General features: G+C 63.7%; 43 protein-coding genes, 2 tRNA genes, 2 rRNA genes and 1 other annotated feature (2 of these 48 only partly in view). Of the genes, 18 read left to right on the top strand and 29 right to left on the bottom strand.

The window, feature by feature from the left end; all coding sequences use genetic code 11:
- The 6 genes from rrf to IG197_RS13775 form a co-directional block, all read right to left on the bottom strand.
- A 5S ribosomal RNA gene (rrf, locus tag IG197_RS13750) occupies nt 1-19 on the bottom strand (it extends 96 nt beyond the left edge of the window).
- A 98-nt stretch (nt 20-117) separates the two neighbouring features.
- Nucleotides 118-2,920 (bottom strand): 23S ribosomal RNA (locus tag IG197_RS13755).
- Nucleotides 2,921-3,262: 342 nt separating this feature from the next.
- A tRNA-Ala gene (locus IG197_RS13760) sits at nt 3,263-3,338 on the bottom strand.
- A gap of 21 nt (nt 3,339-3,359) precedes the next feature.
- A tRNA-Ile gene (locus IG197_RS13765) sits at nt 3,360-3,436 on the bottom strand.
- A 204-nt stretch (nt 3,437-3,640) separates the two neighbouring features.
- Nucleotides 3,641-4,194 (bottom strand) — a sequence feature (16S ribosomal RNA rRNA prediction is too short).
- A gap of 752 nt (nt 4,195-4,946) precedes the next feature.
- Entirely contained in the window at nt 4,947-8,714 is a 3,768-nt protein-coding gene (locus tag IG197_RS13770; RefSeq protein WP_192319492.1) for a hydantoinase B/oxoprolinase family protein, read from the bottom strand.
- A 121-nt stretch (nt 8,715-8,835) separates the two neighbouring features.
- Nucleotides 8,836-9,417: a helix-turn-helix domain-containing protein gene (locus IG197_RS13775; protein WP_067955483.1), complete on the bottom strand. Its 582-nt coding sequence runs from the start codon at nt 9,415-9,417 to the stop codon at nt 8,836-8,838.
- Nucleotides 9,418-9,567: 150 nt separating this feature from the next.
- Between IG197_RS13775 and IG197_RS13780 the strand changes: the two genes are divergently transcribed.
- Complete coding sequence (locus IG197_RS13780; RefSeq protein WP_192319494.1) at nt 9,568-10,770, top strand: glycine C-acetyltransferase; 1,203 nt, start codon at nt 9,568-9,570, stop codon at nt 10,768-10,770.
- A gap of 17 nt (nt 10,771-10,787) precedes the next feature.
- On the top strand, nt 10,788-11,810 hold the full coding sequence (gene tdh / locus IG197_RS13785) for an L-threonine 3-dehydrogenase (RefSeq protein WP_067955487.1): 1,023 nt from the start codon (nt 10,788-10,790) through the stop codon (nt 11,808-11,810).
- 339 nt (nt 11,811-12,149) lie between these two features.
- Here the strand turns inward: tdh and IG197_RS13790 are convergent, their stop codons facing one another.
- The 6 genes from IG197_RS13790 to IG197_RS13815 are packed head-to-tail and all read right to left on the bottom strand — an operon-like array spanning nt 12,150 to nt 18,594.
- Nucleotides 12,150-13,238 carry a sugar phosphate isomerase/epimerase gene (locus IG197_RS13790; RefSeq protein WP_067955489.1) on the bottom strand — a complete coding sequence of 363 codons (1,089 nt, stop codon included), beginning with the start codon at nt 13,236-13,238 and terminating at the stop codon, nt 12,150-12,152.
- A 20-nt stretch (nt 13,239-13,258) separates the two neighbouring features.
- On the bottom strand, nt 13,259-14,077 hold the full coding sequence (locus tag IG197_RS13795) for an ATP-binding cassette domain-containing protein (protein ID WP_192319495.1): 819 nt from the start codon (nt 14,075-14,077) through the stop codon (nt 13,259-13,261).
- Nucleotides 14,078-14,079: 2 nt separating this feature from the next.
- Complete coding sequence (locus tag IG197_RS13800; RefSeq protein ID WP_246765378.1) at nt 14,080-15,111, bottom strand: ABC transporter ATP-binding protein; 1,032 nt, start codon at nt 15,109-15,111, stop codon at nt 14,080-14,082.
- Between the two features lies 1 nt (nt 15,112).
- Nucleotides 15,113-15,964 (bottom strand): ABC transporter permease, encoded by an 852-nt coding sequence (locus IG197_RS13805; protein WP_192319499.1) that lies wholly within the window; start codon nt 15,962-15,964, stop codon nt 15,113-15,115.
- Nucleotides 15,961-17,004 carry an ABC transporter permease gene (locus IG197_RS13810; protein ID WP_192319501.1) on the bottom strand — a complete coding sequence of 348 codons (1,044 nt, stop codon included), beginning with the start codon at nt 17,002-17,004 and terminating at the stop codon, nt 15,961-15,963. The genes IG197_RS13805 and IG197_RS13810 overlap by 4 nt, the downstream gene beginning before the upstream one ends.
- A gap of 12 nt (nt 17,005-17,016) precedes the next feature.
- A complete protein-coding gene (locus tag IG197_RS13815) occupies nt 17,017-18,594 on the bottom strand; it encodes an ABC transporter substrate-binding protein (protein WP_192319503.1) in 1,578 nt (525 codons plus the stop codon).
- A 476-nt stretch (nt 18,595-19,070) separates the two neighbouring features.
- Here IG197_RS13815 and IG197_RS13820 point away from each other — a divergent pair, with 476 nt between their 5' ends.
- Together IG197_RS13820 and IG197_RS13825 are read left to right on the top strand one after the other, a co-directional pair.
- Entirely contained in the window at nt 19,071-19,835 is a 765-nt protein-coding gene (locus tag IG197_RS13820; protein ID WP_192319505.1) for an aspartate/glutamate racemase family protein, read from the top strand.
- Nucleotides 19,836-20,170: 335 nt separating this feature from the next.
- Nucleotides 20,171-20,881: a GntR family transcriptional regulator gene (locus IG197_RS13825; protein WP_192319507.1), complete on the top strand. Its 711-nt coding sequence runs from the start codon at nt 20,171-20,173 to the stop codon at nt 20,879-20,881.
- Nucleotides 20,882-20,954: 73 nt separating this feature from the next.
- Here the strand turns inward: IG197_RS13825 and puuE are convergent, their stop codons facing one another.
- Together puuE and IG197_RS13835 are read right to left on the bottom strand one after the other, a co-directional pair.
- Entirely contained in the window at nt 20,955-22,361 is a 1,407-nt protein-coding gene (gene puuE / locus IG197_RS13830; protein ID WP_192319509.1) for an allantoinase PuuE, read from the bottom strand.
- Between the two features lie 131 nt (nt 22,362-22,492).
- Nucleotides 22,493-23,425 (bottom strand): sugar phosphate isomerase/epimerase, encoded by a 933-nt coding sequence (locus IG197_RS13835; RefSeq protein WP_192312608.1) that lies wholly within the window; start codon nt 23,423-23,425, stop codon nt 22,493-22,495.
- A gap of 183 nt (nt 23,426-23,608) precedes the next feature.
- Between IG197_RS13835 and IG197_RS13840 the strand changes: the two genes are divergently transcribed.
- Nucleotides 23,609-25,786, top strand: a complete 2,178-nt coding sequence (locus tag IG197_RS13840; RefSeq protein WP_192312610.1) for a malate synthase G — start codon at nt 23,609-23,611, stop codon at nt 25,784-25,786.
- A 127-nt stretch (nt 25,787-25,913) separates the two neighbouring features.
- Nucleotides 25,914-27,470: a VOC family protein gene (locus tag IG197_RS13845; RefSeq protein ID WP_192312612.1), complete on the top strand. Its 1,557-nt coding sequence runs from the start codon at nt 25,914-25,916 to the stop codon at nt 27,468-27,470.
- 17 nt (nt 27,471-27,487) lie between these two features.
- Here the strand turns inward: IG197_RS13845 and IG197_RS13850 are convergent, their stop codons facing one another.
- The 3 genes from IG197_RS13850 to IG197_RS13860 are packed head-to-tail and all read right to left on the bottom strand — an operon-like array spanning nt 27,488 to nt 30,092.
- Nucleotides 27,488-28,441, bottom strand: coding sequence for a ring-cleaving dioxygenase (locus IG197_RS13850; protein ID WP_192312614.1), 954 nt, complete (start codon nt 28,439-28,441; stop codon nt 27,488-27,490).
- A 59-nt stretch (nt 28,442-28,500) separates the two neighbouring features.
- The gene (locus IG197_RS13855; RefSeq protein ID WP_192312616.1) at nt 28,501-28,821 is read right to left on the bottom strand and encodes a 2Fe-2S iron-sulfur cluster-binding protein; all 321 of its coding nucleotides are present in this window, start codon (nt 28,819-28,821) and stop codon (nt 28,501-28,503) included.
- Between the two features lie 14 nt (nt 28,822-28,835).
- Entirely contained in the window at nt 28,836-30,092 is a 1,257-nt protein-coding gene (locus IG197_RS13860) for a cytochrome P450 (protein ID WP_192312620.1), read from the bottom strand.
- 171 nt (nt 30,093-30,263) lie between these two features.
- Here IG197_RS13860 and IG197_RS13865 point away from each other — a divergent pair, with 171 nt between their 5' ends.
- The 4 genes from IG197_RS13865 (at nt 30,264) to IG197_RS13880 (ending at nt 35,975) form a co-directional block, all read left to right on the top strand.
- Nucleotides 30,264-31,094, top strand: coding sequence for an AraC family transcriptional regulator (locus IG197_RS13865; protein ID WP_192312623.1), 831 nt, complete (start codon nt 30,264-30,266; stop codon nt 31,092-31,094).
- A gap of 96 nt (nt 31,095-31,190) precedes the next feature.
- A complete protein-coding gene (locus IG197_RS13870) occupies nt 31,191-31,994 on the top strand; it encodes a dimethylarginine dimethylaminohydrolase family protein (RefSeq protein WP_192312626.1) in 804 nt (267 codons plus the stop codon).
- 277 nt (nt 31,995-32,271) lie between these two features.
- Nucleotides 32,272-34,425 carry an indolepyruvate ferredoxin oxidoreductase subunit alpha gene (locus tag IG197_RS13875; RefSeq protein WP_192312629.1) on the top strand — a complete coding sequence of 718 codons (2,154 nt, stop codon included), beginning with the start codon at nt 32,272-32,274 and terminating at the stop codon, nt 34,423-34,425.
- A complete protein-coding gene (locus IG197_RS13880; RefSeq protein WP_067955522.1) occupies nt 34,422-35,975 on the top strand; it encodes an indolepyruvate oxidoreductase subunit beta family protein in 1,554 nt (517 codons plus the stop codon). Before IG197_RS13875 ends, IG197_RS13880 begins: the two co-directional genes overlap by 4 nt.
- Nucleotides 35,976-35,992: 17 nt before the next feature.
- Here the strand turns inward: IG197_RS13880 and IG197_RS13885 are convergent, their stop codons facing one another.
- Nucleotides 35,993-36,547 carry a MarR family winged helix-turn-helix transcriptional regulator gene (locus IG197_RS13885; RefSeq protein ID WP_154385213.1) on the bottom strand — a complete coding sequence of 185 codons (555 nt, stop codon included), beginning with the start codon at nt 36,545-36,547 and terminating at the stop codon, nt 35,993-35,995.
- 210 nt (nt 36,548-36,757) lie between these two features.
- Nucleotides 36,758-37,549: a cyclase family protein gene (locus IG197_RS13890; RefSeq protein WP_067955525.1), complete on the bottom strand. Its 792-nt coding sequence runs from the start codon at nt 37,547-37,549 to the stop codon at nt 36,758-36,760.
- A 564-nt stretch (nt 37,550-38,113) separates the two neighbouring features.
- Here IG197_RS13890 and IG197_RS13895 point away from each other — a divergent pair.
- From IG197_RS13895 to IG197_RS13915, 5 genes are all read left to right on the top strand, one after another.
- On the top strand, nt 38,114-39,388 hold the full coding sequence (locus tag IG197_RS13895; protein ID WP_067955527.1) for an ABC transporter substrate-binding protein: 1,275 nt from the start codon (nt 38,114-38,116) through the stop codon (nt 39,386-39,388).
- A 27-nt stretch (nt 39,389-39,415) separates the two neighbouring features.
- A complete protein-coding gene (locus IG197_RS13900) occupies nt 39,416-41,713 on the top strand; it encodes a molybdopterin guanine dinucleotide-containing S/N-oxide reductase (RefSeq protein ID WP_192312632.1) in 2,298 nt (765 codons plus the stop codon).
- Entirely contained in the window at nt 41,710-43,014 is a 1,305-nt protein-coding gene (locus IG197_RS13905; protein WP_192312635.1) for an FAD-binding oxidoreductase, read from the top strand. Before IG197_RS13900 ends, IG197_RS13905 begins: the two co-directional genes overlap by 4 nt.
- 52 nt (nt 43,015-43,066) lie before the next feature.
- A complete protein-coding gene (locus tag IG197_RS13910) occupies nt 43,067-44,032 on the top strand; it encodes an ornithine cyclodeaminase family protein (protein ID WP_154385218.1) in 966 nt (321 codons plus the stop codon).
- 106 nt (nt 44,033-44,138) lie between these two features.
- Nucleotides 44,139-44,837, top strand: coding sequence for a GntR family transcriptional regulator (locus IG197_RS13915; RefSeq protein ID WP_067955535.1), 699 nt, complete (start codon nt 44,139-44,141; stop codon nt 44,835-44,837).
- A gap of 40 nt (nt 44,838-44,877) precedes the next feature.
- Here IG197_RS13915 and IG197_RS13920 read toward each other — a convergent pair whose 3' ends face one another.
- Genes IG197_RS13920 through IG197_RS13950 form a run of 7 tightly spaced genes read right to left on the bottom strand, consistent with a single transcriptional unit; the run spans nt 44,878 to nt 50,113 of the window.
- Nucleotides 44,878-45,822: a branched-chain amino acid ABC transporter permease gene (locus IG197_RS13920; protein WP_154385219.1), complete on the bottom strand. Its 945-nt coding sequence runs from the start codon at nt 45,820-45,822 to the stop codon at nt 44,878-44,880.
- A gap of 7 nt (nt 45,823-45,829) precedes the next feature.
- Entirely contained in the window at nt 45,830-46,732 is a 903-nt protein-coding gene (locus IG197_RS13925; RefSeq protein WP_154385220.1) for a branched-chain amino acid ABC transporter permease, read from the bottom strand.
- A complete protein-coding gene (locus IG197_RS13930; RefSeq protein ID WP_067955541.1) occupies nt 46,729-47,457 on the bottom strand; it encodes an ABC transporter ATP-binding protein in 729 nt (242 codons plus the stop codon). The genes IG197_RS13925 and IG197_RS13930 overlap by 4 nt, the downstream gene beginning before the upstream one ends.
- A complete protein-coding gene (locus tag IG197_RS13935; RefSeq protein ID WP_182574510.1) occupies nt 47,454-48,245 on the bottom strand; it encodes an ABC transporter ATP-binding protein in 792 nt (263 codons plus the stop codon). The genes IG197_RS13930 and IG197_RS13935 overlap by 4 nt, the downstream gene beginning before the upstream one ends.
- On the bottom strand, nt 48,242-49,462 hold the full coding sequence (locus IG197_RS13940; protein ID WP_154385222.1) for a pyridoxal phosphate-dependent aminotransferase: 1,221 nt from the start codon (nt 49,460-49,462) through the stop codon (nt 48,242-48,244). The genes IG197_RS13935 and IG197_RS13940 overlap by 4 nt, the downstream gene beginning before the upstream one ends.
- Entirely contained in the window at nt 49,459-49,875 is a 417-nt protein-coding gene (locus tag IG197_RS13945) for a Rid family hydrolase (protein ID WP_067955545.1), read from the bottom strand. Before IG197_RS13945 ends, IG197_RS13940 begins: the two co-directional genes overlap by 4 nt.
- Before the next feature lie 22 nt (nt 49,876-49,897).
- Entirely contained in the window at nt 49,898-50,113 is a 216-nt protein-coding gene (locus tag IG197_RS13950; protein ID WP_192312638.1) for a hypothetical protein, read from the bottom strand.
- Between the two features lie 87 nt (nt 50,114-50,200).
- Here IG197_RS13950 and msrA point away from each other — a divergent pair, with 87 nt between their 5' ends.
- Entirely contained in the window at nt 50,201-50,941 is a 741-nt protein-coding gene (gene msrA, locus IG197_RS13955) for a peptide-methionine (S)-S-oxide reductase MsrA (RefSeq protein ID WP_192312641.1), read from the top strand.
- A gap of 93 nt (nt 50,942-51,034) precedes the next feature.
- Here the strand turns inward: msrA and IG197_RS13960 are convergent, their stop codons facing one another.
- The gene (locus tag IG197_RS13960) at nt 51,035-51,736 is read right to left on the bottom strand and encodes a phosphoribosyltransferase (RefSeq protein ID WP_192312644.1); all 702 of its coding nucleotides are present in this window, start codon (nt 51,734-51,736) and stop codon (nt 51,035-51,037) included.
- A gap of 90 nt (nt 51,737-51,826) precedes the next feature.
- Between IG197_RS13960 and IG197_RS13965 the strand changes: the two genes are divergently transcribed.
- Nucleotides 51,827-53,008: a M20 aminoacylase family protein gene (locus IG197_RS13965; RefSeq protein ID WP_192312647.1), complete on the top strand. Its 1,182-nt coding sequence runs from the start codon at nt 51,827-51,829 to the stop codon at nt 53,006-53,008.
- A 256-nt stretch (nt 53,009-53,264) separates the two neighbouring features.
- Here IG197_RS13965 and IG197_RS13970 read toward each other — a convergent pair whose 3' ends face one another.
- Nucleotides 53,265-54,188 (bottom strand): nucleoside hydrolase, encoded by a 924-nt coding sequence (locus IG197_RS13970; RefSeq protein WP_192312649.1) that lies wholly within the window; start codon nt 54,186-54,188, stop codon nt 53,265-53,267.
- 163 nt (nt 54,189-54,351) lie between these two features.
- Here IG197_RS13970 and IG197_RS13975 point away from each other — a divergent pair, with 163 nt between their 5' ends.
- Nucleotides 54,352-56,226 carry an adenine deaminase gene (locus tag IG197_RS13975; protein ID WP_192312651.1) on the top strand — a complete coding sequence of 625 codons (1,875 nt, stop codon included), beginning with the start codon at nt 54,352-54,354 and terminating at the stop codon, nt 56,224-56,226.
- A gap of 161 nt (nt 56,227-56,387) precedes the next feature.
- On the opposite strand, the gene IG197_RS13980 is transcribed toward IG197_RS13975, so the two are convergent.
- On the bottom strand, nt 56,388-57,671 hold the 3' portion of the coding sequence (locus IG197_RS13980) for a M20/M25/M40 family metallo-hydrolase (RefSeq protein ID WP_192312653.1). 126 nt of this gene lie beyond the right edge of the window; the window shows 1,284 of its 1,410 coding nt (coding positions 127-1,410); its start codon lies beyond the right edge, outside the window; it ends in the stop codon at nt 56,388-56,390.

The raw sequence follows: 57,671 nt of genomic DNA on the forward strand, positions 1-57,671 counted from the left end.
CTCCGCCATAACCACCAGGTCGGCAAAGCGCATGTTAATCGAGAAGCTGTTTTGTGCTTTTGTCGTTTTCGTGACGATCCCTTTGGGATCGCACTGCGATGAACATAAGGAATGAGAACGATCAAGCCTATCGAACTATTAGTACCGGTAAGCTTCATGCGTTGCCGCACTTCCACACCCGGCCTATCAACGTGGTCGTCTTCCACGGTTCTCAGGGAATACTCGTTTTAAGGTGGGTTTCCCGCTTAGATGCCTTCAGCGGTTATCCCGTCCGGATATAGCTACCCTGCTATGCGGCTGGCGCCACAACAGGTCCACCAGAGATCCGTCCATCCCGGTCCTCTCGTACTAGGGACAGATCCTTTCAATATTCCTACACCCACGGCAGATAGGGACCGAACTGTCTCACGACGTTCTGAACCCAACTCACGTACCGCTTTAAATGGCGAACAGCCATACCCTTGGGACCTGCTCCAGCCCCAGGATGCGATGAGTCGACATCGAGGTGCCAAACAACCCCGTCGATATGGACTCTTGGGGTCATCAGCCTGTTATCCCCGGCGTACCTTTTATCCGTTGAGCGATGGCCCTTCCACACGGGACCACCGGATCACTATGACCGACTTTCGTCTCTGCTCGACTTGTCAGTCTCGCAGTCAGGCGGGCTTATGCCATTGCACTCGACGACCGATTTCCGACCGGTCTGAGCCCACCATCGCGCGCCTCCGTTACTCTTTAGGAGGCGACCGCCCCAGTCAAACTACCCACCATACATTGTCCCGGACCCGGATAACGGGCCGCGGTTAGACATCCATAGAGATAAGGGTGGTATTTCAAGGGTGGCTCCACCAAGGCTGGCGCCCTGGCTTCAAAGCCTACCACCTATCCTACACATGCCACTACGAATGCCAATGTAAAGCTATAGTAAAGGTGCACGGGGTCTTTCCGTCTAACCGCAGGAACCCCGCATCTTCACGGGGAATTCAATTTCACTGAGTCTATGCTGGAGACAGCGGGGAAGTCGTTACGCCATTCGTGCAGGTCGGAACTTACCCGACAAGGAATTTCGCTACCTTAGGACCGTTATAGTTACGGCCGCCGTTTACTGGGGCTTCGATTCAAAGCTTGCACCTCTCCTCTTAACCTTCCAGCACCGGGCAGGCGTCAGACCCTATACGTCGTCTTGCGACTTCGCAGAGCCCTGTGTTTTGATAAACAGTCGCTACCCCTGGTCTGTGCCACCCTCACCCTGCTTGCGCAGGAAAGGGTCACGCTTCTTCCGAAGTTACGCGTGCAATTTGCCGAGTTCCTTCAGCATAGTTCTCTCAAGCGCCTTGGTATACTCTACCAGTCCACCAGTGTCGGTTTCGGGTACGGTCTATAAGGAGGAGCTATTTCCTGGAACCACTCCGCTGCAGGGATCAATCCAATAAGACCCCACAACATACGTGATCCGTCACTTCCTCCAGGCCCACGAATATTAACGTGGTTCCCATCGTCTACGCATTTCTGCCTCGACTTAGGGGCCGGCTAACCCTGCTCAGATTAGCTTTAAGCAGGAACCCTTGGACTTTCGGCGGGGTGTCTCTCACACCCTTACGTTACTCATGTCAGCATTCGCACTTCTGATACCTCCACCGCCCCTCACAGGTACGGCTTCGTCAGCTTACAGAACGCTCCGCTACCGCTTGCAGCAAGCTGCAAACCCTAAGCTTCGGTGTATGGCTTTAGCCCCGGTACATTTTCGGCGCAAAGACCCTTATTTAGACCAGTGAGCTGTTACGCTTTCTTTAAATGATGGCTGCTTCTAAGCCAACATCCTGGTTGTTTTGGGATCCTCACATCCTTTCCCACTTAGCCATAACTTGGGGACCTTAGCTGTAGGTCAGGGTTGTTTCCCTTTTCACGACGGACGTTAGCACCCGCCGTGTGTCTGCCGACTAGTACTCCCAGGTATTCGGAGTTTGGTTAGGTTTGGTAAATCGGTGAGATCCCCTAGCCCATCCAGTGCTCTACCCCTGGGGTATTCGGTCGACGCTCTACCTAAATAGATTTCGCGGAGAACCAGCTATTTCCGAGTTTGATTGGCCTTTCACCCCTAGCCACAAGTCATCCCGAACTATTGCAACAGTTATGGGTTCGGACCTCCAGTAAGTGTTACCTTACCTTCATCCTGCTCATGGCTAGATCACTCGGTTTCGGGTCTAATGCGTCGAACTGAACGCCCTGTTCAGACTCGCTTTCGCTGCGCCTACACCTACCGGCTTAAGCTTGCTCGACACACTAAGTCGCTGACCCATTATACAAAGGTACGATGTCACCATTTCAGGCTCCATCTGTTTGTAGGCAACCGGTTTCAGGTACTCTTTCACTCCCTTGTCGGGGTGCTTTTCACCTTTCCCTCACGGTACTAGTTCGCTATCGGTCATGCACGAGTACTTAGGCTTGGAGAGTGGTCTCCCATGTTCAGACAGGATTTCACGTGTCCCGCCTTACTCAAGGACGATTGATCGCATTACGCGTACGGGGCTGTCACCCACTATGGCCCTACTTTCCAGAAGGTTCCGCTTGTCTCTCAATCGCCACTGGCCTGGTCCGCGTTCGCTCGCCACTACTTGCGGAGTCTCGGTTGATGTCCTTTCCTACGGGTACTTAGATGTTTCAGTTCCCCGCGTTCGCCACTTTACCCCTATGTATTCAGGGTAAGTTACCTAATAACGATACTTGTAAACCACAACAGCCGCCGAACTTGCGCTCGCCGACTGCTCTGATTTTACAAGTATCTTAGGTGGGTTTCCCCATTCGGAAATCGTCGGATCAAAGGGTATTCGCACCTCCCCGACGCTTATCGCAGCGTATCACGTCCTTCATCGCCTGTGCATGCCAAGGCATCCACCAATTGCCCTTAAGACACTTGATCGTTCTCATTGCCAATGTTCATCATGATTTCTCACAACGACATCGGCACAAAAAGACCAGCTTCTCGAGATCGGTCCGGGGGCAGCGGTTAGGCAAGCCCATCATATGCGGGAGATTGAGCGTCTCACCGCGACAAACCATCTTCATCACCGCGCAAACTCTTCCAACAAGGCATGGCAGCCTCATCTTCCAAGCTCACACTCCGAGGATGGAGTCCGAACAAATCTTCTCTTTACAATGTCAAACAGAACAAGCGGCTGGCTCTTTGGGAGCTAACCACAAATCTTGGCTTTGAACGATTTCTGATGCTTGCCACATCCTCTCGACAGCCAACCAGGAAGGTTGGTGGAGCCGGACGGGATCGAACCGACGACATCCTGCTTGCAAAGCAGGCGCTCTCCCAGCTGAGCTACGGCCCCTGATACCTATCAAAAGGAAAGTGGTGGGCCTGGGAGGACTTGAACCTCCGACCTCACGCTTATCAAGCGCGCGCTCTAACCAACTGAGCTACAAGCCCTTGCCCAAGCGCAGATGGCGATCAGCTTCGAGGCCGAGCCTCAATGGCCGCCAATCATAAACTCAAACTGGCTGGTTTAACTGGCCGTCGCGGCTCGTGCCGCTCACGCTAACGACACAAACATGCCGCGCGGAGCGCAATCAAAAATCATTCACGAAGAAAGAGAAACGAAGGCGGCAGACCCGCTTATGGTATGCGCGATGGTAAGAATGACTTTCTTCCATCTTGTTCCAAGAGCTTCGAAAGGCAGAGGCTCGATCCGAACAACGCTAGCCCCCTTCGTATTACCGCGGCTGCTGGCACGAAGTTAGCCGGGGCTTCTTCTCCGGTTACCGTCATTATCTTCACCGGTGAAAGAGCTTTACAACCCTAGGGCCTTCATCACTCACGCGGCATGGCTGGATCAGGCTTGCGCCCATTGTCCAATATTCCCCACTGCTGCCTCCCGTAGGAGTCTGGGCCGTGTCTCAGTCCCAGTGTGGCTGATCATCCTCTCAGACCAGCTATGGATCGTCGCCTTGGTAGGCCTTTACCCCACCAACTAGCTAATCCAACGCGGGCTCATCCAACTCCGATAAATCTTTCTCCTATCGGACGTATACGGTATTAGCACAAGTTTCCCTGAGTTATTCCGTAGAGCTGGGTAGATTCCCACGCGTTACTCACCCGTCTGCCGCTCCCCTTGCGGGGCGCTCGACTTGCATGTGTTAAGCCTGCCGCCAGCGTTCGTTCTGAGCCAGGATCAAACTCTCAAGTTTTGAAACTTTGATTGGCTTTAACGTCGCAGCCTCGATGGCCGCGACCTGGTCACGCATGAATTGACGAGAACATTCACACCTGGACGATCTCTCGTCCTGGTAGACTATTCTCTCAAAACGTGTCCGCCAAAGTCTCGTTCGAACAGCCAAATCCCTGGCGGGATAAGGTGTTCAGCAGGACTCTGCCGCCCACGTTTCTCTTTCTTCAATATTCAATTGTCAAAGAACAGACACCGCTCAGACGCAATGTCGGGGCCCGGCAGCTAGCGCCTTCAGACCCAGTCGAGTGTCGCTCACGCGGCTCTCTTGAATTCGAACCAACAAGGACCTTTCTGAAACCCGCTAACCAAAAAACCTCAGTTCCTTGAAGCGAACTCCGGGGCCGCCAGCGGCGCGCCGCCCTCGTTGTTGAGGCGTATATAGTCGCCACCTCTCCAGACTGTCAACGACCTTTTCCAACTTTTGCGAATTTTTTGCGACATACAACACAGACACCCCAAGAACCCTGCGTAAGCACAAGCTGAAATCAACAAACACCCTCGGCAGGTCACCGCAAAAGCCGCAATCAACGCGCGAAATCAATAACTTGATTCACATCACAACGCGAAACCGGCAAACGAATCTCGATTCCATCGCCCCGGAAAAACCACCGCCAGGCCAAAACAAACCGCACAACGCTCGCTCGAAAGATGATTCAGAGCCGATTCACACCGCGAATCCATCATCAACCGCCCAACAAGCCGCCAAGCGTCTCATTCAGCGCCAAATCCGCCAGGCGTCGGCGTGACGACAATCACCGCTTCGCCCGGTTCGAGCACGGTCTGGTCGCAGGCCTTGAGCATGTCGATCGTGCCGTCGTTGCGACGGACCTTGGTCGCTCCTTTCTGGCCTTCGCCGCCGCCGTCCAGCCCGAGCGGCGGACGCGAGCGGTGCGAAGAGAGAATCGAGCACTCCATTTTCTCGAGGAAGCGGATCGTGCGCTTGGTGCCGTCGCCACCTAGCCAGCGACCCTTGCCGCCCGAGCCCTCGCGAATACGGAAGTCCTCGAGCAAGACAGGGAAACGCAGCTCGAGGATCTCGGGGTCGGTCAGGCGCGAATTGGTCATGTGGGTGTGGACACCCGACGTGCCGGCAAAGCCACGCCCGTCGTTCATGCGGCCGGCGGGCGAACCGGAGCAGATCGTCTCATAATATTGGTAGGTGGCGTTGCCGAAGGTGAGATTGTTCATCGTCCCTTGCGCATTGGCGAGCGCGCCCATGGCGCCGAAGATCGCGTTGGTGACGTGCTGCGAGGTCTCGACATTGCCGGCGACGACGGCGGCCGGATAGGACGGGCGCAGCATCGAACCGTCGGGGATGATAATGTCGATCGGCCGGAGACAGCCGGCATTCATCGGGATGTTGTCCTCGACCATGACGCGGAAGGCATAAAGCACGGCGGCGCGGGCCACCGGCTCGGGCGCATTGAAGTTGTTCTTCACCACAGGCGAGGTGCCGGTGAAGTCGACGGTCGCCTTGCGCTCGGCCCGGTCGATGGAGATCCTGACCTTGATGACCTGGCCGGTGTCGGTCGGGTATTCGTACTCAGCATGGTCAGGCAGGCGGTCGAGCACGCGGCGCACGCTTTCGGCGGCGTTGTCCTGGACATGGCCCATATAGGCTTCAACGACGTCGAGGCCGAAATGCCCGACCATCTTCCTGAGCTCGGCCACGCCCTTTTCATTGGCGGCGATCTGGGCCTTGAGGTCGGCAATGTTCTGCTGCGGGTTGCGGGCGGGATAGGCGTGGTCGGTCAGCAGGTGGTGGAGTTCATTTTCGCGGAACGTGCCGCGCTCGACGAGACGGAAATTGTCGAACAGCACGCCTTCTTCGTCGACAGTCGTTGCCAGCGGGGTCATCGAGCCGGGTGCAGTGCCGCCGACATCGGCGTGATGGCCACGCGCGGCGACCCAAAAGAGGATATTTCGTGACTGGCTGCTCTCCCCCCTTGCGGGGGAGAGCCCTTCCTCGTCGAACACCGGCGTGACCACCGTAATGTCAGGCAGATGTGTGCCGCCATTGTAAGGAGCGTTCAGCGCGAAGACGTCGCCGGGATGGATGTCGCCCGCGTTGAGACGGATGATGGTTTCGACCGAGCGATCCATCGAGCCGAGATGCACCGGCATGTGGGGTGCGTTGGCGACCAGCGCCCCCGTGCGGTCGAAGACGGCACAGGAGAAGTCGAGCCGCTCCTTGATGTTGACCGAATAGGCAGTGTTCTGCAGCGTCACGCCCATCTGCTCGGCGATCGACATGAACAGGTTGTTGAACACCTCGAGCATGACGGGATCTGCGGCGGTGCCGATGGCGGCGCGACGCTGCTTTTTCTCGACGCGCCGCATGACGACGTGGTTGCGGGCGCTGATCTCGGCGGTCCAGCCGGGTTCGACCACGATTGTCTGGTGGCTCTCTATGATAAGGGCAGGACCTGGGACCTTGTGGCCGGGCTTCATGCCAGCCCGGCGGAAGGCACCGGCCTCATGCCACGCACCTTCGGTGAAGATCTTTCTCGTCTCGGCGGTGGTGGCCGGCTTTTCTTCAAGCGGGGTCTCCTGTTCCGAGAGCCCGCGGGCGCTGCCGTCGCGACCCTCCAGCACCACCGCTTCGACCACGGTCGGCTTGTCTTTATATATGAAGCCAAACTGCGCCTTGTGGGCAGCCTCGAAGGCAGCCTTGGCCTCGGCAATCGAGCCGTGCTCGAAGCCGACCGGCAGGGCGGTGTCGGTGCCGTCGTAGCGGATATGCAGGACAGGCCGCAGGGCGACATCGTCTTCGGCGATGGCCTGACCGGCGAGCTCCGCCAGCACCTCGGCGCGCAGATTGCCGATCAAGGCCTCGATCTCGGCGCGCGATTCCTCGGCCAGCGGCTTGAGCAGCGCCTGCTGCCGCGAGGCGAAGACAGACGACAGGCCGATGCCATAAGCCGACAGCAGGCCGGAGAAGGGGTGGATCAGCACCGCCTCCATGCCGAGTGCGTCGGCCACCAGGCAGGCATGTTGGCCGCCGGCGCCGCCGAAGCAGTTGAGCAGATACTCCGTGACATCGTAGCCGCGCTGGACCGAAATCTTCTTGATGGCGTTGGCCATGTTCTCGACGGCGATGGTGACGAAACCCTCGGCGACCGCCTCGGGGCTGCGGCCATCGCCGATCTCTTCGGCGAGCGCTGCAAACTTCTTGCGCACGACGCGAGCGTCGAGCGGCTGGTCTTGCGCAGGGCCGAAAATAGCCGGGAAGAAATCGGGCTGCAGCTTGCCGAGCATGACATTGGCGTCGGTGACGGCGAGCGGGCCACCGCGGCGGTAGCAGGCGGGGCCGGGATTGGCGCCGGCGGAATCGGGCCCGGCGCGGAAGCGGCCAGCCTCGAAATGCAACACCGAGCCGCCACCGGCGGCAACTGTGTGGATGCGCATCATCGGGGCGCGGACACGCACGCCGGCGACCTCGGTGTCGAAGCTGCGCTCGTATTCGCCGTCATAATGGGCGACGTCGGTCGAGGTGCCGCCCATGTCGAAACCGATGACCTTGTCGAAGCCGGCAAGCTTGGCCGTCTCGACCATGCCGACGACGCCGCCGGCGGGGCCTGACAAAAGCGCATCCTTGCCCTGGAACAGTTCGGCGGCGGTGAGGCCGCCGGAGGACATCATGAACATGAGGCGAGGGTTTTTGCCCTCCCCCTTGTGGGCAGGGTCGGGGCGCAGCACCGGGGCGGAGGTAGCCCCCGTCGCACTGTCACCCCGAACCCGTCCGTCTTCGCCGTCCGACCCTGTCCACAAGGGGGACGGCAAAACGCCCAATTCCCCTGCCACCTGCCGGACATAGCGCGACAGGATCGGCGACAGGTAGGCATCAGCGACAGTCGTATCCCCACGCCCGACCAACTTGATCAGTGGCGAAACCTCGTGGCTGACCGACACCTGGGAGAACCCACATTTGCGGCAAACGGCGGCGACGGCGCGTTCGTGTTCAGGGAACTTCCAGGCATGCATGAAGACGATGGCGACGGCATCGATGCCGTCGGCCCTGGCTTGCAGCAGCTGCGGCTTGATCTCCGCGATATCGAGAAGGCGCTCGACGGTGCCGTCGACCCGCACCCGCTCGTCGACCTCGACGACACGTTCATAGAGTTGCTCGGGCAGGATGATTTCCTTGGCGAAGATGTCCGGCCGGGCCTGGTAGGCGATGCGCAGGGCATCGCGGAAACCCTTGGTGATGAGAAGAAGGACGCGGTCGCCCTTGCGTTCGAGCAGCGCATTGGTGGCAACTGTCGTGCCCATCCTGATGTCACCGATGCTGCCGGGCGGAATGGCCGCTCCCGGCGCCAGGCCGAGCAGGTCGCGGATACCCTGGATGGCAGCATCGCGATAGGCCTCGGGATTTTCCGACAGCAACTTGCGGGGGTGGAGGCGACCATTAGGGTCGCGACCGATGACGTCGGTGAAGGTGCCGCCACGGTCGACCCAGAAATCCCACCTGCCGGACATGACGCTCTCCCTTTTCGCGGTCGCGGCGCGTCGACGAACGGTGCCGCTTGGCTGGGAGGAAGCGGCAGGCTTGCTGCCCCGTCAAGAGCAGAAAATCCGCGCCAGTCCGTGCCTGATGGGATTAGTTGTCCTGGTCGTACAGAACCACCATCAGCGCTCGGGCGGTTTCCGAGCCGCTATTGGCAATTTCGTGGGATACGTCGGCGCGATAGCGCGCCGTCTCGCCTGTCTTCAGCGCCTGCCGTCCCAGCTCGGTTTCCACCGATAGGCCGTCAGTGTTGGCAGTCAGATGCTCGAAGGTGCCGGGCGCATGCGGCGCGCTTTGCAGCTTGCAGCCAGGCGCGATCTCGACCTCGTACCATTCGATACGGCCGGCCAGGGCCGGCGAACTCAGGATACGCAGCCGCCAGGCCCCGTCAGGGCTCTTGATTTCAGGTGTCAGCGCCAGCGTCACCAGTTCGATGGCCTCTGCCTTACGCTGGTGGGTGATGCCGCCCGCGATGAGCTGGGAAAAATCGATGCCGAGGGCCTGGGTCAGCGACCACAGAACGGCGAATGTCGGGTTGGCCTCGCCGCGCTCGATCTGCGACAGCATCGAGCGCGAAACGCCCGAAATCGCCGCAAGCCGGTCGAGCGTCAGGTGGCGCTCCTTGCGTTCCTTCTGGATTACCGGGCCGATCTTCGGCGCGTCGTTCACTTCCATGTCGCCTCCCCCAAAAGCGGCCCACTGATAGCACCGGCTCGGCCGTCCTGCGAGGCATTTGCGTCTTGTTCGCTGGCCCAACAGGATTCCACTAGACTTGCCATCATATCCATTATATCGGAATTTCCATCTTAATGGATGGAGAGACCGTTGAACCAGGATTTCCTTTCCCACATCTCGAACGTTCTCCAGGGCATCGAGACCGACGGCCTCTACAAGCGTGAGCGCCATATCTCCGGCATGCAGGCCGGCCGTATCAAGGTGAAGGGTCCGGATGGCGAACGCCAGATGGTCAATCTCTGCGCCAACAACTATCTCGGCCTCGCCGACAATGCCGATATCCGCAAGGCGGCGGCAACTGCTCTCGACGAGTTTGGCTTCGGCATGGCCTCGGTGCGCTTCATCTGCGGCACCCAGACGCTGCACCGCGAGCTCGAGCACGCCATATCAGACTATCTCGGCAAGGACGATGCGATCCTGTTCGCTGCCTGCTTCGACGCCAATGGAGCGCTGTTCGAGCCGTTGCTCGGCGCCGAGGACGCCATCATCTCCGACAGTCTGAACCATGCCTCGATCATCGACGGCGTCAGGCTCTCCAAGGCCAAGCGGTTCCGCTACGCCCAGGGCGATATGGACGACCTGGAGACCCAGCTCAAGCAGGCCGCAGTTGACGGCGCGCGCTTCAAGCTGGTCGTCACCGACGGCGTGTTCTCGATGGACGGCCACGTCGCCAAGCTCAAGCAGATCTGCGATCTCGCCGAGCGCTATGGCGCCATCGTCGCCGTCGACGATTGTCATGCCACCGGCCATATCGGCGAAGAAGGCCGCGGCACGCCGGCGCTGACGGGCGCCGGCAACCGCGTCGACATCGTCACCGGAACGCTGGGCAAGACGCTGGGCGGCGCGATGGGCGGCTTCATCGCGGCGTCGCAGCCGATCATCGACCTGCTGCGCCAGCGCGCGCGCCCCTACCTCTTCTCCAACAGCCTGGCGCCAGCCGTTGCCGCCGGCTCGCTGAAGGCGATCGAGATCGCGCGTGGCGCCGACGATCTGCGTGCAAAACTCGGCCGCCACACCACACGCTTCCGCGATGGCCTGACCGAGGCCGGCTTCACGCTGCTTCCCGGCGAGACGCCGATCATCCCGGTCATGCTGGGTGATGCGGTGCTGGCGCAGCGAATGGCCAAGGCGCTCGACGAGCGCGGCGTCTATGTCGCCGGCTTCTTTTATCCCGTGGTGCCTCAGGGCAAGGCGCGCATCCGCACCCAGATGTCGGCAGCGCTCGACGAGCAGGACATCACCTTCGCCATCGACGCCTTTGCCGACGCCGGCAAGTCGCTCGGCATCATCTGAGTTTCAGGAGTTTTCCCATGCGCGCACTGGTCAAGGCCAAGGCTGAACCCGGCATCTGGATGGAAGACCGGCCCGTACCGGAAGTCGGCCCCGACGACGTGCTGATCAAGGTCAACAAGACAGGCATCTGCGGCACCGACATCCACATCTACAAGTGGGACGAATGGGCGGCCAAGACCGTGCCGGTATCGATGATAACCGGCCACGAATATGCCGGCGAGATCGTCGAGCTGGGTTCGCATGTGCGCGGCTTCAAGGTCGGTCAGCGCGTGTCGGGCGAAGGCCATGTCATCGGTATGCGCAGCCGCGCCAGCCGCGCCGGCCGCTACCATCTCGATCCGGAGACCCAAGGCATCGGCGTCAACCTGCCCGGCGCCTTCGCCGAATATGTCCGCATCCCCGCCTTCAACGTGGTGCCGCTGCCCGACACCATCGACGACGAGCTCGGCGCCATCCTCGACCCGCTCGGCAACGCCGTACATACGGCGCTGTCCTTCGACGTTGCCGGCGAGGACGTGCTGATCACCGGCGCCGGCCCGATCGGCATCATGGGTGCTGCGGTGGCGCGGCATTGCGGCGCGCGCCATGTCGTCATCACCGACGTCAACCCCAAGCGCCTCGAACTCGCCACCCAGGTCGCCGACGTCACGCCCGTCAACGTCGCCGAGGAAGACCTGCGCGACGCCATGGCGCGGCTACGCATGCGCGAAGGCTTCGACGTCGGCTTCGAGATGAGCGGCTCGCCCGCAGCCTTCGACCAGTTGATCGAACACACGCTGATGGGCGGCCGTATCGCGCTGCTCGGCGTGCCGGCAAAGCCGTTCCCGATCGATCTTTCCAAGATCGTCTTCAAGATGATCACGCTGAAGGGCATCTATGGCCGCGAGATGTTCGAGACCTGGCACAAGATGCTGGCGATGCTGGAAAGCGGCCTCGACATCCGCAAGGTGATCACCAGCCGCATGAAGGCCGACGACTACCAGGCCGCCTTCCATAACGCCGCCAATGGCGAAGCGGGGAAGATCGTGCTCGAGTGGTAGGCTACTACACGCCTGCTGAAGACAAAAAGGGCCGCGCCGACTGCGCGGCCTTTTTTGTTGGGGCACGTTCGCAAGCGATTGACGTGTTCGCCCAGCAACCCCTCTCCGCCTCGCTGCGCTCGGCACCTCTCCCCAAAGGGGCGAGGAACCCAGGTTCTGAACGCTCAACGAGACTTCGGATACGTGCCAGCGCCTGTCCAGCTTGGGTTCCTCGCCCCTCTGGGGAGAGGTGGCCCGAAGGGCCGGAGAGGGGTTTGATGACAAACAATCAGCTGCAAAAAGAAAAACCCGCGGAAGCTGCCTTCCGCGGGTTTTGCCGTTCGCAGTCGATAAACCGGCCTACGCCGCCTTCTGCAGTGGCAGGCCGAGCTCCTGGCAGATGCCCCTGACGTGGGCGGCACTTGTCTTGATGTAGTCGACCGTCTCGGCATAGTGGTAGTTCTTCACAGCCCAGGCAGCGAAGCTTTCGCGGTCCAGGACCTCGCCGCTGGCGATGCGGGCAGCGTAGTCCTGCACCATCTTCATATAGTCGGCATACTCCTCGACACTGAGGTCGGGGTGGCCTTCGAGCCATTTGGGATCGGCGATCTCGATGATCATCTTGGGCGGGTTGCGCGGCCGGTCCGAGAAAGATTCGTAGTTTTCGATCGACAGGTTGAGACCGGGATTGGCGGCGGCCAGGATCGGCATGATGGCGCGGAAATCGACGACGCCGCCGCCGCAAGGGCGCATCTGGAAATCGAGCACCTCGCCATCATAGGCAATCAGCGCGTCCTTGATGTGGGACTGGCGTACATAAGGCGCCACGCGCCTGGCCGCCCAGACCGGGTGCTCGGCGCGCTGCAGCACGTTGGCCGTGTCGAAGACGATGCCCGTCGTATCCGGCCCGACTTCCTCGACCAGCCGCACCAGTTCGAAGGAGGTGATCTCTTCATGCGTCTCGAGGTTCAGATGGATGCCGAGGTCGCGAGAGATCGGCGCGAGCTTCTTGAGGAAGCGCGCGGTGGCGTCGAGCTGCTCTTGCCAGGTCACGTCGGTGCGGAAACGGTCGTAGGCGAAGCGGCCGGTATAGGCCGGCTTGTAGTTGGCGGTCGCCACCCAGAGTTCGCGGCAGTCGATGGCGGCACAGGCCTCCATCATGCGGCGGAAGCCGAGCACGATGTCGCCATCGCCGATGAGGCGCAGTTCGGGCGCCTCGGGGGTGGCATAAGGATTGACCTTGCCGAGGCCGGTTTCGAGATACATGCCGAGTTCGTCGGCGCGCTGTTTGATCTCGCCGAGATAGCCGGCATCCAGCGTCGGGCTCATGTCGAGCACGGTGCGGAAGAACAGGCCCTCCATGCCCAGTTCCTTGGCATGATCGAAGCTGGCCACAGGTCCGCGCTTGGTGGCTTCGGGAATCTTGCGGCCATCGACACCGATACGCATCGGCAGTCTCCTTGGTAATGTCAGTTTGCGGTTTCGAGGCGGCGCGCTGCACGGCGGGCGCGGCCGGCGACGGGATCGGGTACCGGCACCGCCGCCAGCAGCGACTGGGTATAAGGCATGCGGGGGTTGCCGAAGATTTCGTCGCGCGAACCCTGCTCGACGACCTTGCCCTTGTGCAGCACGACGATCTTTTCGCAGAGATGGCGGACAACCGCCAAGTCGTGCGCAACGAAGACGATGGCGAGGTTCAGCTTCTTCTGCATGTCCTGCAGCAGGTTGATGACCTGCGCCTGCACCGACACGTCGAGGGCCGCCACCGGCTCGTCGCAGACGAGGATGCGCGGGCGGATGACAAGCGCGCGTGCAATGGCGATGCGTTGGCGCTGGCCACCGGAGAAGGAGCGCGTGTAGCGGTCCATGTCGTTGGGGTTGAGGCCGACCATCTCCATCATCTCGGCGACCCGCTTGCGGCGTGCAGCCGCCGTCGGCTCGAGCTTGTGGATCAAAAGTCCCTCGCCGATCAGCTCCTCGACCGTCATGCGCGGGTTGAGGCTGCCATAGGGGTCCTGGAACACCATCTGCACTTCGCGGCGGAAACGCCTGAGCTCCTCGCCCTTGGCATGGATGACGTCGATGCCGTCATATGTGATCGCACCGTCTTCCGGCTTGATCAGCGCCAGCATGCATTTGGCGATCGTCGACTTGCCGGATCCCGATTCACCAACGAGGCCGATGGCCTCGCCGGTGTCGATGTTGAGCGTGACGTCGTGCAGCACCTTGGCCGGCGGGTTGGGGAAGGCATTGTATGACTTGCTGATGCTGTCGATGGACATGAGCATGGTCAGGCGCCCTTTCTGTCATGCTGGTGGCCGTCATGCAGGTGGCAGGCGACGCGCGACAGACCGACCGGCAACAGCACGGGCAGGTCTTTGTCGCAGCGTTCGAAGCGCTGATCGCAGCGCGGATGGAACGGGCAACCGCCCGGCCGCGCCAGTGGTGGCGGCGGCGCACCTGGGATGGCGTAGAGCGTGTTGAGATCCTGGTCGATGCGCGGCACCGCCTTGATCAGCCCTTGTGTGTAGGGATGGCTCGGCTTGGCGAATACGCTCGCGACTTCGCCATCTTCGACGATGCGGCCCGAATACATGACCATCACCCGTTCGGCGAAACCGGCGACGACTCCGAGGTCGTGGGTGATGAACAGCACTGCCAGACCACGGCGCGTCGATACGTCGTCGAGCAGGTCGAGCACCTGGTCCTGCACGCGCACGTCGAGCGCCGTCGTCGGTTCGTCGGCGATCAGCAGCCGCGGCTCGCCGACCAGCGCCATCGCCAGCACGACGCGCTGGCGCATGCCGCCGGAGAACTCGTGCGGATAGGCATCGAGGCGTTGGGCGGCGCGGTCGACGCCGAGCTCGTCGAGCACGGCGAGCGCCCGCTTGCGCGCCTCGGCCTTGCCGATGCCTCGGATGCGCAGCGTCTCGGCGACCTGGTCGCCGATGGTCATCAGCGGATCGAGGAAGCTCATCGGGTCCTGGAAGACCATGGCAATGGAGCTGCCGCGCAGCCTGCCCATGTCACGGTCCGACAGTTTGAGCAGGTCGGTGCCGTCGAAGTCGACCCGGCCGGACAGCCTGGCGAGGCGGTCGAGCCGCATCAACGCGCGTGCCGTCAGCGACTTGCCCGAGCCGGACTCGCCGACCAAGGCGACGCGCTCGCCGACACCGATGCTGAAATCGACGCCATCGACGATGCGGACGCTCGCGCCGCTGCGGCCAAGCGGCATGTCGACTGTCAGCTTGTCGACGGTGACGAGAGGCGGACGAAGCGGGGTAACAGTGGACTGGTCGGGCATGGGGTGCACGGTCCTCATCTCAGTTGCCCCTCAAGGACGGATCGCGACGGACCTGGATGATGTCGCCGAGCAGGCCGAAGGCGATCGAGGTAATGGCAACCGCCGCACCGGGAGCGACGACGGTCCACCAGGCGGTCGAGACATAGCCGCGGGCGGCGGCGATGGTGGCGCCCCATTCGGCGCTCGGCGGCTGGGCGCCGACGCCGATGAAGGACAGGCTCGCCAGCACCAGCACCGTCGTGCCGATGTCGCCGGCCCATTTGACGATCAAGACGTCGAGCGAATTGGGCAGCACATGCTTGGTCATCAGCCGCCACTTCGACACGCCCAGCACCTGGGCGCCGGCGACGAAGGGCTGCTCCATGGTCTGGCGCATGATGCCGCGCAGCATGCGGGCGGTGATCGGCCAGCCCGTTATGGCCATGGCGATGATCGCCGAGCGCAGGCTGGCGCCCATGGCGGCGGCGAAGCCGAGCGCCACGATCATGCCGGGCAGTGCCAAGCCGATGTCGGTGATGCGCATCAGGCCCTCGTCGAGCCAGCGCGGACCGGCGGCAGCGACTGTGGCAAGCGTGACGCCGATCAGCGAATAGAGCGTTACCACCAGGAAGGCCGAGAGCAGGGTCGTCTGGGCACCGACGATGAGGCGCCAGAACACGTCGCGGCCCTGGTCGTCGGTGCCGAACCAGTTGGCCGCACTCGGCGGCATCAGTGAGTTGGCGATGTCGGAATTGTAGATGCTGTCCGGCGCCAGGAACGGACCGAAGACGGCGATCGCCAGCAGCGCGATGACAAGCGTGAAGACGAAGATCTCGAAGGCACTGAAGCCTTCCTTGCGGCGGGCAGTTGCCGGCTGGGCGATGGCGGTCATTGGCCCTGGCTCCCCAGTTGTGCGGCGCGGATGCGCGGGTCGACAAGAAGCTGGAGGATGTCGACGATCAGGTTGACGAGGCAGACGACGGTTCCGATGAACATCACCGACCCCAGCACGGCGAAGGCGTCCTTCTGGGCGACGGCATTGAACATGTAGGCGCCGATGCCCTGGCGGGCGAAGACGGTCTCGACCAGCACTGCCGAGCCGATCATCGCGCCGGCCTGGGTGCCCGAAAGGGTCAGCACCGGATTGAGGCTGTTGGGCAAGGCGTGGCGCACCAACATATGGCGGGCGGTGGCGCCCTTGGCGCGCACGGCCATGATGAAGTCCGAGCGTAGCACGCCGAGCAAGGCGGCCCGCAACGTGCGGAAAATCTGGGTGGCGAACAGCGCCGCCAGCACGGCCGCCGGCAGGATGATGTGGTGCAGCGTATCGAAGAAGCCGGCAAAGTTCCCGGCGATCAGGGCATCGAGGGTCGGCGCACCAGTGACGACCGGCGAGTTCATGCCATAGCCCTGCTGGCCCGAGATCGGCACCACGCGCCAGACGCTGCCCAGCACATATTGCAGCACCAACGCGAGCCAGAAGGCGGGCATGCCGCCGAGCATGACCGCGGTGACGCGGCTGGTCGTGTCGAAGACGCCGCCCTGGCGGTAGGCGGCAATGATGCCGGCCGGGATGGCGACCGCCAGATTGAGCAGCATGGCAATGAAGACGAGCTCCAGCGTGCTCGGCAGCACCTTTTCGAGATCGGCCAAAACAGGCTGGAGGGTAACGATCGACGTACCCAGGTCGCCGCGCAGAAGGCGACCCAGGAAGCTCAGATATTGCATGATGACCGGGGCATCGAGCCCCAGCCTTTCACGCACCGCCTCGATCTGGGCGGCGGAGGCGTCCACGCCGGCGGCCATCTGGGCCTCGTCGCCGGGCATCAGCTTGATCATCAGGAAGACCAGCGAGGCCAATCCCCAAAGGGTCAACAGTGTCAGGCCCAGACGTCGGCCGAGGAACCAGGAATAGGCGCGGAACGCGAGCATCTCAGACCTCGCTTACGGCTTGGCGAGCCGGAAGTCCGCCGGCTCGGCGGGCGTGGCGAGCATGCTGGCCTTGAGGTCTGCAAGCGTGCCGACACGGTAGGCGGCTGGCTTGTAGACACCATACATGTCGACCATCACGGAGTCATTGTCGAGAATGGTCTGGACCTGCTTGTAGATGTCGCAACGCTTGGCGTCGTCGGCGGTGGCAAGGGCCGTGTCGAGCAGCTTGTCGACCTCGGGATTGGCATAGCCGGTACGGTTGGTGCCGATCGCATCCGACTTGTAGCCCTTGACCAGCATGATGCCGGCTTCCGGGAACTGGGCGAAGTCCTCGAGCAGCATCATCTGCGGGATCGAATTCGGATCCTTCAGGCTGGCGAGATAATTCGGGAAGGCGATCGGCTCGAGTTCTAGCTCGACGCCGATCTCGCGCAGGTTGGATTGGAACAGCGTCGCCTCCTGCTTCTGCAGCTCGAACACCGGCTGGAAGTTCATCTTGAGCTTAAGATTGGCCGCGCCTGCTTCGGCGAGCATCGCCTTGGCGGCGTCGAGATCGCGCTTCACCTCTGGCAGTTCAGGACGGCAGTCGAGGCGGGCCGGCAGCGGGCCATTGGCGATCTTGCCGTTGCCGCCACGGATGCCACGCAGACCGCCGGCATAGTCGTAGACCATGCGCAGCGCCTTGCGTACCTTGGGATCGGCGGTCGGACCGACCTTGGTGTTGAACAGCACTTCCGTCTGGTAGCTGGTGTTGATCGGCACGACCTTCAGCGCCGGGTCGGTGGCCATGGCGGCGGCATCGCGGTCGGCAAAGCCGAAGGCGACGTCGATGTTGCCGGCTCGGAGTTCGTCGCGGCGCGTCGAGCTTTCGTCGATGCGGCGGAAGACGATGGATTCGGGGCGGCCGGCTTCGACTGCCCAGTAGCCGGGGAACAGGTCGATCACCACGGCCTGCGACTGGTCGCCCAGCACGTAGGCGCCGGAGCCGGCATCATGCGCTTGGAGCCAACCCTGGCCGTCATCTGCGCCCTTGTTGGCTTCAACCAGTGCCGAATTCAGGATGTAGACCTTGCTAAGCGACGGCAGGAACAGCGTGTTCGGCTTGGACAGGTTTATGGTCAGATGGGTGTCGTCGGTGACGGTGGTCGAATCATAGCCGTCGATCAGCGAGGCGACGCCCGTGCCGAGGCGCTTCAACCGGTCGAGCGTGTAGGCGACGTCCTTGGCAGTCAGCGCCGTGCCGTCATGGAACTTCACATCGGGACGCAGCGTAAACGTGATCGACTTGGCGTCATCGGCATAGGCGTATTCTGTCGCCAGCGAGCCGACGAGCTTGGTGTCGTCGTAAGTCACCAGCGTATCGTAGACGGCGCTGATGATGGTGTTGGTCTGGTTGTAGTCGGCGCGCAATGGGTCGAGCGTGTTGATCTGGCCACCGAGGCCGACAATGATCGTGTGCTCGCGATCCGCGGCAATGGCCGCCGAGCCGCCGAAACCGACCGCCACGGCAAGGGCCGCGCCCCCGACTGTCGCCAGAAACTGTCGCCGGCTGCCTGACAGCGCGGAGAAGGCCGAGAAGAAAGCATGCATGATTGTCGCTCCCATATGCTGAATTAACTCTGCCTTTTCGCAAAGGCGCTCCCATCACTTTTGTATCCGATTTTTTCTCCAGTGGATACATAAATGTTGCGTGATGTGTGCACACGCCAACGGCTTCAGCCTTTGCAGAAAAAATTAAATAAAAACAGTTACTTAAGATGCTCTCCAGAAGACCCCTGCGCCCGCCTCGTGAAAAATGCGTTCCTCGGTGCAGCCGCGACGATGGATCCAACTCGGTATAGATCTGTGATTTTTCATCCGACAAGATGCCGGTTTCGCGAGGAGATTGCTCGCCTTCTGGGCCGAACTGCATCCAATTTTTGGATACAAACTTTACATCTTATATGATACAATGATATCAGGCCGAGCTGAAGACGCTTCGCAAAAGGCGTCCGCGTCCCGACTCTCAAACCATCGTGCTGTTGCGCGAGGGGCGGAAGCAAAGACCGTGATATCAAAGGAATTCGATGCGCCGCCTGCCTCGCCTGCTCGTCATCAACCCCAACACCTCGACCGGCGTCAGCCAGGTCATCGACGCACTCGTGCGCGAAGAGGTGGCGGGCGCCGCAGAGGTGCAGACCGTCACCGCCAGTTTCGGCTTCAGCTACATCTCGACCCGTGTCGCGGTTTCGATCGCCGCACACGCCGTGCTTGACGCAGCCGCCAAGGCCATTGGTGAGGGTGCGAGGCCCGACGCAATCGTACTCGCCTGCTTTGGCGACCCCGGCCGCGAGGCGCTCGCCGAGATGACCAGGCTGCCGGTGATCGGATTTGCCGAAGCCGGCCTGCTGGCCGCAGCGGCTATGCCGGGAACCTCGCTCGTTTCGACCAACGGCACGGTCTGGTGCGAAATGCTCGGCGAACTGGTGCTGAAACTCGGCCTCGGCGACAGGATAGCCGGTATCCGGTCCATCGAGTCTGTGGCCGACGATGCACGATCCATCGCCAGCTTCCTGGCGATGGAAGCCAAGGCACTCGGGGCTGAACGTGTCGTCTTGGGCGGCGCCGGGCTGATCCCTGTTTTGGCCGAGGTCATCGCGGCTGCGGAAGTGCCGGTTCTCGACCCTCACCGCATCGCCATCGGCAAGGCGCTACGCCTGGCGGCAGACCCACAGCCGGCTGCGGCGGATGCACCCGCGCCTGCGACCGAAACCTTCGGCCTGTCGCCCTTCCTGAAGCAGGCACTGGGCCAGCCAGCACCCCAACTGCAGCGCCGGAGCGGCGGGAGCTGAGCGACTGCCGATCAGACGAAAATCAGCTCATTTTCAAATCGTATTCAAAAGTCCTTACGATTGCGCGCAATAGTTTTCGCTATTGTATTAGAAAACATGTGCTAGAGTGGCCGCAATGTAAACAAGGCGCCTGCGCTGACTTGCAGCGGAGGGAATTCGGCTTGCAGCGGAGGGAATTCGGCGGCAATGGCACGCCCGCTGCGTCGTACGACACCGGCTAATATAAAACGAATAACGAAGCAAGGCTTGCATTCCTCTTGTCTTCCGCCGTGCGCCGATGCATCTGAGACGTAGCATTGTTGCGCGCTGCCTGTACAACTCTGGCTGGTGAGGGAATGGCGAAAGCTGCGAATACTGATCTCGACGAGAAAGCCGGATCGAAGATCGATGCGATCTATCAAGCTCTGTTCAGGGCCATTCTGGCGCGTGAACTGACACCCGGCACAAAGCTCAGCGAAGAATCGATCGGCGCGCTGTTTTCTGTCAGCCGCACCATCGTGCGCGCCGCGCTCAACCGCCTGCACACCGAATCACTGGTCGAGTTCCGGCAGAATCGCGGCGCCTTCGTTGCCAGCACGACACCCGACGAGGCGCGCCAGGTGTTCGAGGCGCGCAATGCCATCGAACGCGAGATCTTTTCCAAGCTGGCGACCGTCGTCACTGACAAGCAGATCGCAATGCTGGAACAGCATCTGGAAAAGGAACACAGCATCCGCCACGCCGGCGACCATACGGCGGCGATCGTCGCCTCCGGCGAGTTTCATCTGCTCGCCGCACAGATGGCCGGCAACGAGGTGCTCGCCGGTTTCCTCAAATCGCTGATCTCGCGGACGTCGCTGATCCTCGCCCAGCACAGCACACATCAGGAAACCGACTGCAGCGTCGACGAACATGTGGCGATTCTGCAGGCGCTAAAGGCCCGCGATCCCAAGGCCAGCGCCGACGCGATCATCGAGCATCTGCAGCAGGTGTTCGAGCAGGCCAATATCGGCCAGACCAAGCGCACCAAGCGCAACCTCAGCGAAATCCTGTCGCGTTACGCCTGAGGCAAATCGGCATTCTCGACGCGTCGCTCGAAACCCGCTTGCGGGTCACGAGCGACGTGTTCGCCATAGATCCTTAGGCCGAGAACCGTGCCTCGACCTGGATCTCCGCCAGCCGCTCGACCTCGCCATAGGTGACGGCCAGTTCGGTGTCGCGGTCCGTCTCGATCCGCGCGCCCAGCGAAGCCAGTAGGGATGCGGTGGTGTAGTTGCGCACGACAAAGATGGCGCCGAAGCCAAATTTTTCCTCATAGGCGCCGAGCAGTTCCAGCAGCAACTGCTGCTGGCCGGCGGTCATGGCGTCGAGGCTGTTCGCGTCCTTTTCGTCGGCGACGATGCTTGCCGCCTTGATACGCGGGTCGAGCGGCGTGTACTCCTTCAGCACCTCGAACTTCTCGGCCTCGCTGGCAGCACGAAACTGCGTGCGCAGCGCAAAGAACAGGCCAAAGGGGCTGTCGTTGACCGGAGCCAGTTCGCCGTCGAAGGCGCGTTCGGCGAGCAGTTCACCGCCGCGGAAGCACTGGCCGAAGGACTCGACAAAACCTGCCTTGTCCATCTGCGACGGCACCAGCTTCGGCTTCACATAGGGATGTTCCTTTGCCCAATGCCGGGCGATGTCGATGCGGCGGGCGATCCAGACCTTGTCGTGGCTCTGTACATGTTCGATGAAGCGCTTGAGCGCCGCGATGCGGCCGGCCCGGCCGACGAGGCGACAATGCAGGCCGATGGAGAACATCTTCGGCCGCCCGGCTGCACCTTCGGCATAAAGATAGTCGAAAGTGTCCTTGAGATAGGCGAAGAACTGGTCGCCCGAATTGAAGCCGTTCGGCGTGCCGAAGCGCATGTCATTGGCTTCGAGCGTGTAGGGGATGATCAGTTGCGCGCGGCTCTGGTGCTCGCGCCAGTAGGGTAGGTCGTCGTCATAGGTATCGGAGACATAGGCGAAGCCGCCCTCCTCGGAGACCAGGTCAACGGTGTTGACCGAGCAGCGGCCGGTGTACCAGCCGGTGGGGCGCTCGCCGGTGGCCAGCGCGTGCAGGCGGATCGCTTCCTTTATCTGGGCACGCTCCTCATCGGCCGGCATGTCCTTGTGCTCGACCCATTTGTAGCCATGGCTGGCGATTTCCCAATCGGCCTGCTGCATGGCGCGCAACTGTTCAGGTGCGCGCATCAGCGCGGTTGCGACGCCATAGACAGTGACCGGCACGTCGAGGTCGGTGAACAGGCGATGCAGCCGCCAGAATCCGGCGCGGGCGCCATATTCGTAGACCGACTCCATGTTCCAGTGGCGCTGGCCCGGCCACTGCGCAGCACCCGGGATTTCCGACAGGAAGGCCTCGCTCGCGGCATCGCCATGCAGGATGTTGTTTTCGCCGCCTTCCTCGTAGTTGAGCACGAACTGCACGGCGACATTGGCGCCGCCTGGCCAGTTGGCATGGGGCGGGTTCTCGCCGTAGCCGCGCATGTCGCGTGGGTATCGCATGAAGGCCTCCTCGGATGCGCGGTCGCTTCCCGCGCGAATGACTGTGTGTTGACGTCCGACGTCGCGGCATAAGCCCGGCGCCTCATATTCGGTTCACTGTGAAAATCGTATCCAATAATTCGGCGAAAGGACTATGGCAGGCATCTACGCAACGCCTGTGTCAGCCGCGCGACAGGCGCCGCCTGGTCCCACGGCACCTGGCGCGTTCCAAACTTCGCTGCCATCGCCAGCACCGAGGCAAATTCTTCGACGGCAACCGGCGGCTGGTTCTTGAGCCAGTGCCGGTCGAACACCGGCATAGCGAACTGGCCGGCATGCATCTCGATCCAGACTTTCGCGTCGGGCAGCAACGGCCTGATACCATTCCAGTCGACAAAACCTTCGCCGAGCGGTGCCAGGAAACGGCGGATACCGTTCTCCTGGAAGCGCATGACGGCATCGTCGACATAAAGCTGAGTGGCATATGGCGCAACACGCCGGGCCGCCGCGACAGGATCTTCCAGCCGGCAGAGCACGTTGACCGGGTCGAAGGCCACACCGAGCACATCGGCCCCGATCCTTTCGACCAGCGCCACAATCTCTGATGTTGCTATTTCCTCATGCGTTTTGAGCAGCAGCTTCGAGCCATTCCGGCGCAGGGCCGGAGCGCAGCGGCAAAGCAGCTCAGCTACGCCGTCGAGCTGGGCCTGCCAGCTCACATCGGCCTCGAAGCGATCCTCGATCATGCCGATGATGAAGAACATGTCGCGGATGTCGATGCCGGCGGCGAGCTCGACCAGTCTCTCGATACCTGCCTGCATGTCGCCGCCACCGGCGTCGACGATTGGCTGGCTGCGGGCGGGCAGCGCCTGATTGACGATGCCGAGCATCGACGAGATTTCCAGGCCCAAGCGGTTCGCCTCGGCGCGGGCGGCGGCCAATTCTGCCGGATCGAGCGTCGGGCTGACGTCGAAGAGTGAGTTGAACAGCAGCCCCTGCAGCCCCAGCTTCGCGGCGGCCTGCAGCGCCTCGACAGCAGTGAGGTTCCTACCGCCCGGCAATGAACTCTTGATGATGCCGATCATACTGACGCCTCGCCGGAAAAATGGTGCGCAGCAGCCATCTGGGCGCGTCGGACAGCGGCCAGCCTGGCAGCCCAAGCACTTGGATACTATCCTGTATCAAAAAATCCTTGTCAATGGATACAATCGCTGTCATCAGCATCAAACGGAGTTGCCGCGCCTCGCGCGTATCGAAGGAGCCATCCCATGACCCAGACCTATGAAAGCGTCGCCGGCCTTTCAGTCCACCCGGCGCTGCGCGCCTTCGTCGAGCAGGAGGTGCTGCCCGGCGCCCGGCTTGAACCAGCCGCTTTCTGGAGCGGGCTTGCGGAGATCATTCGCGACCTCGCGCCCCGGCATCACGAACTGCTCGCCATTCGCGACGAACTGCAGGCGAAGATCGATGCCTGGCATCTGGAGCACAAGGGCAAGCAGCACGACGCCACAGCCTACGAGCAATTCCTGCGCGACATCGGCTATCTGGTGCCGGCACCTGCCGCCGACGCCTACCAGGTGGCGACCAAGAACGTCGACGCCGAGATCGGTACCATCGCCGGCCCCCAGCTGGTGGTGCCGCTGTCCAATTCCCGCTACGCGCTGAATGCAGCCAATGCGCGCTGGGGTTCGCTCTATGACGCGCTTTACGGCACCGATGCCATTCCCGCGACCGGTGGCGCCGAAAAGGGCAAGGCGTTCAACCCGGCCCGCGCCAGGCTGGTCATCGCCCGCGTGCGCGAATTCCTCGATCAGGTCGTGCCGCTGGCTACCGGCCGCCACGCCGACGCTGTTGGCTACATCGTCGAGCGCGGCAAGCTGCAGGCGACCTTGGCCGACGGCAGGAAGATCGGGCTTCGTTCGCCCAGCCAGTTCGCCGGCTTCACCGGCCCGCGCCATGAGCCGAGAAGCGTGCTCCTGGTCAATAACGGCCTGCATTTGGAGCTGGTGCTCGACCGCGAGCATCAGGTCGGCGCGCTCGACGCCGCCGGCATCTCAGACGTGGTCATCGAGGCGGCGATCTCGATCATCATGGATCTCGAGGATGCGGTTTCATCAGTCGACGCCGAAGACAAGATTGTCGTCTACCGCAACTGGCAGCGCTTGATGGACGGCAGCCTGAGCTCGGAATTTGTCCGGGACGGCAAGACTGTCACCCGCAAGCTTGTCGAAGACCGGGTCTTCACCGCACCCGGCGGCGGCACGCTTGTGCTGCATGGCCGTTCGACAATGCTGGTGCGCAATGTCGGCCACCACATGTTCACCGACGCCGTGCTCGACGCGGCCGGCAAGCCGGTGCCCGAGGCAATCCTCGACGCGGCGATCACCGTTGCCAGTGCGGCACAAGACATCCGCGGCGAAAATGCCGTACGCAACAGCCGCACCGGTTCGGTCTATGTCGTGAAGCCGAAAATGCACGGCCCCGACGAGGTCGGCCTCTCCGACCTGTTGTTCAAGCGCATCGAGGAGCTCGTCGGCCTGCCCAAATACACGATGAAGATCGGCGTCATGGACGAGGAGCGCCGCACATCAGTCAACCTCGCCGCCTGCATGTCCAAGGTGCGCGACCGCACGGTGTTCATCAACACCGGCTTCCTCGACCGCACCGGCGACGAGATTCACACCTCGATGGAAGCCGGCCCGATGATGCGCAAGGCCGAGATGGCAAGCGCCACCTGGCTGAAGGCCTATGAGGCGAACAATGTCGATGTCGGCATTGCCCGCAACCTTCCCGGCCGCGCCCAGATCGGCAAGGGCATGTGGGCGGCCCCCGACCAGATGGCTGGCCTGCTCGACAAGAAGATCGCCCATCCGCTGGCCGGTGCCAGCACCGCCTGGGTGCCGACACCGACGGCAGCCGTGCTGCATGCCATGCATTATCACCTCGTCGACGTCGCAGCCGTCCAGGACGAACTGCGCGGCAAGGAGCACGCCTCGCTGACCGACGTTTTGACCATTCCGCTAGCGACCCGCAGCTACAGCGCAGACGAGATCAAGGCAGAGCTCGAAAACAACCTGCAGGGCTTGCTCGGTTATGTCGTGCGTTGGGTTGGCCAGGGCGTTGGCGTGTCGACCGTGCCCGACCTCGACGATGTCAGGCTGATGGAAGACCGCGCCACCTTGCGCATCTCCTCCCAGCACGTCGCCAACTGGCTGCGCCACGGCATCGTCGGCGAAACGGAGGTGCGCGAAACGATGCGGCGCATGGCAGCCGTCGTCGACCGACAGAATGCCGAAACTGAAGGCTACGCCCCGTTGGCGCCAAACTTCGACAGCCCGGCGTTCAAGGCGGCCGAAGACCTGGTGTTCACAGGACGCACGCAGCCGAGCGGCTACACCGAGCATGTGCTCCATATCAGGCGTCGCGAGACCAAGGCGCTGTCAGCCTGAGGCTCGCAAGACCAGATCGACTGGCCCTGCTTGTCGGGGCCTTTCTTTTTGGCCAATCGAACATCGGTTGCACCGACCGCCCGGCTGAGGGAATGTCGGCCGAAAGCAAATCGGCCGGAGGTGCATCATGGGCGCAGGCATCCATCACATCACGCTCATCACCCGCAAGGTGCAGGCCAATGTCGACTTCTATGTCGGTTTCCTCGGGCTCCGGCTGGTCAAGCAGACCGGCGGTTATGAAGACGCGACCCAGCTTCACCTGTTCTATGGCGATGGCGCAGCCCAGCCGGGAACGTTGATCACCTTCCTCGTCTGGGAGGACGGCGCGCCAGGGCGCATCGGCCACGGCCAGGCGAGCGAGATATCGCTCGCCATCGATCCGGCCAGCATAGGGTTCTGGCTGACGCGGGCGCTGTCGCATCACATCGAGATTTCGGGCCCGATGGAAGAGATGGGCGAGCCGACGCTCAGGCTGAAAGACCCCGACGGAGTGATCGTCAAGTTGGTCGGGGTGGCAGGCTTCCCGGCCCCGGTGGATTGGGACGGTTCGAGCGTTCCGGTCGAGCACGCCATCCGCCGCATCCGCGGCGCCACCATCATGACCGAGGTGCCCGAGCTGACCGAAAGTTTCATTGCCAAGCATTTTGGCTATCGGCCCCAGACGAGCACCGAGTTCATCCGCCGGCTGATTTCCGACTCCGGCGACGTTGTCGATATCCGCGACGCCAAGGGTTTCTGGTCGAGCGCGCCGGGTACCGGCACCATCGACCACATAGCCTTCCGTGCCCAAGACGTCGCCGAGGTCGAACGGGTGCATGGCGAATTGGGCTCCAGCAATTCCTCGATCACCAACGTGCATGACCGCAAGTATTTCTACTCGCTCTATGTGCGCGAACCGGGCGGCACGCTGATCGAGCTGGCGACCGATGCGCCCGGAATGGCGGTGGACGAAGCCCTGGACGAACTCGGCACGCATCTGTTCGTGCCGCCCGACCGCGCCGACAAGATCGATGAGCTGAAGACGATGCTGCCGCAATTCGCCTGGCCGGGCGAGGAGCGCGTCATCTATCGCGAACTGCCTTTCGTGCACCGCTTCTATACGCCCGAAAATGCAGATGGCACGACGATCGTGCTGCTGCACGGCTCGGGCGGCAACGAGACCAGCCTTCTCCCCTTCGCCGCCAAGGCCGCGCCGAATGCCACCCTGCTGGCACTGCGTGGCCGCGCCACCGACGAAGGCGCACCACGCTGGTTTCGCCGCTTCTCGGCCAACAAATTCGACCAGGCCGACATCAGGTCGGAGGCCAAGGCGCTGGTCGCCTTCGTGGAGGGAGCCATCGAGGCTTACCGGCTCGATCCGGCAAAGCTAGTGTTTCTTGGGCACTCCAACGGCGCCAACATGCTGGCTGCCGCCATGCTGTTGCATCCTGGCGCCATCAGGCGGGCGGCGCTGCTGCGCGCAGCGATGGTGCTGGAACAACCGCCGGCGGCCGACCTGTCGGATACCGAGGTGCTGTCGATCGCGGGCGACGTCGACGTGTTCAGCAGCTTCGGCCCCGAACTCGCCGACCTGCTGCGCGACGCCGGCGCCGAGGTCGATGCCCGCACCATATCCTCAGGCCACGCTTTCGAGGCGGCCGATATCGAGATCGTCAGAGACTGGCTGGCCGCTCGCAATCTCTAACGGCGCGCCTTGCCGGGTCATACCAGAGGCTTGAGCCTGGCCTCGATCGACGCCCGCCTGTCCTCGAGGAACGGCGGCAGCGACAAGCGTTCGCCGAGCGTCTCCATCGGCTCATCGACGGCGAAACCCGGGCCGTCGGTAGCGATCTCGAACAGCACGCCGGCGGGCTCGCGGAAATAGAGCGAACGGAAATAGTAACGCTCGACCTCGCCACTCGACGGCAGCCGAAACTCCTGCAGCCGCGCTGTCCATTCGTGGATCTGCTCGACGTCTGGTGTGCGGAAGGCGACGTGATGGACGCCGCCTGCACCTTGCATCGCCGGATTGAGTTTTGGCTGGACGGTGACGTGCAACTCGGCCGCAGGCCCGCCCTCACCCATTTCGTAGGTATGGACATGGCCTTCGCCATCGGGCGAGGGAAAATCGAGCAGCTTGCGCAGATTCATCACCCTGGTCAGCACCAGCTCGGTGTTGGCGAGGTCGGGCACGCTGATGGTGATCGGCCCGAGGCCCCTGATCTGGTGCTCTGATGGAATTGTACTTGCCGACCACTCGTTGGCCGGTCCCTTGCCGCCGTCGTCGACCAGCCGCAGGCGCTGACCCTCGGGATCTTCGAAGTCGACCGACTTGTAGCCGCCAATGTCCGTTGTCTCCGAGGCGTCGATGCCCTTGGCTGCAAGGTGCTCGCGCCACCAGTCGAGCGACGTTTCGCCGGCGACGCGCAGGCCGGTGCGGCAGATGCTGTGGGTGCCGCGCTTCTCACGCCCCACCGGCCAGTCGAAGAAGGTCAGGTCCGAGCCCGGGCTTGCCTTTCCGTCGGCATAAAACAGGTGGTAGGCGCTGGTGTCGTCCTGGTTGACCGTCTTCTTGACCAGCCGCATGCCCAGCGTCCCTGTGTAGAAACCCAGGTTACCAGGCGCATCCGCAGTAATGGCGGTGAGGTGGTGAATGCCCGTCAGTTGCAGCGTCATCAGAGCCTCCTGTTACCGGGAAGCCTAGAGATAGCGCCTTTGGGCCGTGGCGGCCACGCTCAATATTGCTCGCGCGGCAGGTGCACGACGAGGCCGTCGAGGGCGGCTGACATCTTGAGTTGGCAGGTAAGCCGGCTCCGCTCCGTCGGGTTCATCAGGCATTCGATCATGCCCTGCTCGGAATCGTCTGCTGCAGGCAGCTTTTCGGTCCAGCTCTCGTCGACATAGCAGTGGCAGGTGCCGCAGGCGCAGGAACCGCCGCATTCGGCGAGGATCTGGTCGATGCCGTTGGCAACGGCCACCGACATGACGCTCTGGCCTTCATTGGCCGTGAGTTCGGTTGCCAGACCGTCGGCGTCGACGAAGGTTACGCGATACATGTTGTTCTCCTGGATCAGGCCGGGGTCAGCGTCAGGCGCAGCGCCTTGGGGCCACGCACGGACAGGCCGGGCTTGTATTGGGGCTCGGCTTCGGCGAGCGAAATCGACTTCAGTCGCTTGATCAGCGTGGTGAAGATCACCTCCATGTCGAGGCGCGCCAGATGGTTGCCGAGGCAGAAATGGGCGCCGCCGCCGAAAGCGAGGTGACGGTTGGGGTTGCGCCCGACATCGAAGCTGTCGGCGTCTTCGCCGAAGGCTGCCGGGTCGCGGTTGGCGGCGCCATAGAGCAGGCCGAATTTGGTGCCGCGCGGGAACGCCTTGCCGCCGACCATGCAGTCGGTGGTCGAGTAACGGTGGAAGAAGGGCAGCGGCGATTCGAAGCGGAACATCTCCTGGATCGCCGTGTGGATCAGGCCCGGATCCTGCCGCAGACGCTCCATCTGGTCGGGAAAGCGCAGCAGCGCATGCATGCCGGAGGCGAGCACGTCGATGGTCGAGCCGTGGCCGGCCATCAGGATCAGCATGCACGTCGAGACCAGCTCGTCTTCATTGAGGAGACCGGCATCCTGCGCCGCCATTAGCCGGGTGAGCAGGTCTTCCTGCGGTGCGGTGCGGCGCTCGGCCATCAACTTGAGCAGGTAATGGTAGAATTCGGTCGTCGCCTGCTCGGCCAATGCCTTGCGCTCGTCGGAGCGATTGATGTCAAAGAACTGGACAACCCGTTCCGACCAGACGCGCAGCTGCGGGCAATCCTCATCAGGCACGCCAAGCACGCGGCCGATAATGTGGCCCGGCACCTGGGCGGCGAGGTCTTCGACGAAATCGATCTCGCCCTTGCCGATCAGGCCGTCCACCAACTTGTCGACGAAACTCTGGATCATGCCACGCTGCCGGGCGATGAAAACAGGCGTGAACTCGCGGAACACCTGCTTGCGCAGCCGGTCGTGAACGTCGCCGTCGCTGTCGAGCATGGAGAACTGCACGAAGCGCTGATGGTGTGGCATGTCGAGCCAGTTCTGCCGGCGCTTCTGCTCAGTGATCTCTTCTTCGGACATGAAGAATTCGGGCGAACGCACCATCGAGTTGTCGCGGGCGATGCCGGCGACGTCGTCGAAGCCGGCGACCAGCCACATGTCGAAGTCAGGGAAGAACTGCGGCTCACCCTTGTCGCGCAGCGCCGCATAGGCCGGATAGGGGTTCTGGGCGAAGGCGCGCGACAGCGGCTCGAATGCCGTGCCTGATACGCTTGCCTTTGGGGTAGCGGTCGCCATCTTGTCGCTCCAACTGGATTGCCGCCACGATGCGGCAGCTGTCGTCATAGGCTAGCGCCAACGGCGCCGATATGAATGCACCCCAGTCGCGCCTTGATGGATAAAACTCGCATCGTCGGCGACATGCCATTACAACGCTGGCAACGGACGAGCTTACCGGCCTGCGCAAAAATGACCAAAGACCACCGCGACGAGATCCTGTTCCACACACCTGGGCGGCACGCCGAGGCCTATCCCTACAAGATCCTGGTCGCCGGGCGCACGCACTTCACCGAAAACGACGGGCTGGTGACGCGGCGCTTCCACCACCACACGCTGATCCTGACCATCTCAGGCCGCGGCCTGATCGAGATCGCCGGTCAGCGCTTCGCCGCCGGAGCCGGAAGCGTCGTCTGGCTCGATACGGCGATGCAATATGCCCATGGCTGCCACGCCGAGGCCGACCATTGGCACTATTTCTGGATGAGTATCGACGGCCACGGCCTCGACGCGGTGTTCGCCTTCCTGCGTGTCGGCCAGTCGCCGGTCTTTTCGGGATCTGTCACCGCCGAGCCGCTGTTCGAGCAGGCGATCGGCACGCTCGGCCATCGCAGCCAGACCACCGACGCGCTGTCGAGCGCCATTGTCGGCCAGCTGATCGCGCTGCTGGTCGCCGAACGCGGCGAGCAGGAGGAAGACAGCAGCGAGCGCATCCAGCGGCTGATGCGGGCGCTGAGGGCCGACATCGCCCGCAACTGGCAAATCGAGGACATGGCGGACATTTCCAGCCTCAGCGCCTCACAGCTGCACCGCCAGTTCCGCCAGAAGACCGGCACCACGCCGATGGACTGGATGCGCCACGAACGCATGAACTTCGCCAAGCGGCTTTTGACCTCCTCCGATGCCAAGATCTCGGCGGTGGCCTTGAGCTCAGGCTATGCCGATCCCTATCATTTCAGCCGCGACTTCCACCGCATTTCAGGCCAGTCGCCGAGCGAGTTTCGACGCGCACGCGGGCAGTGACGCATCCGCAACCCTGGCCCATGTCCTGCCCGTCGACATGCCAGATGGTTTCGGGCAGGCTGCGGTCAATCCAAACCAGCAAGATGAGCACGCCGCATGACATCGAAGCCAGCCGTCTACGAATTCAACGCGGCGATCGTGCGCGAGCCGGCGCGCTCGGTGGTCAACGGCCTGCGCGCCGACGATCGTGGCAACCCGACCTATGATGGCGTCAAGGCGGAGCACGCGGCCTACATCACAGCCATGCAGGCGGCGGGCGTCGAGGTCACGGTGCTGCCGGCGCTGGATAACTTCCCCGACTCGATCTTCGTCGAGGACCCCGCACTGGTTTTCCCTGAGGGTGCGATCCTGCTCCGGCCCGGCGCCGAGACCCGAGTCGGGGAAACCGCAGAAATCGCCCCGACACTGAAGGCGATGTTCAGCACCGTGCTCGACCTGCCGTCATCAGGCTTCGCCGACGGTGGCGACGTGCTGACCACACCCAAAAGCGTGATGATCGGGCTGTCGGCCCGCACCGACCGCGCCGGTGCCGAAGGCCTCGTCGCCAGCCTCGACCGCCTCGGACGCAAGGGCGAGATCGTGCAGACCCCGGAAGGCGTGTTGCATTTCAAAACCGACTGCTCGCTGCTCGACGAAGAGACGATGCTGACCACCGAAAGGCTCGGCCGTTCTGGCGTGTTCGATGGCTTCCGGCAAGTCACCATCCCGGCAGGTGAGGAGCCAGCCGCCAACGCGCTGCGTGTCAACGGCGTGGTGATGGTGGGTTCCGACTATCCACGCACCATCGAGATGCTCGACCGGCTCGGCTACAATGTGGTGCCGCTCAAGACGACCGAGATCGGCAAGATCGACGCCGGCCTATCCTGCATGTCGCTGCGCTGGCATCGGCCAGCCAGCTAAGCGGAGCTTTTGGCGTTGCAGTCGCACGCCGTGACGCTGGGCGATCGTTTTATATATGCACAGACATGCATCACACGTATCGGTCAAGGAAGATCGCTACTCGTTCGGCTGCTTAATCTTTCGACCCTTTGATCCACCCCGCAGCGATTGACAGATCCATGCATTTTCATGAATATGCATTTTCATAGATATGCAGCTCGACGCCCGGCAAGCCTGGCGGCCCTGAGGGGCGTCGAGCCATGGTGGCAGCGGTCTTGCCACGCCTGGGAGGGTCGACATGGCGGAACGGTCTTTTGCGCGGGAGGTCGAAGACCTCAAGCTCGGTGAGGGCGATCTCTTTCGCGGCGAGGGCATCCTCGCCATCACCAAGGCGCTGCTGCAGTCCGGCGTCTCTTATGTCGGCGGCTACCAAGGTTCGCCGATCTCGCATCTGATGGACGTTCTCGCCGATGCCAAGCCGGTGCTCGACGAGCTCGGCGTGCATTTCGAGTCTTCCGCTTCCGAAGCCGCTGCGGCCGCCATGCTGTCCGCCTCGGTGATGTACCCGCTGCGTGGCGCGGTGACCTGGAAATCGACCGCCGGCACCAATGTGGCCTGCGATGCGCTGACCAACCTGGCGTCGAGCGGCGTCAAGGGCGGCGCGCTGATCATCCTCGGCGAGGACTATGGCGAGGGCTCGTCGATCCCGCAGGAACGCAGCCATGCCTTCGCTATGAAGTCGCAGATGTGGCTGCTCGACCCGCGCCCCAATCTCGAATCGATCGTCAAATCGGTCGAAGACGGTTTCGAGCTGTCGGAAGCGTCCAACACGCCCGTGATGATGCAGGTGCGCATCCGCGCCTGCCACGTGCATGGCCAGTTCGTCGCCAAGGACAACAAGCGTCCCGAATTCACGATCAAGGAGGCGATGGAGAATCCGGTGCGCGATCTCGACCGCATCGTGCTGCCGCCGGTGTCGATCACCGTGCATGACCGCGAGAAGATCGAGAAACGCTGGCCGGCGGCCATCGATTTCATCAAGAGCCGCAAGTTGAACGAATGGTTCGGCCCCGACGCGGGTGATGTCGGCATCATCCTGCAAGGCGGCATGTACAATTCGGTGATGCGGGCGCTGCAACTGCTGGGGCTCGCCGATGCCTACGGCAACACAGCAATCCCGCTCTATGTGCTCAACGTCACCTATCCGCTGATCGACGACGAGGTGTCGGCATTCTGCGCCGGCAAGCGCGCCGTGCTGATGGTAGAGGAAGGGCACCCCGACTATCTCGAGCAGGCGGTGAACTCGATCCTGCGCCGGCGCGACATCAACACCAGGCTCGCCGGCAAGGGTGTGCTGCCGATCCGCGGCGACTATACGGCGGCCGTGCTGATGAACGGCATCCAGGCGTTTCTCGAGGAGCATGCCGTAGCCCTTCTCGGCAACCGCCCGCCGTTGCCCAGCGCCGATGCGGTGCTTGCCGATCCGAAGGTCAAGGCGCTTAACGCCGTCGTGCCCGCGCGCCCCGCTGGCTTCTGCACCGGCTGTCCGGAACGGCCGATCTTCGCCGCCATGAAGCTCGTCGAGCAGGAGCTCGGCGAACACCACGTCTCGGCCGACATCGGCTGCCACCTGTTTTCAATCCTGCCGCCGTTCAACATCGGCGGCTCCACCATGGGTTACGGCCTCGGCCCGGCCTCTGCCTCGGCCTTCAATGTCGACGCCGGCAAGCGCGCCATCTCGGTGATGGGCGATGGCGGCTTCTGGCACAACGGGCTCACCACCTCGGTCGGCAACGCCGTCTACAACAAGCATGACGGCGTCATCATGGTCGTCGACAACTACTATTCGTCGGCGACCGGCGGGCAGGACATATTGTCGTCACGCGCCGACAATCCGGAGCGCTCGACCAACAACTCGATCGTCAAGGCGGTAAAGGGCATCGGCGCCAAATGGGTGCGCCAGATCGACCGCACCTATGATGTGGCGAAGATGCGCGACACGCTGAAGGAGGCGCTGACCTCGAAGGAGGAAGGGCCGAAGATCATCGTCGCCTCCTCTGAATGCATGCTCAACCGTCAGCGGCGCGAGAAGCCGCTATTTTCCAAGGCTGTCAAGTCGGGCCAGCGCATGGTGCGCGAACGCTTCGGCGTCGACGAGGACACCTGCACCGGCGATCATGCCTGCATCCGCCTGTCAGGCTGTCCGTCGCTGTCGCTCAAGCATACCGACGACCCGCTGCGCGACGATCCGGTGGTGGCGATCGACAACACTTGCGTCGGCTGTGGCAATTGCGGCGAGGTCTCGGAGGCGGCAGTGCTGTGCCCGTCCTTCTATCGCGCCGACATCATCTACAACCCCACCCGGCGCGACCGTTTCGCAGCCAGACTGCGCAACGCCGTCATCGGCTTCCTGCAGCGCCGCCGCGAAGCCAGGCGCGTGGTCTTCGGATGAACGACATGAGCAGTCCGATGACCACCATAGCCGCCGACGACAAGCCGATCTCGATTGCCATCCTCGCCATGGGCGGGCAAGGCGGCGGCGTGCTCGCCGACTGGGTGGTGGCGCTCGCCGAGGCCGAGGGATGGGTCGCCCAGTCGACCTCGGTGCCAGGTGTTGCCCAGCGCACCGGTGCCACGATCTATTATGTCGAGATGCTCAAGCCGAAGGACGGCCAGATGCCGGTGCTGTCACTGATGCCGACGCCCGGCGACGTCGATGTCGTGCTGGCAGCCGAATTCATGGAAGCCGGCCGCTCGATGCTGCGTGGACTGGTCACGCCGGACAAGACGACGCTGATCGCCTCGACGCATCGATCCTATGCGGTCGGCGAAAAGGAAGTGCCGGGCGACGGCACCGGCGATCCGCTCGCCGTCGCCGATGCTTTCGGCGTCGCGGCCAGGAAGACTATTGTCTTCGACATGCAGACGCTGGCCGAAAAGAATGGCAGCGTCATCTCGTCGGCGATGTTCGGCGCCTTGGCCGGCGCCAATGTCCTGCCGTTCACGCGCCAGGCCTTCGAGGCTGCGGTGCGCGCCGGCGGCAAGGGCGTCGAGGCCAGCCTGCGTGCCTTTGGCGCCGCATTCGACAGAGCCCGCGACGGCACGCCTGACAAACTGGCCAGGAAGCCTGAAAAGCTGCTGCCGGACGCACCTTTGTCGGTCGGGCATCCAAAGCTCGACCGGCTGCTCGACCGCATCCATTCCGAGTTCCCGCCAGTGCTGGCGCCGATGCTTTATGCTGGCGCGAAGAAGCTCGTCGACTTCCAGGACCCGCGTTATGCCGAGGAGTATCTCGACACCGCGTCGCGCCTGCTCACGCTTGACCGAAACGCCGGCGGCGAAACGAGGAACTTCGGCTTCAGCCAGGAGATCGCCAAATATCTCGCCATCGCCATGGCCTATGACGATGTCGTGCGGGTCGCCGACCTCAAGACGCGCGCGACGCGGTTCGAACGCGTCCGCAAGGAGATCGGCGCTACCGGCGAGCAACTGGTCTACACCACCGAATACATGCACCCGCGCGCCGAGGAGGTTGTCGGCACGATGCCGGCGTCCCTCGGCCAGTTCATCGAGAACCGCCCGGCGCTGCTCAAGTTGCTGGAGCGCCTGTTCAGCAAGGGCCGGCGCGTGCGCACCGGTACCGTCGGCTGGTTTTTGGCCCTCTATGCGCTCTCCAGCCTGAAGCCGATACGCCGCACCATGCTGCGCCACAAGCGCGAGATGGCGCATATCGCAAGCTGGCTGGAAATGGCGTCATCCCTGCTGCCCGCCAATTATGAGCTGGCGTCAGCGGTGGTCGGCAGCCGTCGGCTGGTGAAGGGCTATTCCGACACCCACAGCCGCGGCCAGGGCAAGTTCGACAAGGTGCTGTCGGCAGTGCCCCTGCTCAAGGGGCGTGAGGATGGCGGAACCTGGCTCAAGCGCCTCGTTCAGGCGGCGTTGCAGGACGAGGCCGGCAAGTCGCTCGACGGCGCATTGGCGACGGTCCGCAGCTTCGCCTGACGCGCTCGCGCCGTAGCTTAAGTCTCGGCGTCGGCCTTTCCGTCGCCGTTCTTGACCGTTGCGTCACCGCCGCCGCCGATCCGGTCGATGTTGCGCAGGACCTTGTGCAGCGTGACGATGAAAGCGTCGTATTCGTCGGGCTCGATGCCCTCGAACAGCTGCGAGAAGATGCCGAACAGCACCGGCCAGAACTGCTGGAACACGTCGCGGCCAGCGTCGGTGATGTGCACTTCGCGCACGCGCATGTCGTCAGCGCGCGACTGGCGGCGGACAAAGCCCTGCTCCTCCAGCGCGTCGAGCGTACGGCTCATCGTCGATTGTTCGACAACCGCGAGGAATGACAGCTCGTTGACGGTAAGCCCGGGCGAGATGGTCAAGAGCGCGATCGCCCGCATCTTCGGCGTGGTCAGGTCGAGCGGGCGCAGCCGTTCCTGCAGGTTGGCGTTGTAGCTTGCCGACAGGCGGTTGATGAGGTGCGGGGCAAAGCGGTTGAGCCCGATTTCGCCGAGGCTGGGCAGACGGTTGCCATCTCCAGCTTCCCTGAACGACCCGGTGAAGTATTTCGTGACCATTGCTACCCGTTCGGCTCGATGGAGTTCGACGCTGTCCGGATTGCCATGAAGCCGATTATCCGGCAACCGTCCAGAGCGTCTCACCTGGCATCAAATGAAAAGGCCGGGCGCCACAAGGCAACCCGGCCCTACGCCTCGAGATGGCTGGTACCCATCCATCTCGAGGCGACAGCGGCGGTGGGAGCCGCCGCAGTCCCCACTGAGGCTCGATCAGGCGCGTGGCGCGAGCGCGAAGGCGCGCACCGGACTGCCAGTGCCGCCGACAATCTTGAGCGGCGCCACGACCAGAACGGCACCGGTGGCCGGCAGCTTGTCGAGGTTGCACAGGCTGGCGAGGCCGTAGCTGCCGACTTCGAGCAGCAAGCTGTGCGCGGGGAACGGCGGATCCATCGCCACCGCGCTGCCGGCATCGGTGCCGACGCATTCGTTGCCGAAACCGAGCACGCCGCGCTCGACCAGCAGACGAACGCAGTCGACGCTCGGCCCGGGCGTATGCGGGCCATTGTCGTCTGCGTTCAGGAAGGCCTCGGTCGAGGTGTTGCGCGGATACCAGTCCGAGCGCATCAGCACCCAGGCGCCACGCGGAATTTGACCGTGCACCGCCTCCCAGGCCTTTACGCCATCGGCGGTCAGCAGGAAGTCCGGATTACCGGCGACCTCCTTCGAACAGTCGATAACGACGCAAGGTGCTACGAATGACTGCGGCGACACGGTGTCGGTGGTGCCCTGGGCGACATCCTTGCCGGAGATCCAGTGCACCGGGGCATCGAAATGGGTGCCGGTGTGCTCGCCGAGCTCCATCCAGCCCCAGGCCCACCAAGGACCGTTGGCATCATAGCGCGAGATCTCGTGCATCTTGAACTTCGGCGTGTTCTTGGCGAAGTCCGGCGGCAGGTACAGGACCGGCGTATCTGGCCCCAGCGGTGCGGTCAGGTCGACGATCTGGACCGCGCCCGTGGCGATTGCCGACGCGAAATCCGCCAGCGTCTGGTTGGCTGTCATCTTGGCTCTCCTCCTCTTTGCCCGGTCCGGAAGGCCAGGTTTGTTTCAGCCTAATCAAGTCATATGCATTTGCAAATATTATTTTTGCCTGGATGCCAACAAGGCTGGCATCCTTCAAGCTCGAATATCCCCGCATGCATGGTTTCGGCGCGGTTTGACTGACCAAGGGGCAGCTGTCGAGATGCCAGCGGGCCTGATCTTGGCCCCGGCAGGCCGCTGCATCGTGCCTGCTTTCGCCTTCAGGGCAGGTGAAAATTTTCCGAGCCGGCACAAATTCGACAAAAATCCGAAAGTCGGACGCTTCGCTTTTCTCCTGCGTTAGGCGGCTACGAAAGACGCTGCTAAATAAATCAAACATCTGATTACAATCACGTATTTCGGCATTTCCTCCGCCGCTGCGGTCTCAACTCCGCGTCTTCCGGCCTCGCTTTACAACCACAAAATTTTGTGCGCTTATGATCAAATGATGGAAGTGAGGAACGTTTCCGCGACGGCTTGACCAACGGGCACCAAGGCCTGAGACGAGCACGCGGCTGCCATCATCCAAACAAGGGGAACGGACTGATGAACAAAACCAAGGGCCTGATGCTGGCCAGCCTGCTTGCAGCCACCGCATTTTCCACCACCTCGGCAATGGCCCAGGACGCCGCTTGCCCGGTCAAGATCGGCGGCGTGCTGTCGCTGACGGGATCGATGGGTGCGGTGGGCAAGGCCATCGGCAACAGCGCACAGCTCGCCATCGCCAACATCAACGAAGGCGGCGGCGTCAAGGGCTGCCAGGTCGAGTTCGTGCTGCGCGACGATCAGGGCCAGCCCAATGTCGGCGTCGACGCCGCCAAATATCTCGTCGATGTCGAGGGCGTGAAGGCACTGTCGGCGAGCATCGGCAGCGGCGTCACCATCCCGATCCTGACCTCGGTATCGGCTCCGTCGCAGATCCCCCAGATCGCCTGCTGCTCGTCAGCCCCGGTGCTGACGACGATGGCGCAGGAAGGCAAGACCGGCGGCTTTTTCTTTCGCACCTTCCCGGTGGTCAAGAACCTCTCCTACCTGCCGGCCAAGATCGCGGCCGACCGCGGCCTCAAGCGCATCGCGATGATCTATGTGAACACCGACTACGGCGCGAGCCTGGTCAAGGATTTCACCAAGGCGACCGAGAAGTTCGGCGGCGAAGTGGTCAAGGCTGTCGCCTTCAACGAAAACCAGGCGTCTTATCGCGCCGAAGTTTCGGCGGCGCTGGCCGAGAAGCCCGATGCGATGTTCATCGTCGCCTTCCCACAGGACGGCGCCACCATCGCCCGCGAATGGATCTCGCTCGGCGGCACGCAGCAGCTGATCCTCAACAACGCGCTGCGCAGCCCCGACTTCGTCAAGGCGGTCGGCGCCAAGTACCTGACCAAGGCGTTCGGCACTGACAACACCTCGACCCAGAGCGCCACGCTCGACGAGTTCAAGGCGGCGTTCAAGGCGGCTTACAACATCAGCGCCGACGGCCCTGGCATTTCCAACGAATATGATGCCGTAACGATCCTCGGCCTTGCCATGAACATCGCGCCCGACCTGTCCGGCCCTGCGATCCGCGATGCGATCCGCAAGACCCAGACGCCTGGCGGCGAGGTCATCGGCACCGGCCCGGCAGAGTTCAAGAAGGCACTGGAGCTGGTCAAGGCCGGCAAGCCGATCAAGTATGTCGGCGCGCTCGGTCCAATCGAGTTCGACGTCAACGGCGACATCAGCGGCCCCGCGCTGACCTGGCACATCGAGGGCGAGGAACTGGTCATCGACAAGACCATCAGCGCCGAGGATATGGCGAAGCTGCTGGCGGAAATCGACGGCTAAGGCAGCAGCAACAGGTACGGGACGGGCATGACCAGCTACACGCTTTCCCATTGGGGCACCTACGAGGTCGAACCCCGCGGGAACGGCTTGCCTGCCCTCAAGCCGTTCAGGCGCGATCGGGACCCGAGCCCGATCGGCCTTTACCAACTCGACCCGGCGCTCGACAGGCTCCGGGTCCGGCGCCCGGCGATACGCAAGAGCTGGCTCGATCACGGCCCTGGCACTGCATCGGAACGACGCGGCAGCGATCCCTTCGTCGAGGTCGAATGGGACCTCGCCCTCGACCTCGCAGCCGCCGAGATCGACCGGGTCCGGACGAGCCACGGCAATGCGTCGATCTTCGGTGGCTCCTATGGCTGGTCGAGTGCCGGCCGCTTTCACCACGCGCAAAGCCAGGTGCACCGCTTCCTGAATGCCGCCGGCGGCTATGTCCGGCATGTCGATTCCTACAGCCTGGGCGCCGCCAATGTCGTGCTGCCGCATATCGTGACCAGCATGGACGAACTGATGGCCGGCCATTCCTCCTGGGACACGCTGGCCGCGCATTGCGAGCTGTTCGTCAGCTTCGGCGGCGTGCCGGTCAAGAATGCGCAGATCAATGCCGGCGGCGTCGCCCTGCACGGCGTGCCGGCGGGCCTTGCCGGCATGCGCGCGGCCGGCACCCGCTTCGTCAATATCGGCCCGGTGCGCGACAATTTCGGCGCCGTCTCCGATGCGGCCGAATGGATCGCCTGCCGACCCAACACCGACACCGCCCTGATGCTCGCGCTGGCCTGGGTACTCTACAGCGAAGACCTGCACGACGAGGCCTTCCTCGACCGCTGCTGCACGGGTTTCGAGAACTTCGTCCCCTACCTCACCGGAGCCACCGACGGTGTGCCGAAGACACCCGAATGGGCCGAAGAGATCAGCGGCGTGCCTGCCGGAACCATCGTCGATCTTGCCCGCCATATGGCATCGGCACGCACGATGCTCAATGTTTCGTGGTCGATGCAGCGCGCCAGCCATGGCGAACAACCCTACTGGATGGTGGTGACGCTGGCGGCAATGCTCGGCCAGATCGGGAAGCCTGGCGGCGGTTTCGGCGTCGGTTATGGCGCGGCAAATCTTGTCGGCAGCGCCCACACCCGCATCAAGGGGCCGACGCTGTCGCAGCTCAAGCCGGGCATTCCCGACTTCATTCCGGTCGCCCGCATCGCCGACATGCTGCTCAATCCCGGCGCGCCCTTCACCTACAACGGCAAGACGCAGAATTACCCTGACATCCACCTGATCTATTGGGCCGGCGGCAACCCGTTCCACCATCACCAGGATCTCAACCGCCTGCTCAAGGCCTGGCAGAAGCCCGACACAGTCATCGTCAACGAGCAGTACTGGACGCCGACGGCCAAGCGCGCCGATATCGTCTTGCCGGCGACGATCTCGCTCGAACGCGACGATATCGGTTCCGCCACGCTGGAGGCCTTCATCGTCGCCATGAAGCAAGCAGTGCCGCCGGCGGGAGAGGCGCGCGACGACTACGCCATCTTCGCCGAATTGGCCGAGCGGCTCGGCTGCGGCGAAACCTTCTCCGAAGGGCTCGACGCGACGGGCTGGCTGTCGCGGCTCTACGAGGAATGCCGGCCGCTCAATCGCGCGCGCGGGCTCGACCTGCCCGATTTCGAAACCTTCTGGCGCGATGGGCTGATCGACCTGACCCCACTCGACCAGCCGGTCACCATGCTTGCCGATTTCGTCGCCGATCCGGAGCGCAAACCGCTCGGTACACCATCGGGCAAGATCGAGATCTTCTCGCAGCGTATCGCCGGCTTCAGCCTGGACGACTGCCCCGGCCATGCGACATGGATGGCACCGGTGGAGTGGCTGGGCGCCGGGCTCGCCACCAGATATCCGCTGCACCTTCTGACCGACCAGCCGGCGCGCCGGCTGCACAGCCAGCTCGACGCCAGCCCCCACAGCGCCGGCGGCAAGTCAAATGGGCGCGAGCTGGTCTACATGAACCCTCGGGATGCTGCGCAACGCGGGCTGGAACAAGGACAGATCGTCGAGCTGTTCAACGACCGCGGCCGCTGTCTGGCCGCCGTCACCATCACCGGCGACATCATGCCCGGCGTGGTGCGGCTCAACACCGGCGCCTGGTTCGATCCGGACCCCGTGACCGGGCTCGAAAAGCACGGCAACCCGAACGTGCTGACGCTCGACATGCCGGCGTCCGGCCTGTCGCAAGGCTGCAGCGCCCAGACGTGCCTTGTAGAGATCGCCGCCTTTGCCGGCCCGCTTCCACCTGTCACCGCCTTTTGCCTGCCGGACTTCGCGACATCATGACCACCGCACAGAGCGCGCCGCACCAACACATGCGTACCGTGTGGTGGCAAACCGCCAATCCGGCCCCTGTCACCCAGCCCTTGCGCGCTGCAAGCAAGGTCGACGTGGCAATCATCGGCGCCGGCTTCACCGGCCTGACCGCTGCACTCCACCTCGCCCGACGTGGCGCGCGTGTCGCCGTGCTCGAGGCGGAGACGATCGGCAGCGGCGCGAGCGGACTCAATGCCGGTTTCGTGGTGCCGAATTTCGCCAAGGCCGACCCTGCGGCGGTGGTTGGCAAGCTTGGCGAGGAACGCGGCTACAGACTGCTGCAGATGATCGGTGGCGGCGCCGATCGCGTCTACGCGACCATCCACGAACATGGCATCGCTTGCGATTCCGAGCAGGTCGGCTGGATGCATGTCGCGCATTCGGAAACGATGCTCGGCACCCTCGAACGCCGGGCGCAGGCCTGGCAGGCACTGGGCCGTCCGGTGCGCATGCTCAATTGCGGCGAGGCGCGCCGCCGCGCCAGCCTCAGGCACAATGCCGGCGCCCTCATCGATGAGAGCGGCGGCACACTGCACCCGCTCAACTACGCCTATGGATTGGCGAGCGCTGCCATCAAGGCCGGTGCATCGATCCACGAACACACACCTGTCCAGGCCGTGGAGCGGTCGAACGATGGCTGGCGGCTGACCAGCGGACAAAGCACGATCGACGCCGATAAGGTCCTGCTGTGCACCAATGCCTCGGAACAGGGCGCCGCCCGCCGCCTCGGCCGCATCGTCGTGCCGCTGCGCGTCTATCAGATTGCCACCGCCCCGCTCGACGAGGTCACTGTGCGGCGCATTTCGCCGGAGCGGAACCCCGTCGCCGACACGCGTGCCAATCTCTTCACCTTCAGGCTCGACCGCAACAACCGGCTGATCAGCGGCGGCATGTCGATGCTTCCGCTTGGCGCCGAGGCGCGCATGGCCGCGATGGTCGCCGGGCGCCTGCAGGCCGAGCTCGGCTTGCCGCGACCGCCTGCCGTCGAAAGCATCTGGCGCGGCACCGCCGCCATGACCACCGACTTCCTGCCACATGTCTATGAGTTCGGCCCGCGCTTCATCGGCGGCATCGGCTGCAACGGCCGAGGTATCGCCTTGACCGCCATGCTCGGCGAGGTGCTGGCCGACGCTGCGTCAGGCACGCCGCTCGACGCGTTGCCGATCCCCGAGGCTTCGCCGCGCGCCCTGCCGTTTCGCAGTTTCGCCGCTGCAGCCCCGTCGGTCGCCATCGCCCAGGCCAGGTGGCAGGACCGGCGCCAGGGATTGTAATCGCCCGCTAGCGCGGCATATCTCTGTCTGGCCTCGCAAAGGAGCCGTTTCGATGCTGATCCTCAACCGGCAGGCTGTCGCCGCCGCCTTGCCCATGGCCGACTGCATCGATGCGATGCGTACAGCGTTGTCGGACTTTGCCACCGGCAGCTACCGGCTGTTTCCGCGCCAGCAGCTCAATGCCGGCCCCGGCGAGGTGCTGATGGGGCTGATGCCGACATTCTCGCAAGCAGGCGGCGAGAAGCTCTGGTGCCTGAAGGATGTGCTGGTCGCTCACGACAATGCGGCGCGTGGCCTCGACAACCACCAGGGCGCCGTGCTGCTCAATGACGGCGAAACCGGCCAGTTGCGCGCCGTGCTCGACGCCACCGAAATCACCGCCCGGCGCACCGCCGCGACCTCTGCCGTGGCAACCGCGACCCTGGCCCGGCCCGGCGCCAGGACGGTTGCCATCCTCGGAACCGGCACGCAGGCCGAGACGCATATCGAGGCACTGCGCCATGTCATACCGGACGCAGCCTTCGTGCTCTGGGGCCGCTCGCGCGACAAGCTCGTGGAACTTGCCCGCAAGAGCGGCGGCGCGGTGGCCGACAGCGCGCAGGCCGCGGTCGCAGATGCCGACGTCGTCTGCACCTTGACCGGCTCGAAGGAACCTATCGTCGAGCTCGGCTGGCTGAAGCCGGGCTGCCACATCAATGCCGTCGGCTCGAGCAACCGCGCGGCCCGCGAGCTTGGCGACGACATCGTCGCCACTTCCGCCTTCTTCGTCGATTCGCGCAGCCAGGCCGCCGTCGAGTGCGGCGAGCTGCTGCAGCCACTCGAGCGCGGCGTGATCGGTCCCGACCATGCCCGTGCCGAGCTCGGCGAGGTGCTTGCCGGATTGCATCCGGGGCGGTCGTCACCGCGGGAGCTTACGGTGTTCAAGTCGCTCGGCATTGCCGTGGAGGATGCAGCGGCGGCCATCCGCGCCGTGAAGAACGCGACCGACAGGGGCCTCGGCCAAAGGATCGACTGGTAGAGCCTTCGCCGGCAAACAGTTCATGCGCGCCGTGCCGGCTTGATACCGTACGGCGCGATTTCTATGCTATGTACGAATTCATCGTTTGATCAAAAAAGGATGCTGGATGAGCGTCGATTTCCTGGAGCCCGTGTCGTCGCGCTCGACGATTCAGGACGGTATCTATCGCCAGCTGCGCAAGGCGCTGATGTCGGGCCATTTCGACCCCGGCCAGACACTGACCATCGCCATGCTGTCGGACACGTTCAAGACCAGCCACATGCCGGTGCGCGAGGCGCTGCGTCGCCTGATCGCGGAAAACGCGCTTGTGGTGCTGACCACCGGCTCGGCGCAGGTTCCCACCGTCAGCCTGGCCGCCCTGGACGATCTGTGCCTGACGCGCATCGCACTGGAAACGCTGGCGACCAAGCTCGCCACCGAGCGTTCGACGCCCGCCGACCGCAAGACCTTCCGGCATCTCGTCGAAGAGCATGAGGCGGCCGCCAACGACCGCAACCTCGAGGACATGATGGTCCGGAACCAGGAGCTGCATTTCGCCATCTACGAGTGCTGCGGCTCGCCCGTCATCATCCAGTTCATCCAGAGCCTGTGGCTGCGCTTCGGCCCCTATATGCGCATGTTGTCCGGCCATATCGAGCCGGTGCTGATCTCCGGCAAGTACCAGCCGAGCTCGCACCATCGCGACCTGATCGAGGCGATGGATGCCGGTGACGCGCGTGGCGCCGCCAAGGCGATCAAGGGCGACATCGAGACCACGCAGGCGTTGCTGCGCCGCCTGTGCAAGGAAACTGTCGAGACGAACTGACGGGCCGGCGCGCCGGCGCCGGCCCTTGCTGTCCGGCCGCTCAGACGGCGTGGCGCGAGGTGACCGGTTGCTCGCCGATCAGGCCGCGTGGGCGCAGCAGCAGCACCAGCACCAGCGCCAGGCCGATGATCATCGCCTGGGCGGCACCGCCATAGATCTGGAGCTGCACCGGCAACATCTTCGACGCCACAGCACCAATGACGCTCCAGATGCCCCAGACGACGATCGCGCCGAGGATGGCGCCGCGATTGTTGCCGCTGCCGCCGATGATCAGCATCGCCCAGATCTGGAAGGTCAGGATCGGCAGGAAGTCGAACGGGCTGACGAAGCCGATGAAGCTGGCATAGAGCGCACCTGCAAGGCCCATCAGCGTCGAGCCGATGACGAATGCCTGCAGCCGGAAGCTGCGGGTGTTCTTGCCCAGCGTCTCGGCCGCGACCTCGTCCTCGCGAATTGCCTTGAGCACGCGTCCCCATGGCGATCGCGCGATGCGCTCAAGCGCGACATAGGCGACGGCAAGGATCGCAACGATGACGGCGAGGTAGCCGAGATTGTTGGCCAGCGGCGTGGCAAACAGGCCGCGGAACGGGTTGGGGATCGAGGCGATGCCCATCGTGCCGCCGGTCAGTGCCTCGAAGTTGGTGGCGACGAGCTGGATGGTGACGGCTATGCCGAAGGTGGCGACAGCGAGGTAGTCGCCGCGCAGCCGGACCGTTGCCAGTCCGGTGATGAGCGCCGCAAGTGCTGCGGCAGCCATCGCGCCGACCACGCCGACGATCCAGGGCAGTTCGAAATTGCCAAGCAGTTCCGGCCGCGGTGGTGCCGTCAGGATCGCAAAGGTGTAGGCGCCGATGGCGTAGAAGCCGACGATACCAGCGTTGAACAGGCCGGTGCCGCCCCATTGCAGGTTGAGCCCAAGCGTCGCGATGCCGAGTATCAGCGCAACGGTGAGGAAGAATACGAGATACGAAACAAATCCGATCATCTGAGCCTCACACGCGTGCCGACCTGGAGAACAGGCCCTGCGGCCTGAGATAGAGGATGATGAGCAGCAGGCCGAAGGGCACCGCCGCCTTGTAGCCGGTCGGAATGACCAGCGCCGACAGGCTTTCGGTGAGGCCGACGATCAGGCCGCCGGCGACCGCGCCAAACAGGCTGCCGGTACCGCCGAGGATCGCCGCCGTGAACAGCGCCAGAAGCATGTTGAAGCCCATCTCCGGACGAATCTGCACGGTCAGGCCAGCAAATACGCCGGCTATTGCGGCAAGGGCGCCGCTCAGCATCCAGGTCCAGCGGACCACCTTGGCAATGTCGATGCCGCAGACCTGCGACAATGCCGGGTTCTCGGCCATCGATCGCATGGCGACGCCGATGCGGCTGTGTTTCAGGAACAGGTGCAGTGCCACGACCAGCGCCACGGTCAGCGCCAGGACGAGCACCTGGTCGGGCATCATCCTGACGTTGGGCAGGATCTCCAGCGAGATCTGCAGCTCCTGGCCATAATAGTGGGCGTCGGCACCCCAGACGAAGAGCACCAGATTGCGCAGGATCAGCGCGATGCCGAAGCTGGCGAAGACCAATGTCAGGCTGCTTGCGCGGCGCTTTCTGAGCCTGGAAAACACCAGCGTGTCGGCGGCGATGGCGATCAGCCCGGTGCCGATGCAGGAGACGACGATTGCCACGAGCAGCGGCCAGCCGAAGGAAAACGGGCCGATGGCTTGACCGGCGGGCAGGACGGTGACGACGGCAAGCGCCATGTAGGCGCCCCAGGTCAGCATTTCGGCATGGGCGAAGTTGGCGAATTTCAGCATGTGCGCGCACAGCGAATAGCCGATTGCCCCGAGCGCGAGGATACCGCCGGTCAAGAGACCGTCGGCGATGGCTTGTCCGATCATGATTTCCTCCGGAAGCCCAGGAATGCTTCGGCAATGGCGTCGTTGTCGAGCAGGTCGGCCGCCGTTCCCGTCATGTGGTTGCGGCCCTCGACCAGGACATAGGCACGGTCGGAAACCCGAAGGGCTGCCTTGGCATTCTGCTCCACCATCAGCACCGCGACTCCGCTCTTGGCGAGGCGGCGCAGGTCGTCGAGCACCTCGTGCACGATCTTGGGCGCCAGGCCAGCCGTGGGCTCGTCGAGCATGATGACGCGCGGGTCGGTCATCAGCGCGCGTGCCACCGCGAGCATCTGGCGCTGGCCGCCCGACAGCACGTTGGCAGCGGCGCGGCGGCGATCCGCCAGAGCAGGAAAATGCTCGAAGGCCCGTTGCACGCGTTCGCGCAACAGCGAACGCGGCAAGGTGTGGCCGCCGCTGATCAGATTGTCCTCGATCGACAGCGACGAAAAGACGTTGCTGGTCTGCGGCACGAAACCGACGCCCGCGGCGATGATCTCATGCGTCGGCAGCCCGGAAATGCGCTGGCCGCCGAGCCTGACCTCGCCGCCCTCGACCAGCACCAGGCCGGCCAACGCCTTGAGGAAAGTCGACTTGCCGGCCCCGTTCGGGCCGATCAGCGTGACCAGTTCGCCGGCATCGACGATGACCGAGATGTCGAAGACGATCGGCATGCCGGGGATATAGCTGGCGCGCAGGTTGCGCGCCTCGCAGACGGGTGCGCTCATGCCAGTTCTCCCACACTGACGTCACCGAGATAGGCGTCGACGACGCGCTGCTCCTTCATCACGCCGGCCGGGTCACCTTCGAAGATCACCCGGCCCTGCGCCATCACCACGATGTGGCGGCAGATGCGCATCACCATGTCCATGTTGTGCTCGACAATGAGGAAGGCGACGCCACGTTCGTTCAGCGCCACGATCTTGTCGATCAGCGTCTCGATGAGCGTCGGGTTGACGCCGGCCGTCGGCTCGTCGAGCAGGATGAGCGGCGGGTCGACCATCATGACGCGGGCAAGTTCGAGCAATTTCTGCTGGCCGCCCGAAAGCACCCCGGCGAGGTCGCGCGCCTTGTCGGCGAGGCCGGTGAAGGCGAGAACCTCCATCGCCCTTTCGCGGGAGCGGCGCTCCTCGGCGGCGACAAGGCCGCTGCGGAACCAGTTGTTCCAGAATGTCTCGCCCGACTGAGCGGTGGCCGACAGCATGACGTTCTCGAGTACCGACATCTGGGGAAACGGCCGCGGGATCTGGAAGGTCCGCGCCAGGCCGGCGCGGAAGATCCTGTCGGGCCTGAGGCCCGAAATGGGCTTGCCGTCGAAGATCACCTCGCCGGCGCTCGGCTGAACTTCGCCGGCAATGAGGCCGAACAACGTGCTCTTGCCGGCGCCGTTGGGACCGATCAGGCCGGTGATCTGGCCCGCCTTGACCGAAATGTCGACACCGTCCACGGCCTTGAGCGCGCCGAAACTCCTCGAGAGGCCCCGGGTCTGCAGGATGACATCGCCGGTCTGTGTCATGCGCTGCCCCGCCTTTCGCCGCTGGCCGGCGCGCCATCGCGGCCGTCCCAGAGATTGTTGAAGAACCTGGACAGCCGATCCATGCCTTCGTCCAGCCGCTCGAGGCTCTCGGAGCCGAAGCAGACGCGAAGATGGCCTTCGCCCGACCGACCATAGAAGCTGCCGGCTTCGACGACCACATCCGCCTCGTCAAGGATCCTTTCGGCAAGCGCCTGCGACGGGATGCCGAAGGCCGAGATGTCGGGGAAAGCGTAGATGGCGCCTTGCGGCGACGGGCACTTCACACCCGGCATCTGGTTCAGGCGGCGAACGACGAGATCGCGCTTCTGGCGGTCGTGGTCGACCAGTTCGGCAAGCACTGCGGAAGGGCCGGTGATCGCGGCACGACCACCGGCCTGGATAAATGTATTGACGTGGGTGGCGTCGTTGGCGGTGATCTTCAGCAGCCCGGGCATCGCCCAGGAAGGGGCTGCCATGTAGCCGAGACGCCACCCATCCATGGCAAAGGATTTGGTGAATGCAAAAGCGGTGATGGTGCGCTCGGCCATGCCGGGCAGTGCCGCGATGCTGACATGCTCGCGGCCATCATAGACCATGTCTTCGTAGACCTCGTCGGAGACGACGAGCAGGTCGCGCCGGATCGCCAGTTCGGCGAGGCCCTCGAGCTCGGTGCGCGAATAGACGCGGCCGGTCGGGTTGACCGGATTGACCAGCACGATCATCCGGGTGCGCTCGGTGATGGCGGCCTCGATCAGCTCGGGCCTGAGGGCGAAGTCGTCGGCTGCATCCAGCGTCACGAACACTGGCCTGGCGCCGGCCAGTTCGATCTTGCCGATGTGCTGGGGATAAAACGGGTCGAGCAGGATCGCTTCGTCACCCGGATCGAGCAAGGCAAGGAACGCCGCGAACGAGGCATGCGTCAGGCCATTGGTGACCAGGATGTCGGCTGCGCTCACATCCATGCCGTTCTGGTTGCGCAGCTTTTCGGCGAGCGCCTCACGAAAGCTCGCGGTGCCTTTGAGGTCGCTGTAGTGGACGTCGCCGGCCAGGATCGCCGCGATCGTCGCCTGCTTGATGTGTTCGGGCGTGTCGGCCGCCGGGCGGCCGAGTTCGAGATGGATGAGGTCGCGCCCGCTGCCGGCGAGTGCCGCAGCCTTCTGGTACATGCCGAATGATTTCTGTGGCGTCCCGGAGATACGCCGCGCGACCCGCCTCATTGTCCCACCTTGGCAACATCTGCAGCGGTGTCGGCCTGACGCCGCGCGATGACCTCGAGCTCGACCTTGATCTCCTCGACGGCGAAACCGACGATGACGGTGGTGTTGGTCGGGCGCGGATCGGAGAAGGTCTGGCCGAGCAGGCGCGAGACGGCATTGACGTCGTCGCGGCTGGCAAGATTGACGCGCACCGACACTATGTCGCGCATGCTGGAGTCCGCCTCGGCCAGGGCAGCGGCGATGATGTCGAGCGCGCGGCGCGTCTGCACCGCCGCGTCCGGGTCGAAGCCGCCGATCTCGGGATCGTATCCCGCCGTACCCGAAACGAAAATCCAGTCGCCATCGACCACGGCTCGTGAGTAGCCAGCCAGTTCCTCGAAGGGAGAACCTGAATAGATCGCTTTTCGGGTCATTGGTCGCCTCTGCCTTTCGCGCTCATTTGATCAAACCATCATCGTGATAACGTAAGTTCGCGGTGAGATCAACTGCCTCGGAATGGTGTCGGCGTTTTGCCTTGATGAACGGAGGTTGCAGGGATTGAAACGGTCGGTAGCCCTTTGCCGGACACCGGCTCGCGAACGCCGGCCTGACCGGCGCGGCAGTCAAATGCGCGTGACCCACGGCGATATCGCGTAACAAAGCCACCTCCATCTCCGTATCCTCTACTGGCGGGCCGAACAGGTCCCCCGGGCGTCCCGCAAGCGGCATGGCCCAGGAACGACAAACGGGAGTAGTTCGATGACAAGGAAACTCGTTGCGGCAAGACGGACCGTTGCCGGCTGTCGCCCGGCATTCTGGCTTTCGGTCGCGGCTGCCGTATTTGGCGCCTGGGCTCTGACGACCCCTGGTGTGGCGCAGGAGGGGATAAAGATTCCGCCGCCGGCGATCGACGCGACTGCGCAAGGCAATTCGGAGGTGGCGGTACTCGCAGGCGGCTGCTTCTGGGGCGTGCAGGGTGTGTTCCAGCACGTCGAGGGCGTCACCAACGCCGTGTCAGGCTATGCCGGCGGCGACAAGCAGACGGCGCAATACAACGTCGTCGGCAGCGGCGCGACCGGCCACGCGGAGGCGGTCAAGGTCACCTTCGATCCGAGCAAGATCAGCTATGGTCGGATCCTGCAGGTCTATTTCTCGGTCGCGCATGACCCGACCCAGCTCAACCGCCAGGGTCCAGATACCGGCACCCAATACCGCTCGACCATCTTCCCGACCGATGCCGAACAGGCGAGAGTTGCCAAGGCCTATGTCGCACAGCTCGACAAGGCCAAGGTCTTCGACGCGGCGATCGCGACGACGATCGAACCCGGACGCGCCTTCTACAAGGCCGAGGACTATCATCAGGACTTCCTGAGCCTGAACCCGACCTACCCCTACATCGTCTACAACGACCTGCCGAAGATCGAGAACCTCAAGCGCCTGTTCCCGGATCGCTACCGCAATGACCCGGTGCTGGTCTCGGAGGCCAAGGCATCCAACTGATAACAACGGGCGTTCCAGCAGGCAGCATCTTGGCGCGATGTGCCCGACCGGAACGTCGCAAGCAGGCGCCTGGAACAACCGTGTGGATGAAGCCTAGTCCTGCTTCGGGAACCAGCCGCCACTGGAGCTGCGGCTGAGGCGCGGCGAGGTAATGGCGCCGTGGATATGGGCGATGTAGCTGGCATCGAGCTCGGTGATCGCCCGGCGCCAGACGTCGCCCTGCAGCATGCCGAAGACGGCGGCGGCCGGCCGCATGCCGGCCTTGGCCAGCAGCTTCAGCACCGCCAGCATCGAGGTGCCGGAGCTTATCACATCGTCGACGACCAGCACTCGCCGTCCCTCGAGCAGCGGCAGCATGCGCGGATCGAGATAAAGCCGCTTGGCGTGCTCCGGACTGGTGATCGAGCTCATCGGCTCGGATAGTTCCTCGCTGTACCAGAACTTTCGCGACGTCCCGAGCGCCACCATCCTGTCATGCCCGAGACGCCGAGCAACGCCATTGGCCAAAGGCAGGCCGAGCGTCGGCACGCCGATGACGACCTCGGGCGCGTAGACCCGGGCATGGGCCGCCATGGCATCCGACAGCGCATCCTCGACGGCGAAGCTCGCCTGGTTGACGATCATCGAGGCCACTGCCTGGCTGCCGTCGCCCGGCAGGACGCGGACGGGCAGCGCGATCTGACGTCCGTCGGGCAGCGATGCCGGATAGAGGTCGTGGAAGCCGTCCGCCGGTGCAGCGTCGAACGTGTCCGCGGGATAAACTGTCTGCCAGAATTGATGCGGAGCGAGTGGCACAACGGGCCTTTCTGTTGCAGAAGGGGACATGCGGCGCTGATGGCCCTGGGCGCCTGAGATTGCAGAACCGGGCCGAACGGAGTTTGCGTGATGACATCGACGGCCGGGCACGACAAGGGCGAAATCGAGATGCTGACGGCGCTGCGCCGCGACATCCACGCCCATCCCGAGCTGGGCTTCGAGGAACTACGCACATCAGGCATCGTGCAGAAGATGCTGGCCGAGGCCGGCATCTCGGTGCAGACCGGGCTCGGCAAGACCGGCGTCGTCGGCACGCTGAAGCTCGGCGACGGCTCGCGCCGCATCGCGCTGCGCGCCGACATGGACGCGCTCGCCATGCCCGAGATGGCCCAAGACCGGGCCTACAAGTCGACCGTGTCAGGCAAGATGCACGCCTGCGGCCATGACGGCCATACCGTCATGCTTTTGGGTGCCGCCCGCGAACTCGCCCGTCGCAAGAGCTTTTCCGGCACTGTGCATTTCATCTTCCAGCCGGCCGAGGAAGGTCGTGGCGGCGCCAAGGCGATGATCGAGGACGGTTTCTTCAAGCAGTTTCCGGTCGATGCCGTCTACGGTCTGCACAACATGCCCGGCATCGCCACCGATAGCATGGCGGTTGTTGCAGGGCCGCAGCTCGCCTCGTCCGACCGCTGGACCGTCACCTTCAAGGGCATCGGCACCCATGGCGCCAAGCCGCATCTCGGCCGCGACGCGATGACGGCCGCCGGCCAGTTCCTGACAGCACTCCACACCATCGTCGCACGCCGCGTCGATCCCCTCCAGCCGGCGGTGGTCAGCGCCTGCGCCATGGAAGCGGGCAGCTTCGAGGCGCTCAACGTCATCCCCGATCTGGTCAAGATCGGCGGCACCTCGCGCGCCTATTCGGCCGCCGTGCGCGACCAGCTGGAAAAAGAGATCGGCGCGCTGGCCGAGGGCTCGGCGAAGCTCTACGGCATCGAGGCAGAGTACCGCTATTTCAGGCAGATGCCGCCTGTCGTGAACGACCGGGACACGACACGCCGGGCATTGGCTGCGGCTCAGGCAGCCTTGGGCATCGACAAGGTGATGACCGAGTTTCCGCCATCGACCGCCGGCGACGACTTCGCCATGTTCAGCCAGGAAGTGCCCGGCGCATATGTCTGGCTCGGCAACGGCCCCGCCGTCGACGGCGCCCTGCACCACAACAGCCACTACGACTTCAACGACGACGCGCTGGCGAGCGGCGTGAAGTTCTGGACGACGCTGGTCGAGCAGGAGCTGGCGGCGGCGTAGTTGTTGGTCGTCAGCGCGCGCTGAAAGCCCCCTCTCCGTCACGGCTTCGCCGTGCCACCTCTCCCCACTTCGTGGGGCGAGGAAACGCTAATCGCCAGCGATGCCCTGAACACATAGGTTCACCCAGAATGAACCAAGCTTTGCTGCAGCAACGATATCTGGACCTCAGAACTTGGGTTCCTCACCCCCACGAAGGGGGAGAGGTGGCACGGCAAAGCCGTGACGGAGAGGGGGCCTTCCCTTCTGCTACGAAGCGCTACTCCGCCTTCAGCCTGCCATAGAGCAGCTTCAGCACCGCAGCGCTCTCGACCTTCAATGCCACCGAAACCGCAGCCCCATCTTCTGAAACCGTCAGCGCGCCCGCATCGCGAGTCGTGCCGGTGTCGACCGCCAGCTTCAGCGTCTCGCAGCCAAACAACTCTTCGTCCAGCGCCAGCAGCATCACGCAGGGGTCGTGCAGCGGCCGGCTTTCGCCGCCAGTGGTCGACTGGAAATAGGCGTCGATCAGCGCACCCGAAGCGACAGCCGCCGGTACATCGGATGCCTGCAGCATGGCCGTGTCGTCGCGCGTGGCGCGGACCTTGCGGGTAACGTCGAGCGGGATCAGCGTCATGTCGAGCCCGGCGCCAAAGACGATCTCGGCGGCCTCCGGATCGGCGGCGATGTTGAACTCGGCGCGCGGGCCGATATTGCCCGGCTCGTGCACCGCACCACCCATGGCGATGACGCGGCCGATGCGGCCAGCGGCCTCCGGGTACTCGGTAACCAGGCGAGCGATGTTGGTCAGCGGGCCGAGCGCCAGGATGTCGATGCTGCCGGTTTCCGCGGTCCGGAGCGTGTCGCGCAACCAGGTGACTGCGTCGCCGGCCACGGGCTGTGAAAGCGCATCGAGGAAGGCCACACCGCCGAGGCCGTCATTGCCGTGAATGTCGGCGGTGTCGAAACCCTTGCGCGACAGCGGCCCGGCGGCACCGGCGATGACAGGCACGTCGACCCGGCCCTCAAGCGCGAGGATGCGGCCGGCATTGCGCGTCGTCGTTGCAATGCCGATGTTGCCGGCGACCGTCGTGATTCCGATGACGTCGAACTCGGCCGACTTCAGCGCCAGCAGGATCGCCACTGCATCGTCGATGCCGGGATCGGTGTCGATGATCACCTTGCGGGTGGGTTTCAGCTGCATGGCGCGACCTTTCGTTCCAGTCTCAAATCAAGTCCGTCTGGCTTCACATCATCGCATCAGGGGAATCAAGCCGAAATGCTTGTCCCAGCACCGCTCGACCGCTCACTGCTGGCACAGTGGAAACGGGTTCCGATTTCGCTGGTGATGCAGTAGAGGCGAGGCCATGACCAAGACAGCTCCTTTGCCCGCCGACCTCCTCATCGATCCCGCCGACGAAATCCTGATCAGGCAGGACCTCGTGCTTGTTGCCCTCGGCAAGCGCGAAGCCGATCGCCTCGTCCAGCTCGGCCGCGTGCTCGACGTGCACACCGGCACCTGGATGGACGATTGCGAGGTGGCGATCCGCGGCCGCCGCATCGCCTATGTCGGCCCCGCCGGCAGCTTCGCGGGCACGGCGCGTGAGACCATCGACCGCACGCATCTTGCGGCGGTGCCGGGCTTCGGCGAGGTGCACAAGCACATCGAAAGCTCGCATCTGACGCCAGAGCACGAGACAGCCCTTGTCATGCCGCGTGGCAACACCTGGACCTGCGAGGCGAGCCACGAATTTTCCAACGTCAACGGCACCAACAATCTCGAATTCTGGCTGACGGCGCGCCGTGCCGGCTCGCCGATGAAGATCTTTCCGCTGCCCGGCTCGGCGGTTCCGCCGACGGCTTATGAAGGCGGCGGCGGCCATTTCGGCTATGCCGAGCAGATCGGCTTCCTCGGCGAGAGCACGATGGTCGCCGGCCTCGACGAGGTCATGGACTGGCCGGCCGTCTGGAACCCCGAGAACCCGTCCTATGGCAGGCTCTGGGGCATGATCCAGGCGACATTCGAGAAGCGCGGCGTGGTCGAGGGCCATGGCGCCGGCCTGCGCGACCTGCCGTCGATCAATGCGTTCGCCGCCGCCGGCCTGTCCTCCGACCACGAAGCGTGGACGCCCGAGGAGGCATGGGACAAGCTCCGGCACGGCGTTTTCATCGAGGTCCGCCCGCATTCGATGCCCGACATCATCAAGGGCCTGCTCGAACGCGGCTTGCGCGACTGGAGCCAGGTGGCCTTCGCCACCGACGACCGCAGCGCCTCCGACACGCTGAAAATGGGCGCGACCGACCACAATGTCCGCCTCGCCATCGAAAGCGGGCTGGCGCCGGAGATCGCCTACCAATGCGTGTCGATCAACCCGGCGCGGCACATGCGGCTGACACCGTTTGTCGGCTCCATCGCCCCCGGCCGCTTCGCCGACATGGTGCTGCTCGACAAGGCAGCGACCGTGTCGATCGCGGAGGTCTGGGCCGATGGCGAACAGGTGTCCGAGGGCAAGCGTTTCACCGGCCACCTGCCTGCCATCGACTGGCCTGACTGGGCGACGAAGACGGTCAATGTCGGCCGCAAGCTGACCGCCGCAGACTTCGCCGTCGCTGCCGAGCCGGGCCGCGCGACGATGCAGGCGGCACTGCTGCGCCCATTCCACTGGGATGACAACTTCATCACCACGGAACTTCCGGTGGCCGATGGCGCCGTACAGCGCGACAGCGACCGCAACATAACCAAATTTGCCGTCGTCGACCGCTATTCAGGCAAGGGCCGCGTCGCCAAGATGTTCTGGCTCGGCTGTGGCCCGAAGACGCCTGACACGGCCGTTGGCTGCACGGTGGCGCACGACCAGCACAACATCTGGGTCGTCGGCTCGTCCGATGCCGCCATGGCCGAGGTGGTCAACCGCATCTCGCAGAACCAGGGCGGCTGGGCGCTGGTCACATCAGGCAAGGTCGTCGCCGACGTGCATTACGAGGTCGGCGGCCTGATGACCAACCGCCCGGCCGAGGCGCTCGATGCCGAGATGGAGGCGCTCTATGCAGAAGCCAACAAGATCGACTGGCTCTATGAACCAACGTTTTCGCCGCGCTGGTTCCCCGGCTTCCCCGAGCGCCTGCAGTTCGCCACGCTGACCTGCGCACCTTGGCGCTGGGTGCTTGTGGCGCCGACGGATGCGGTGCCCGAGGGGTTCGTGAACGTGCAGACGGGTGAGAGCCACAAGGTGGTTTGGTAGGCGAGACTTTGGTGCGTCCTTCGAGGCGCCCCCTCTCCGTCACGGCTTCGCCGTGCCACCTCTCCCCCGCTTTGCGGGGGCGAGGAAAAGCCAATCGCCCGCCGCTCCGGAACTGGTGAAACATCAGCGGGCGAGCGTCGAAGGACGCCCCACCTGCAGCCTCAGCCCTTGTCGTGCGCAAACGCCGCGAGGATGCGGGCCCAGGACCGGATGCCCTTGCGGAAGCTCGAAAGGTCGTATTTTTCGTTCGGGCTGTGGATGCGATTGTCGAAGCGGGCGAAGCCGATCAGCAAAGAATCCATGCCGAGCTTTTCCTTGAAGGCGGAGACGATCGGGATCGAGCCGCCGCTGCCGGCCACTGCCGCCTCGCGCTCCCACTCTTCGGTCAGCGCGCCGAGCGCCTTGGTGAGAAACGCGCCGTCGATCGGCATGACGGTCGCGGCACTCGCACCGTGGTCGATGAACTCGACCGAACAATCGGCCGGGATGTGGGCGCGGACATGGGCACGGAAGGCATCGCGGATCTTTTCCGGATCCTGGCCGGCGACGAGGCGGAAGGAGATCTTGGACTGCGCTTTGGCCGGTATGACCGTCTTGAAGCCTTCTTCGGTGTAGCCGCCGATGATGCCGTGGATTTCGCAGCTCGGGCGTGCCCAGACCTGCTCGAGCACAGAGCGGCCGCTTTCGCCGGCGGGAATCGAGAGGCCGATATCGCCCAGAAAGCCCTTGTCGTCGAAAGGCAGGCGCTGCCACTGCGCCTTGATGGCGTCGGGCAGTTCGGTGACGCCGTCGTAGAAACCTTGGACAGCCACGCCGCCGTCTGGCGTGCGCAGGCTGGCGACGATGTCGGACAGCACCTGCAAGGGATTGCGCGCGGCGTTGCCGTAGATGCCCGAATGCAGGTCGCGGTTGGAGCAGGAGATAACGATCTCCTCCTTCAGCACGCCGCGCAGCATGGTGGTCACCGCTGGCGTCTCGGCGTCCCACATGTCGGTGTCGCAGACGAGCACGACATCAGCCTTGAGTTCGGCACCGGTCGTGTCGAGAAAGGGCGGCAGGCTCGGGCTGGAGATCTCTTCCTCGCCCTCGAACAGCACCGACACCTGGATCGGCAGGCTGCCGGCGACGGCCTTCCAGGCGCGGCACGCCTCGACGAAGGTCAAGAGCTGGCCCTTGTCGTCGGAGGCGCCGCGGGCAACGATGTGGGTCTCGCCATCGGGCTGCGGCACGAGCTTCGGCTCGAACGGGTCGGAGTGCCACAGACCACGCGGATCGACGGGCTGGACGTCGTAATGGCCGTAGAACAGCACATGCGGCCCCTGCCCCGTGCGGTCGTGGCCGACCACCATCGGGTGGCGCGCGGTCGGACGCACCGAGGCGTCGAAGCCGAGTTCGCCGAGTTCTTTCTTCAGCCATTCGGCGGCGCGCTTGCAGTCCGGGGCATG

This window comes from Aminobacter sp. SR38, assembly GCF_014843375.1.
Classification (GTDB): Bacteria; Pseudomonadota; Alphaproteobacteria; order Rhizobiales; family Rhizobiaceae; genus Aminobacter; species Aminobacter ciceronei.

Bases quoted from the DNA above. Each gene is read 5' to 3' on its own strand.
- IG197_RS13770 (WP_192319492.1), bottom strand. From the start codon at position 8,714: ATGTCCGGCAGGTGGGATTTCTGGGTCGACCGTGGCGGCACCTTCACC.
- IG197_RS13775 (WP_067955483.1), bottom strand. From the start codon at position 9,417: ATGGAAGTGAACGACGCGCCGAAGATCGGCCCGGTAATCCAGAAGGAA.
- tdh (WP_067955487.1), top strand. From the start codon at position 10,788: ATGCGCGCACTGGTCAAGGCCAAGGCTGAACCCGGCATCTGGATGGAA.
- IG197_RS13790 (WP_067955489.1), bottom strand. From the start codon at position 13,238: ATGCGTATCGGTGTCGATGGCCGCAAGATTCCCGAAGCCACCAAGCGC.
- IG197_RS13795 (WP_192319495.1), bottom strand. From the start codon at position 14,077: ATGCTCATGTCCATCGACAGCATCAGCAAGTCATACAATGCCTTCCCC.
- IG197_RS13800 (WP_246765378.1), bottom strand. From the start codon at position 15,111: ATGAGGACCGTGCACCCCATGCCCGACCAGTCCACTGTTACCCCGCTT.
- IG197_RS13805 (WP_192319499.1), bottom strand. From the start codon at position 15,964: ATGACCGCCATCGCCCAGCCGGCAACTGCCCGCCGCAAGGAAGGCTTC.
- IG197_RS13810 (WP_192319501.1), bottom strand. From the start codon at position 17,004: ATGCTCGCGTTCCGCGCCTATTCCTGGTTCCTCGGCCGACGTCTGGGC.
- IG197_RS13815 (WP_192319503.1), bottom strand. From the start codon at position 18,594: ATGCATGCTTTCTTCTCGGCCTTCTCCGCGCTGTCAGGCAGCCGGCGA.
- IG197_RS13820 (WP_192319505.1), top strand. From the start codon at position 19,071: ATGCGCCGCCTGCCTCGCCTGCTCGTCATCAACCCCAACACCTCGACC.
- IG197_RS13825 (WP_192319507.1), top strand. From the start codon at position 20,171: ATGGCGAAAGCTGCGAATACTGATCTCGACGAGAAAGCCGGATCGAAG.
- puuE (WP_192319509.1), bottom strand. From the start codon at position 22,361: ATGCGATACCCACGCGACATGCGCGGCTACGGCGAGAACCCGCCCCAT.
- IG197_RS13835 (WP_192312608.1), bottom strand. From the start codon at position 23,425: ATGATCGGCATCATCAAGAGTTCATTGCCGGGCGGTAGGAACCTCACT.
- IG197_RS13840 (WP_192312610.1), top strand. From the start codon at position 23,609: ATGACCCAGACCTATGAAAGCGTCGCCGGCCTTTCAGTCCACCCGGCG.
- IG197_RS13845 (WP_192312612.1), top strand. From the start codon at position 25,914: ATGGGCGCAGGCATCCATCACATCACGCTCATCACCCGCAAGGTGCAG.
- IG197_RS13850 (WP_192312614.1), bottom strand. From the start codon at position 28,441: ATGACGCTGCAACTGACGGGCATTCACCACCTCACCGCCATTACTGCG.
- IG197_RS13855 (WP_192312616.1), bottom strand. From the start codon at position 28,821: ATGTATCGCGTAACCTTCGTCGACGCCGACGGTCTGGCAACCGAACTC.
- IG197_RS13860 (WP_192312620.1), bottom strand. From the start codon at position 30,092: ATGGCGACCGCTACCCCAAAGGCAAGCGTATCAGGCACGGCATTCGAG.
- IG197_RS13865 (WP_192312623.1), top strand. From the start codon at position 30,264: ATGACCAAAGACCACCGCGACGAGATCCTGTTCCACACACCTGGGCGG.
- IG197_RS13870 (WP_192312626.1), top strand. From the start codon at position 31,191: ATGACATCGAAGCCAGCCGTCTACGAATTCAACGCGGCGATCGTGCGC.
- IG197_RS13875 (WP_192312629.1), top strand. From the start codon at position 32,272: ATGGCGGAACGGTCTTTTGCGCGGGAGGTCGAAGACCTCAAGCTCGGT.
- IG197_RS13880 (WP_067955522.1), top strand. From the start codon at position 34,422: ATGAACGACATGAGCAGTCCGATGACCACCATAGCCGCCGACGACAAG.
- IG197_RS13885 (WP_154385213.1), bottom strand. From the start codon at position 36,547: ATGGTCACGAAATACTTCACCGGGTCGTTCAGGGAAGCTGGAGATGGC.
- IG197_RS13890 (WP_067955525.1), bottom strand. From the start codon at position 37,549: ATGACAGCCAACCAGACGCTGGCGGATTTCGCGTCGGCAATCGCCACG.
- IG197_RS13895 (WP_067955527.1), top strand. From the start codon at position 38,114: ATGAACAAAACCAAGGGCCTGATGCTGGCCAGCCTGCTTGCAGCCACC.
- IG197_RS13900 (WP_192312632.1), top strand. From the start codon at position 39,416: ATGACCAGCTACACGCTTTCCCATTGGGGCACCTACGAGGTCGAACCC.
- IG197_RS13905 (WP_192312635.1), top strand. From the start codon at position 41,710: ATGACCACCGCACAGAGCGCGCCGCACCAACACATGCGTACCGTGTGG.
- IG197_RS13910 (WP_154385218.1), top strand. From the start codon at position 43,067: ATGCTGATCCTCAACCGGCAGGCTGTCGCCGCCGCCTTGCCCATGGCC.
- IG197_RS13915 (WP_067955535.1), top strand. From the start codon at position 44,139: ATGAGCGTCGATTTCCTGGAGCCCGTGTCGTCGCGCTCGACGATTCAG.
- IG197_RS13920 (WP_154385219.1), bottom strand. From the start codon at position 45,822: ATGATCGGATTTGTTTCGTATCTCGTATTCTTCCTCACCGTTGCGCTG.
- IG197_RS13925 (WP_154385220.1), bottom strand. From the start codon at position 46,732: ATGATCGGACAAGCCATCGCCGACGGTCTCTTGACCGGCGGTATCCTC.
- IG197_RS13930 (WP_067955541.1), bottom strand. From the start codon at position 47,457: ATGAGCGCACCCGTCTGCGAGGCGCGCAACCTGCGCGCCAGCTATATC.
- IG197_RS13935 (WP_182574510.1), bottom strand. From the start codon at position 48,245: ATGACACAGACCGGCGATGTCATCCTGCAGACCCGGGGCCTCTCGAGG.
- IG197_RS13940 (WP_154385222.1), bottom strand. From the start codon at position 49,462: ATGAGGCGGGTCGCGCGGCGTATCTCCGGGACGCCACAGAAATCATTC.
- IG197_RS13945 (WP_067955545.1), bottom strand. From the start codon at position 49,875: ATGACCCGAAAAGCGATCTATTCAGGTTCTCCCTTCGAGGAACTGGCT.
- IG197_RS13950 (WP_192312638.1), bottom strand. From the start codon at position 50,113: ATGGAGGTGGCTTTGTTACGCGATATCGCCGTGGGTCACGCGCATTTG.
- msrA (WP_192312641.1), top strand. From the start codon at position 50,201: ATGACAAGGAAACTCGTTGCGGCAAGACGGACCGTTGCCGGCTGTCGC.
- IG197_RS13965 (WP_192312647.1), top strand. From the start codon at position 51,827: ATGACATCGACGGCCGGGCACGACAAGGGCGAAATCGAGATGCTGACG.
- IG197_RS13970 (WP_192312649.1), bottom strand. From the start codon at position 54,188: ATGCAGCTGAAACCCACCCGCAAGGTGATCATCGACACCGATCCCGGC.
- IG197_RS13975 (WP_192312651.1), top strand. From the start codon at position 54,352: ATGACCAAGACAGCTCCTTTGCCCGCCGACCTCCTCATCGATCCCGCC.